The sequence below is a fragment of the Reinekea sp. G2M2-21 genome, assembly GCF_015687175.1.
Classification (GTDB): Bacteria; Pseudomonadota; Gammaproteobacteria; order Pseudomonadales; family Natronospirillaceae; genus Reinekea.
In genome coordinates this window covers 288,358-346,028 of sequence record NZ_JADPQG010000004.1, presented here as the reverse complement: position 1 = coordinate 346,028, position 57,671 = coordinate 288,358, and the positions used below count along the sequence as shown (strand labels likewise).

Genomic DNA, 57,671 nt, shown 5'->3' with positions numbered 1-57,671 from the left:
GTACTGATCGTTCGGCGGTAAAGCGAAACTCTTTGGCGACATGGACTCGGTCATATCCAGCACGACGCGAATGTCGGCACCATTGTGCACCGCAGATCGGATACGGGAGATGCCGCTGTCCGTTAAATCCAATGCAGTCAGATCGGTTTTCAGCGCAGTTTTCTCAATATCCAGCACAATCCGGGTTGGGTTTTTCAAAATAAATATATTGTGGCTGGCCGGGGCGTCCAAGTCGAAAACCAACCGGGTGTTATCTGGTGCTGGCCATATTCGAACGCCGTCGATAGTGGCCGCCTGAACCCATGAAAAACATACCAGCAAACAGATCAGACACGCGCGAATCATATAGCCTCCGGCATTCGATTTCGGAGGGATTTCAACTGGCTTTCACCACGGCTGCTATGCGCTGAAATGGTTACTTGCCGAGCATCGGCTGATTCACATTCACTCAGCTCAATCACAAGATCCGCCGACGGTAGCAGGCCTACCCCTTTTTCGGGCCATTCGACCAACCACAAACCGCGTTGTGCATCAAAATCGCGTATTCCCAAAAATTCAAGTTCTTCTGGGTCCGCAAGGCGGTATAAATCGAAATGGAACACCACCGAGTTAGCCAAATCATATTGCTCGACCAGGGTATAGGTCGGGCTCTTCACCTTACCTTGCCAACCAAGTCCTTGCACAAGCGCGCGACTTAATGTGGTTTTACCCATACCCAAAGTACCCTTCAGAAAGATGACACTGCCAAGTTGGCAAACTTCACCCAGATGTTGCCCGAATGCAGGCATCTGAGGCTCTTCAATAATTATCTTCACAAAAAAGCTACTTATAATCTCTAAGACAAACGCGTCAGAGTGTATCATTAGTCATTCTCTATGTGACTGGCCAGCAATAAATTTACCGATGCCTTCTACTTCAAACACCATTTCAACGGACAAAAGGTTAACTCTGACTGAACAGATACGGGCGCTCGGCGTGTCAATAGGGTTCCAGGACGTTCGCTTTACATCGCCATCTACTGGTCACGTACGGGATGATTTTGAATCTTGGCTAGCAAACGGTTACCACGCCGATATGGATTGGTTAGGTCGGAACCTGGATAAACGCTTTGACGCCAGCAAGCTACATCCAGGCACGTTAACCGTGATCAGTGTGCGAATGAATTATTGGCCGCGAGATAGCCAGAGCCAGAGCATCCTCGACGACTCACGAAAAGCCTATATCAGTCGCTATGCCCTGGGGCGTGATTATCACAAAGTCTTGCGTAAACGATTGGCTGCATTTGCGCAGGCCATCGCAAAACTGGCTGGAGAACACGATTACCGGCCCTTTGTGGACAGCGCACCGGTGATGGAACGCCAACTGGCCGAACAGGCCGGTATGGGATGGATAGGTAAGAATACGCTACTACTCAGCCCGGGACATGGCAGCTATTTTTTTCTCGGGGAACTGTTCACAGACTTACCCCTGACACACGACCAACCCACAGCAAAAAGCCATTGTGGCAGTTGCCGTCAGTGCATCGTGGACTGTCCAACCGACGCTTTCGTCGCGGATGGCGTGTTGGATGCCGGGAAGTGTATCAGCTATCTCACCATTGAATACAATGGCAGCATCCCCCTGGAGCTGCGCGATAAAATAGGAAATCGCGTTTACGGTTGCGACGATTGCCAATTGGTCTGCCCCCATAATCGCAAAACCCACAATACTGACGAGCCGGACTTCTCGCCTCGACACCAACTGGACAACGTATCGCTGATTTCATTATTTCAGTGGGATGAAGCCACCTTCTTGAGCAAGACCGAAGGCAGCCCGATCCGACGAATTGGTTTTGCCCAATGGCAACGAAACCTGGCCGTTGCACTAGGCAACGGTCCGGCGGACGATGACGTCATAGCCGCATTGCAGGAACAATATGGTCGCGTATCGGCACTAGTGGATGAACATATCCAATGGGCGCTGGAGAAGCTCCAGGTCCAAAAAAAAGCCTCAAATGAGGCTTCTTAGGCGGCGTAAAGACTTACATGCCGATGCGTTTCACCATCTGATAGGTTGTATACCCACCGGTCAGGTTACGCACTTTATAACCCAGGTTGGTGAGCATTTTGTAGGCAACATATCCGCGCAGACCTACGGCACAAAAAACAATCAGGGTTTTATCTTTGGGCAACCTATGCAAGTTATCCCGCAGATTGTTCACTGGAATGTTCATGGCTTCATCAATGGTTCCTAACACGCCAATTTCTGTCGGGTTACGGACATCGATCAACACGCCATCTGAAGCGCAGTCTGGCACATTAACTGCGTGACAGATTTCGTGCTCGCCGCGACAAACATTGCTGGCCACGAACCCGGCCTGATTAATGACGTCTTTTGCTGAACCGAATGGAGGAGCATAACAGAGTTCGAATTCTTCCAGGTCGAAAACCGTCATGCCACCGCGGATTGCCGTCGCCAAAACGTCGATACGTTTATCGACACCTTTCGCCCCGATCGCCTGGGCACCAAGAATTTTTCCATCCTGTGGGTCAAACAACAATTTCAGGTTAATCTGGGTTGCGCCTGGATAATAGTTAGCATGATCCGCACCATGGACGTATATTTTCTCAAAGCGAGTACCCTGCGCCTGCAGTAGTTTTTCACTGGCGCCGGTCGAGGCGGCGCTCAGCTCAAACACTTTACAGATGCCGGTACCCAACGAGTCTTTGTAACGGGATGGATGACCAAAAATGTTGTCGGCGGCGATGCGACCTTGGCGATTTGCCGGTCCAGCCAATGGAATCTGGGCAGCCATGCCGGTGACAAAGTCTTTCACTTCAATGGCATCACCTACCGCCCAAATATGCTCAATGCTGGTTTGCATGGCGGAATTTACTTGAATACCACCTTTTTCCCCCAACGCTAGGCCCGCCATTTTGGCCAGGGTATTTTCAGGTCGCACCCCAATGGCCAGAATTACCATGTCAGTCGCAATGGTTTTACCAGAACGCATGGTGAGCTCCAAACCATCGCCCGTTTCGACGATGCCATCCACGGCGTCACTTAATTGCAGGCGAACACCATGGCGGCGCATTTCCTGATGCAACGGTACGGCCATTTCCGGATCTATAGGCGGCATAATCTGATTCGCCAGTTCCACCATTGTTGTTTCAATACCCCGTTGAATCAACGCCTCAGCCATTTCTATACCAATGTAGCCACCGCCGACGACGACCGCGGAACGAGGCGATTCAATGTTGATTTTCCGGATAATCCGATCCATATCGGGGATGTTGCGCAGGGTAAACACACTGTGACTATCGACCCCGTCAATAGGCGGCACAATCGGCACAGCGCCCGGCGATAAAATCATTTCATCATAGCTCTCTGTGTATTCCTGCCCGCCATTCAATTCGCGAACAGTGACCGATTTTGCAGCAGCATCGATACTGATAACCTCCGTTTGGATTCGAATGTCCAGATTAAATCGCGCTTTCATCGATTCTGGGGTTTGCACCAATAACGCACTGCGTTCTTTGATTTCACCACCAATGTGATACGGCAGCCCACAGTTGGCGAAAGAAATGAAGCTATCGCGTTCAAATACGATAATCTGCGCATCTTCACTCAAACGACGCGCTCGAGCGGCCGCCGATGCACCACCGGCAACTCCGCCCACAATGACAATTTTCTTGCTCATGGATATCTCCAAAAAAGTGTCTAAATGATAATTACTGTTAATTATCTTATATTAGAGAATTCTTATATTTGACGCAAATCAATTTAAACACTGCTTGCCTGTATTTAGTCTTGGATATGCCCAACCATTTCCCCATGCAAGACACCAGACAAGAACTTGAACGGTAATGTCGACGTCGAAGTCATGAGAAGCCTTATATTCAGCTTCTTCCATGATAGACTCCGCAGGAAAATCGGTCGGAAAGTAACTACATGATTTTGCTGAAAATTGTCCGCATAATATTGATTATGCTTTTGTTGATATTAGGCGTTGGAGGAATATTGGTTGCGACGGCGATTGATACTATTCTGAAGCAACCGAAATCGGTATTGGCCCTGGCAAAGCTTTGGTATCAAACTCTACTGCTCATCATGAACGTTCGAGTGCAATCAGCGGGGCGTTATACCCATCAGGGTGCTTTAGTTTGCGGCAATCACATTAGCTGGCTGGATATTCCAGTCCTAGGCAGCGTGCTTCCCAGTTACTTTCTGTCCAAGGCAGAGTTGCGCTCAGTGCCGGTTCTCGGTTGGCTGGCGCACCACGCCGGAACACTCTTCATTGAGAGAGGAGGTAAACAGATCACTCAGGTTAAAGCCCTCATGCAGGCATATCTTAGTCAAGATCATTGTCTGACATTCTTCCCGGAAGCCACGACAGGTAATGGTTATGCTATCCGCCAATTTCACCCACGACTATTTTCTGCAGCGATTGAAACATCAACGCCGATACTGCCGGTGGCACTGGAGTATCGCTGCCGAACTCAACCTCATTTAACAGTGGCGTTTGGCGACGAGAGCATGGCAACGAACTTTTGGCGGGTGCTGGGTCGCTGGCGAACCGATGTTATGGTCACCTTACTGCCGACCTTACAAACCGAAGACATGGAACGAAAAGTATTGGCCGATACCGCCATGCATATGATTGCGGATGTGCTCAATCTGCCACATGAACGTCGAGGTCTGAACTTCCGGGCGACACTGCCTTCAGATCCACCATCACTTGATTAAGCTGACTTTCGGTCGTCATCAAAACCGCCTGCACATATTCACTGTATTGAATCTGATCTAAGTCTAAATCATGGTGTCGGCAGATCCGCCGAATCGAGCTTTCCAGGGCAAACGGAAACCGCACCTCAAGCTTGACTGGTGTTTCAACCGGCAAATACTCCGCAGATTCCAGCGCCTGTGATACGGCCCCCCCATAGGCCCGACTCAACCCACCTGCTCCCAGTTTTATACCACCGAAATAGCGCACCACCACAGCCAGAACATTCACCAGGTTTTTATGATTCAGCACATTGAACATGGGTTTGCCTGCGGTTCCGGAAGGTTCTCCATCATCACTCATGCCACTGTTGCCCTGAACATAAAATGCGAAACACACATGGCGAGCATCGAGATACTGACTTCGCAAAGCCTCAATGCGTGCCTTCGCGGCAGTTGCATCTGCTACAGGCTCCACCCAAGCCAAAAACCGACTTTTTTTGATTTCAATTTCGATAAAAACGGGGGCTGCTAAGGTTACTGGCATGATTATCTGCAGGTCATGATACGGCAGCACACCCTAGCGACATGCTCGACGAAAGGCAATGCACGGACAGCTTGAAGCAGAGTTGCTAATTAAACCACCAAGCACGATCATTCCAGATCAATTCAAACACTTTCTGATATCCGATGTCCGCTGGGAATACTTTATCGCCTTTCGCCAGTTCTCGTTTGTACTGTACGTCCTCCGCCAATGACGAAAAAATATCGATATAGGGAACGCGTGCTTTTTGGCATAGCTCTCGATGTAACCCATTCAAACGTTTGATCCGAGTGTTCTGCTGTGGTTCGTAGACCGGTGGAATACCTATCATGATCATTTTAAAGTGAGGGCGGGTTTTCAGGATCAATTGTTTCAATGCCTCCAGAGACTCCTGATTCGCAACGCGCGGCTTGCCATCCACCAACTCGGTATCATGCAATCCAAAGGCAAGAATCAGGCGATTATCCTGTCCTTTGGGAAATCGTGGCGCCAGCTCGTTAACCCGAGCGGCCACCATCGGGCTCGTCTCCCCTTCGACTCCCAGATTGTAAAAACGGACCATGCCTAACTCTTTTACGGTGGCCATCATTAACCGATTTGACCAACCCTGCATACTCGGATCGCCCACACCGCTCGCGAAACCATCACCTAAAACGCAAAAATTCAATTCAGTCATAGCGCTACTTGTTTTGTTATTATGTTCAATTTAGCTGTTTTAATAAGCACTAGCCAATCCCACTGGGTTATTTTTCCTGTGCGCTACCATGTTAACCGGACTTTGTTCGACAACGCCCACTGTTTCAGCCTGGTTGACCCTGCTACCGCGCTGCGCTAATTTGCCCGCACGACATTAAGGATATGACACCCCAATGAAAAAAACGCTTATCGCCGTGAGTGTTGCACTGGCCGCGTTCGCCAATGCCAATGAAGAACTAAAACCCGCGGCATGGGTTCCGTTACCCGCTATTGGCTCTTCGCCAGAAACAGGTTTTCAATATGGTGCCTATGTCATGAGAATTTTTCCGCAGCTCGAATCAGGCGTTCCTCAGAACCGACTGGAACTGTTGTTGCAGGGAACAACACAAGGGCAATTCCAGGCGTATTTTTGGCCCAATGTGTATGTCGATCAGGGCAACTGGCAGGTCAAAGGCAAACTGGGTGGTAAATACTGGCCTTCTGCTTATTTCGGCCAGGGAAACACAAGCGACGAAAACGGTGACAAATACGCAGACACCGCCGCCGAGACATCAATCACTCTAAATTACCGGGGCGTACCGGTGTTTTCATTCGGCGGGAGTTTGTTTGCGGAATACCACCAACTGAAGGACATAAGCGAAGAGCCAGTCACAACGTTGCTAACACCCGACATTTCTGGTTCTCAAGGTGGGCTTTACAGCGGCATCGGAATAAACGCCAGCCATGACACTCGCGATAACATTGATTGGCCAACACAAGGGCATCTGCTGACCGCAAACTGGGACGTTTTTACAGCTGTACTGGGCAGTGAGCTGGACTTCAATGTCGCATCGTTGTCTTTTGCAAACTATTTGGCCGTTGCCGAAGACGTGCTTGGCGTATCAGCCAGCCTGGCGGTGTCAAGCGAAGAAACCCCGTTCACGCATTTGCCCAAACCCACCGGTGACCGCACCTTGCGTGGGGCTAACGGTAACCGCTGGATCGACAACAGCAGCCTCGGCTTGCAGGGAGAATATCGCAAAGTGCTAAGCCAACGCTGGGCTGTCATCGGTTTCGTCGACACGTTCCAGGTCGCCCCAACATTGGCTGATTTTAGCGTCAGCGATTTTCATGTCAGCACCGGACTGGGTGTTCGTTTCGCAATGACACCAGACCGATTCAATGTGCGGCTGGATGTCGGTTGGGTCGATGCGGAGTCCTTCAACATGGCCATTACAGTCGGTGAAGCATTCTGATGGCCGAAACCAGAACCAATAAATTTCACATCCTCAGGTCTGAGCACGAGCAGGTACCACTCAAACCCTGGCAGCTGATGCTTAATGATGTCATTTTCGGCGCCGAGTCCAAGGCAGGAAAGACTTTCGATGTCCTGTTAATTATCGCTATTATCTTAAGTGTTCTGGCCGTGATGCTCGAAAGTGTCACGCGGATTTCGGTAAATTATGGGCGTTGGCTTTATTACCTTGAATGGGTTTTCACGATCGCCTTTACCATCGAGTACCTGTTACGCCTGAGTTGCGTACGCTACCCTATTCGCTATGTTTTCAGCTTTTACGGCATCGTCGACCTGCTGTCGGTGATCCCCACTTATTTATCAATATTCGTCGCTGGTGCAAACACATTGCTGGTGATCCGTATTCTCAGAATATTGCGGGTATTTAGGGTTCTTAAACTGTTCAGCTATATGCACGAAGCGGAGCAATTGGCGTTGGCCATGCGCTCGTCGAAACGCAAGATTTTTGTGTTTCTGTATTTCGTCAGCACCATCGTGGTTGTCTTCGGCGCCATCATGTACTTGGTCGAAGGTCCGGCAAATGGGTTCACGTCCATTCCTAAGAGTGTTTACTGGGCAATCGTGACATTGACCACGGTCGGCTATGGCGATATCGCGCCAAGTACGCCCTTTGGTCAATTAATTGCTTCTGCGACCATGATCACCGGTTACGCAATTATCGCCGTGCCAACCGGTATCTATACGGCAGAATTAACACAGGTCATGCGCAACAAAAGAGATGCGCGGGGTTGCACTGGATGCGGAAAAACCGGCCATGAAATCGACGCTAAATTCTGCCGACTTTGCGGTCATCCAATGCCAGAACAAGAATAATGCATTTATTGCCAGACCAAGAAGACTTAAGGCAACTCTGATTAATTCAAATCACCTCAATCCTATCGGATCGAAGGATGAGGGAGGCTTGTGTTGCAGGGAATGGCGAGTCCTTTTTAAAACACACAGCAAAGCTCAGTCATCGATCTGTAGGACCCGGAGGGAGGGGCTGAAATGGCAATTACTCAACGTTGCCTTAACTCCTTGACCAGGCTAGTCCAATGAATCCTTTTGGTTGGTTTGGTGAAAATTTCAGACTAATAAAGCGTGTTTTTAAGATGTAGAGGGTAATTCTGGTCATACGCTTCGGCATCAAAATCCTGTGCTTGCGCCAGCGCAAAATGTTTCGTCATCTCGCCAGCCGTTGGCACGGGTCGCTCAACAGGGTAAGTTTCGGAATCCCAAAGCCCTGAGCGGACAATAGCCTTTTGACATTGAAAATAGACTTTCAAAACATCAATACACAATACCGCTTTGGCGGGTTTGCCCTGCTCACTGAAGCGTTGACACAAATTCGGATCAACACTGATACAGGCAGTCCCGCCCACTCGGAGAGTCTCACCAACCGTCGGTATAAAAAAAATCAGTCCCACGGCTGGATTGACAACAATATTGCGCAATGAGTCAAGCCGATTATTGCCACGGCGATCGGGCATGTACAGCAGTGTTGGGCTCTCGACACACACAAAACCGGCTGGATCTCCGCGTGGTGAAAGATCGATTCCCTGCTCACTTTGGGTAGCGAGCACACAAAAAGGAGACTCTTCGATAAATTGTCGGTAATGGTCATTGACGTGATCGATCTCTTTCCACAAAGCACGGTCAACCGGCTCACCATAGTGATCGAGCAAAGCTTCAATAGTATTGATCGTTTTCATGATGCTCCATTATTTATTTCAGCTCAGATTTTCAGAGTGAACTGTTGGCAAAGGTTGGTTTAGGATAGCGGTTTTCTGCTGATGAACGAAATGAAACATGAACAAAGCTGAACGACTGTTCCAGTTAGTCACCTATATGCGCAGCCGGCGAACGGCGGTTACGGCTCAAGAGCTTGCACAACGACTCAATGTTTCCGAACGAACGATATACCGCGATATGCAATCGCTGGTGCTGTCAGGTGTGCCTGTAGAAGGTGAAGCAGGTGTGGGTTATCTGTTGAATTCGGATACGACGATTGCGCCGCTGATGTTCACTGAAGCCGAAATTGAAGCCATTGTCTTGGGTATGAGGTTGGTAAAATCATGGGCTGATGATGAGATGATCGCCAGCGCCGATCAAGCCATGACAAAAATTCGAAGTGTCATTTCAGAACCCCTGATGCATCGCTTAAATCATCGAACCACGCCGTTTATTGTTCCGGAATACGGACGCACAGAAAGGGTCCGGTTTGGAGAGCAGATTCGCCAGGCGATTCATCAGGACAGAACCGTTCAAATTGAATACGCAGATGCACAACAACACATGAGTGAACGGGAACTCGAACCATTAGGATTGGTTTTCTGGGGTACCAGTTGGACTTTAGCAGCTTGGTGTTGCCTGCGTGAGCAATACCGTTCGTTCCGACTCGACAGAATCAAGCAACTGGTGATTACCGACCGAACCATCAATCGCCATCATACTCTACAAGATTACTTGACCCATCAAGGCGACGACGTAAACACTGAGTTTTGGGCCATTTGACGCTCAAAAACCGATCGATTCACTTAATAAAGGAGAGATGTAAGCTCAAACGAAGACGATCAGAAACCCATTCCTCAAAAGAACAGCTCGTGTGTATTGCGGGTCAACTGGCGCTGAATATCCGTCACCGGTATTGCAAATAGGGTTGCCATCCGTTCGCCTACCGCGATCAGATCCAGCAACGGATTCCCCTGACTCCCCGGACGAGCCATGAACGGCGCATCCGTTTCCAGTAGAAGTCGATCAAGCGGACATTGTGCAACGGTTCTTTGCAGTTTCTCCGACCTCAATAATTGAGGACCGATGCCGAGTAAAAAACCGACGGAAATATAGTCCTGAGCCATTTCAATACTGCCATTAAAGGCGTGAATAACACCACGAACCGCAGGCTGTTGTTTCAAAAGCCGAACAGTCTCCTGATGCGCCCTGACGGAATGGATGATCACCGGCAATTGCGTTTGTTGGGCAACGCTCAATTGACGGGCAAAGCTTTCCAATTGCAGCACTCGGTCCGGCCTCGGATTGATTGCCGGATAAAAGTCCAGACCGATTTCACCGACAGCGCAAGCTTTATGCTGCGACAAATAATGTGTCAGGCGTTGTTCTTCGATGTCTGGATCTGTCACGAACCAAGGATGTGTTCCATAGCTACAGGCAATACGGCCGGAATGAAGTGACGATACCTGAGCCCATTGATCGAAGTGAGTGCCAGGAACCAAAAATTGCCGAATGCCAGCGCTTTCTGCCTGTTCAAGGTTCTCGTTTAAATGGGGGATGTCGTTGAGGTGGCAGTGACTGTCAACCCAGCCACTGCCGGAAAATGGCTTAGAAGTAAGCATATTTCTCGTTAAGAATACGCAAGCGGGCTTGGGCTTCCGCCAACTCGACCACCAACTGCTTGTTGCGCTGCTCCAGGCCACCTAAATCTTGTTGCATTTGAGCAATTTCCTGATTTAAGCGGTAACGATCATCGATCGTGGTTTCATCGGCCAGCATCAAATTGGTTTTCTCGATAATCTGGTTCTGTAGTGACTCCATTTTTGACTCATTACCATTCTGTTCCGACTGCAAGCTGCGAATGGCTGACGTGACTGCGTATATTTCACGCCCTGCGTCGTAGCCGTCCAGAAAGCCGTCTTCCAGCGAAGGAGGACAGATACCAGAATAGTTGTAGCCTTTCTTACCTTGTTCGAAGCCATTGCGCGGTGTACAAAAACGGATAACACCTTCTTCATGCCCGTCCTGATAGGCTCTGAAATCCGGTGCAATACCATGCTTTGCACACGCTTCCCGGTGGGATGAAATGCGAGTATCAGGGTATCCACGGGCACCGTCTTCGTATCCAATCTGGTACCAGTCGGCGGTTAGACATTCTTCTTTATTCAATGTTGCACAGCCTGACAAAACCACCAGACCAACCAGCAATACGACCAACGATCGCTTCATGAATTTCTCCTGTTATTAATATAATCTGCCTGTATCGGCATTCATTGTAGTAAGCCAAGCTGAACCGTGAATGAATTTTTTAATTGATAGTCAATTTACGGACCTTGCAACACCGGCTCTTTCGGGATGTTACGATCACTGCGCTTACCCGGTTCCGGATAGTTTAGAACAGACGATAGAGGAACCAAAGTATTGCGTTCATTCTCGTCTAAGCTCAATGAATTCAGAAAGGCCAACGTTTCCGGATAAGGATGGCAGATAACTGTGATATTTTCCCCATTCTGAACTCGCGTAATCGCTTCATTCCATTGAGACTGCATGAACGCAGGCTCTTTAAAGTGATCCAGAAAGTAGTGTCTCATAGCCCAGGGAACCTGACGTTTTTCAGCAACCTTCCAAGCTTGTGTTGTTGACACCGTGCGACTGTCAAAAAAGAATAATTGATGTAGCTGCAATTCACGCATAAGCCAGTCCATCGCCACGGTATCTTGAGTCAACCGGCTGCCCATATGGTTAGACAGTCCCACGGCATACGGCACATCAGCGACCGACAAGCGGACATTTTCGATCATGGCCTCCCGGCCCTGTGTGCGATCCAAACCAAGCTCGCCCAAGGGAAAGTCCGTGGTATTGGACATCGGTGAGTGAATGATAACTTCCTTGCCTTGAGCGTTCGCATATTCAGCGAGCAAACGCGTGTAGGGTCTACCGGGCATAATTGCGACTGTAGTAATCCACGGATTCGCAATAGCGTCAACACCAGCTCGGTACTGATTACCCAGATCATCGACAATCAGAACTAATTTTCCATGGCCAGATGCAAAAACGGTGTTGCTGAACAGCAACACCGTTATCCATAAAAGGAGAGTCTTCTCAGCGGTTCGCATTCAGAATAGCAATGCCTTTCAAAACCGTCAGTGCTTCAAACAATTGATAATCGTCAGGCGTCACAGCACTGCTTGCTTCAGCGTCTTCAGCGGCCTTATCTTCCGTTCCATTCGGATTATCCAACGCGCCAGCCAGGTCGGCTTCTTTATAGAATGCGTCGTTTTCGTTTTGTGTCAGGGTGCCCTGCTTTACAATGATATCTGGCACAATACCCTGTGCCTGAATGGACCGGCCGCTCGGTGTGAAATAACGCGCTGTCGTCAGTTTAAGGGCATGATCCTGGTCCAGTGGCAATATTGTCTGCACTGACCCTTTTCCAAAAGAACGGGTACCCATAATCAAACCACGGCGATGATCCTGAATGGCACCGGCAACAATCTCAGAAGCCGAAGCCGAACCGCCGTTAATCAATACCACCAGTTTCACCCCTTTGCTCGGGTCCTTTTTCCGGGCTACGAAACGGCTATCGGAATTGGACAGTCGTCCCTCGGTATATACAATCAAGCCTTCACTGATCAGGGCATCAACCACATCGACAGAGGCTTGTAATACGCCGCCCGGGTTATTGCGCAGGTCCAGAACCACACCTTGTAAGTCATTTTCAGCTTCGGCATGCAGAGCATTTAATGCTTCTTCAAAATCTCGACCGGTTCGTTCCTGAAACTGAGAGATCCGTATGTAACCGAATCCTGGCTCCAACATACGGTGCCTTACACTGGTGACTTTGATAATGTCCCGGGTAATGTCTACTTTAATCGGCCCATTCTCGCCATCACGCAACACAGTTAATGTCAGTGATGTTCCGGGTTTCCCGCGCATCATGCCGACCGCATCGTTAATGTTCATGCCTTTGACCGGCGTGTCGTCTATCTGCGTGATCAGGTCGCCGCTTTGCATTCCAGAACGGAAAGCAGGTGTGTCATCAATCGGCGCAACGACTCGCACAAAACCAGTGCTGTCCATGGTAATTTCAATACCCAGGCCGCCAAATTCACCGCTGGTACTTTCGCGCAAGTCTTTAAAATCGTCCGGTGTCAAATAGTCCGAATGAGGGTCCAGACCCGCAAGCATTCCTTCAATGGCAGCTTCGATCAACTCCTGATCTGTGACTTCCTCAACATAAGACTGTTTGATTCGTTCCAGAACCTGCGACATCAAACGAACTTCGTCTATCGGTAACTGGGTTTCATTATCCGCTTGAACACCCGAGGTCATCCCAACGGCAATACCAATTACCAAGGCGGTCGTCGCCGTTAACAGGGGGTTTCGAATTAATCTCATAAGTGTTCCTTTAACATCTTGTTTTTCATTCAAAGTCATTACCTACTCAACCAGCTTGCCGGATTTTGGGGTTCACCATTCTTGCGAACTTCAAAGTATAGCCCGCTTTGGCTGTAACCACCGGAGCGTCCGACTTCCGCAATAACATCACCGGCTTCAACCCAGCTGCCAACATCGCGTAACAGAGCCTGATTCCGGCCATAAAGCGTCCAAACACCATCACCGTGATCGATGATAACCAACAAACCATTTGATTTAAAAAAATCGGCAAACACAATCCGGCCACCGTGCACTGCCTTTACTGGTTGCCCATCGTTTGCTGAAATCAACCATCCTTCCCATCGCAATCCGGTGTCGTCAATGACAGCACCGTACCGGTTCATCAGTTTACCTTCAACGGGCCAATTTAGTCCGCCCTTTACGCCACTTATATCAATCACTTCAGGAAAATCCAGATTCATCGCTTCCAATCTGGCCGTAATATCAGCAATTAGCTGCGTTAGCTTTTCTTTTTCCTGCTGTTTTTCCTGGATAGTCGCTTGCGTGGAACGAGCCTGAGCTTGCAGGTTCGCGACAATCTGAGCACGTTTATTTTTTTGAGCATTCAGCTGTTGCTGTCGATCATCGAGAGCGACCCGTTCTTTCTCCAAGACCTCCACTACCCGCTTTTGCTCAGTTATCGTTTCATTCAATTGCGCCTGCTCAGAAATCCAGGCTTCGACTTGGGTTTGCTGATTTTGGGTTAAAATTGAAAAATAATACAAATGCCTCGACAAATCTTCCGGGCGCTCGCCTGACAACAGCAGTTTAATGAGTGGTTGATTATTTTGCTTGTAAGCAAGGCGTAAAATGAACTTAATATCATCGGCTTTTTCAGCCAATAAGCCCTTTAATCGTACTTCCTGTTCATCTAAGGCGGCAAGCTGAGTCTGATGGTCGGAAATATTTTTTGCCAACCGAGTGAGATCTCGCTGGGTTTGACTCAGTTGCGTTTCCGTCGTTTCAAGTGCAGCACGCTGAGTATTGGTTTCTTTTTCATTCCTTTTTAATTCCGCCTGCAATGCCGTCAACGCTTTGTTTACGCGTTCCAACTCTGTCTGACTGGCATCCAGATCATCCGCTTGACACAACACAGATAGCAGCGACAGCATGAGCGCCAATAACGTCCATTTCACAGAAAAAGGTAACCGAAGTAATGTTATGAAACTCAATTGTGCCGCCCCATCGTTGGGATTGGAATGGCCAATAAATCCAGTGGCGGTTTCTTTACAAACTGATGCCAAACATGCGTGAACGCCTTGATTTGCCCATCAAAACGCAACAATGACAAGGCCACTTCCAAACCACACCAGCGATACTCAGTATGCTCATGGTTAAGAACGATAAGGTCGCTTGTCTCCACAAAAGCGACAAAGAGCGGTAATAGCATGATGCGGTTTTTCGATGCTTGGTAATACTGCTCGATAAAATCAGCACTATACAGTTCGACTGGCGACAATCCGGTTTCCTCAAAGATTTCTCGCAAAGCAGCCTCAGGTCCGGTTTCTCCCAACTCGACCCCTCCGGATACATAGCTCCAGAAACCGCCGTCCTCTGGTGAACGTTTCAACAATAAGGCTTCCGTCGTGGTTGCACGTTGTCGCAGGAGGACACAGCTGACGGCCTGGCTGTGTAGAGTAATCATGGATGAGACCTCTGTAAGTACTCAAAAAATGCTGAACCATATCACTTCTGCTGAACGCTGGCATTAATGTTGCAAAATTACACAACACCATCCACAAGAGGATAGCCGTATGAACTTCACCAAAGCGATGATTGATCTCGCTAAAGAAATCCGTCGCCGTGCGGAGAGTGACGATAAACCCAGCATCAAAATGGCAAATCCCGAACTGTTCAGTGAGTTAGCGATTATTTACCAACGCACGAATGATGCGGTGATGAAGGCCCTGATTAAGGAAATATGCCAACTGGCGGACAGCCCAGTACTCGATGCGCAGCACGAATCGGAACAAAACGAAAAGCATTCACAATTGGTGTATCGTGGCCAAGTCCGCAATATCCCAAAACCAATAGAGCCAACGGAATCCGACCCTCATCAGAAACCGCGGAAGATTTACCGCGGCCAAGTTGTGCAGCATTCATGATTCTTTACAAGAAACGCACTAAAACAGTGCTCGAAAGCCAGTCCGGCACACTGAGTCAGAAGATAAATCGATGTCCATAAAAAAACCGTCCCAAAAAAAGACGGTTTTTGCGCTTCCCCCTATTGTGAGAAGCTAATTGGTTAGGTTTATTCAGCGATTAAAGACTTACCCGTCATTTCCTTCGGCACTTCAATATCTAGGAAGCTCAACAATGTCGGTGCGATATCCGCTAAAGCGCCTTCGTTGAGTTTTACATCAGCATTGTTGTTAGCAACGTAGACCAATGGAACAGGGAACGTTGTGTGGCTGGTAACCGCACCACCCGTTTCAGGATCGACCATCAGCTCGACGTTACCATGGTCCGCGGTAATCAACACATGCGCATCCATTTCTAAGGCTGCTTCGGTGACCTTACCTAACGCAACGTCGAGCGCTTCAACGGCTTTCACGGCAGCGTCAAATTTACCGGTGTGACCAACCATGTCACCATTAGCGTAATTACAGACAATCAGGTCATACTCGGCAGATTTAATCGCCTTAACCAACTTTTCAGTCACTTCCGGCGCACTCATTTCAGGCTGCAGATCGTAAGTTGCTACTTTCGGTGAAGGCACCAGAATTCGATCCTCACCTTTGAATTCAGCTTCCTGACCACCACTGAAGAAGAACGTTACGTGAGCGTACTTTTCTGTTTCCGCAATTCGCAGCTGCTTACCGCCACGTGCTTCAATGACTTCACCCAAGGTGTTAGTCAGGTTTTCCGGTGGATACGCCACATCACAAGGAATGTCTGCTGCGTATTCAGTTAAAGAGACAAAGCCAGCCAATTCGGGGCGTACGGTCCGATCTAGCTCCGAATCGAGAGCAGGGTCAACAAACGCGCGAGTAAGTTCGCGTGCACGGTCCGGACGGAAGTTCATAAACACAACGGCATCACCATCCTGAATGGTCACCGGCTGCGTGCTTTCAGCCCTTACGGACGACGCAGGGCAGAACTCATCGTCTTTGTCTTGTTCATAAGCGGCGTGCAACGCATCCATCGGCGTACTGGCGACGATATCTGCTGTCCCCTTGGTCAACAGGTCATAGGCAACCTGTACTCGCTCCCATCGGTTATCCCGATCCATGGCATAGTAACGACCTACCAGTGATACGATGCCACCTATGCCAAGCTTTTCCAGCTTACTTTCCAGCTTCTCAATGGATTCCAACGCGCTTCGAGGTGGGGTATCGCGTCCATCCAGAAAGGCATGCACGTATACTTTGTCAGCGCCTCGTTTTACCGCCAGGTCAACCATAGCGTGCAAGTGATCATCGTGTGAGTGCACGCCACCGGGGCTGAGTAAGCCCAAAATATGAACGGCGTTATTGCTACTGACTGCCTTGTCGACAACTGAGGTCAGCTTTTCGTTCTCAAAAAAATCACCGTCAGCGATCGCTTTGGTCACCCGGGTTAATGACTGGTAGACGGTACGACCGGCGCCAAGGTTCATATGACCAACCTCAGAGTTACCCATCTGCCCTTCAGGCAGCCCGACAGCCATACCAGACGTTTTGATCAGCGTATGCGGATAATTGTTCCATAAGCGATGCCATACCGGGGCATCCGCTTTTTCGATGGCGTTAGATTGCGAGGTTTCGCTGTAACCAAAACCATCAAGAATGAGCAAAATTGCGGACTTACCCTTAGCCATGTTCATGCCTCTCGTAAAAATGTAGGAAAATTACAAACCTAGTGTACGGATTTGGCTAGATTTTTCGAGTCGAATTTACCGATTAAGCCAACATTAGCCTGTTTTCTACGAAAAAATTGATTTCACAACACACCACTTAAGACAGACCACCGGCAGCGTCGACCACTCTTGAAGCCCGGTGTTAACTCGCTCCTGTAAAAACTGTGGCAGCAAACTGGCGTACCGATTCAACAGGTCAGGGATGTTGTGTATACTGCCGCTTCATTTTCATCCGACCACTAGAGATCGATCGATGTTAGAGCAATTATTAGAGTTTGTGATTAATCACTGGATCCTCAGCTCCGTCTGGGCTGTATTATTGATTTTATTGATTAAGGTTGAAGGTTCTCGCGGTGGCGCAGCGATTTCCCCGGCGAAGGTTACGCAATTAATCAACAAAGAAAATGCCAAAGTCATCGATATTCGGGCCAAAGATGAGTTTCGGGCCGGGCACTTGCCAGCTGCCATCAACATCCCTGCTCGTGATCTGCCAAAACGCATGAGCGAGCTGGACGCCTTCAAAGAAACACCGATTATTCTCATCTGTAAGACAGGCACCACCGCTGGCGCCTCAGGTAGTTTGCTAGCTAAAGCTGGCTTTACAAAACTAAATAAATTGCGTGGCGGCATACTGGAATGGCAAAGCAGCAACTTGCCTCTGGTCAAGAACTGATTGCATGATGAAACCGAATGTAAAAATGTATTCTTCCGCCTGGTGCCCTTTTTGCATTCAGGCGAAGCGACTGCTGGATTCTAAAGGCGTCGAATATGAAGAAATACTGGTCGATGGAAACAGCTCACTGCGCTCTAAAATGATGCAGGAGAGCGGTCGTCACACTGTCCCTCAGATTTGGATCAATGACTTTCATGTCGGTGGATGCGACGATCTGTTTTCACTCGAACGGGCGAGGAAACTGGATAAGTTACTAAGTTGATTTATTTGTAACTGATCCCTGTGATCAGGGCTATTTAGCCCTCCAATGTGTATTACCCATACACGAAAGAGTCAGTGAGCTTAAACTGACTCAGACAACAAATAAGAGAATGGAGCCACCATGACAGAACAACAACAGCCGCAATTTGGTATTCAGCGGATTTACACCAAAGATGTTTCTTTTGAAAGCCCGAATGCACCTGACATTTTCCGAAAAGAATGGAAACCACAGATCAAATTGGATCTGAATACGGCAACCCGTGCACTGGACAACGATGCCTTCGAAGTCGTGTTAACCTTGACTGTTTCTGCCAAAATTGAAGATCAAACCGCATTTTTATGCGAAGTTCAGCAAGGCGGCATATTCACAGTATCTGGATTCCCTACAGAAACCCGTGATCAGATGCTCGGCGCGTATTGCCCGAACATTCTTTTTCCTTACGCCCGTGAGACAATAGACAATGCCGTGATCAAGGGTAGCTTCCCTGCATTGATGTTGGCTCCGGTCAATTTCGACGCATTGTTCATGCAAAACAAGCAGACGGCGACCGAAAACGCCAATTAAAAAACACAGGCTCGAATTTCCGCTCGTCACGGACGGGCGGATATCGATTGCAGGCCATTTCTATGCACAATATCGACGCACAAAACGCGCTTTTAGCAGCATTCTGCTCCGGTAGACAAAAAGCCATTTTGTGCGACCGATCCGGCAAAATATTAGCGGTGAGCGATGAGCTTATCCGACACAGCGTCAACATCGTTCAAGATGTCGTGGGTCGACAATTGGTCATTCATAGCACTCGCTTCAATGAAGATAAGCCGTGGTACAAAAGCCTGCCCAGTCACCACAGGGAAACACGTTTGAGTGGTGCGGCGCATATTGATACGGTAGGCGAACTGCATCAACTCAATATTCTCACCATTCAACCATTAGAAACGGGCACTACTCTGGTCGGCTTTAAAGTCATACTAGAAGACGATTCGCTGTTCGAGCAATCGCTACCCAACAGTGCATGGCAACAACTATTCAGCGAAAGTAGTGCGGGCATGTGCCTGTTTGATGACACATTTGCTATTGTCAGTGCGAATACAGCATTCAAAACATTGATTGGTTCAAATTTGGAACCGCATCAAAAGATCTTCGATTTGCTTTCGGTCCAAAACGATTTCAAAAAATGGTTTCTCAATAGCGATAACTTTTCGGCTGAAGCGCTATTACGAGCGCCGGACAGGCAAATACGTACTCTGATAAACATCACCCCAATAGATCTCGGTGGGCGCCAGGTCTTCTGGTGCATATTTAACGATACAACCGTCATTACCGAGCAAGCGGTTGCCTTAACGCAATCGTTCGAGCGCTTGGACACCCTAATCAATGACAATCTAAATGGAATTGCATTTGTATCTGCCGATGATCGGTTTATTGAAGTGAACAATAGATTCGCTGCAATGCTGCAGCTTGATAAAAAGGACATTATTGGTAAGCATTTTTCTCACTTCAATGCCGCCAACAGTTATGAGCTTTCCCCAAAGGATGCTGAAACCTTTGTAAAAACCGGTTTCAGCCGCCCATTTGTGAAACGGCTGGTACGCAAAGATGGTCAGGAAATAGACGTCACGGTACACCTGTTCCCAAATTTCGACAGCAACGGTGAATTTACCGGTGCCTGGAATTTCATCCATCAATCGAACGATAAACAGCAAGAAGTAATTCATGCGTCTCATTATTTTGAGTCTTTGTTCAATGACAGCCAAGACGCTATGGTACTCACATCGTTAAGCGGCAAAGTGAAACTTGCCAACAATGCCTTCGCTGCTTTTCTGGGCCAGACGGCGCCACAGCTGATTGGCCAGAGTATTATTGATTTAACTGTGTCAGATGATCGAAGGATTGAAAAGAATCTACACACTCCATTGTTACTGGAGCGCGGCTACAGCGATCAATATGAGAAGCGATTTGTCTCAGCAACAGGCGAAGAAGTACCGGTATCGGTCCGAAGTGTGCTGGTCTCATCAGCGCGAGGCAAGCCTGAAGCCGTATGGACGATCGCTAGGGACGCCAGCATTCAACGCAAGCTTATCCAATCTCTAGCCATCTCCGAGCGCCGCTTCCGTTCACTGTTCAGCAATAGCTTTGACGCCATTGGTTTCTGGACCGTGACGCATGAAATGCAATATGCCAATAAGGCTTACCTGGATTTGGTTGGTTATAGCCAGGAAGAGTTGCGTAACCTGACTTTTCAGGACTTTACACCACCCGGTTGGGAAGAAGCCGACGAAAAGATGTCCCGTCAAGTCGAAGAGCGCGGTTATTCTGATGTTTTTGAAAAAGAGGTTCTGCGCAAGGATGGCCAACGCGTCCCGATTTCCATCCGCGCCAGTGCAATGCGCGATGCGGACGGCACCATGATCGGCAGCTGGGTCATTATCCGTGACATCAGTGACTACAAAACAACCCTGAGAGAGTTGCAGCACAGCCAGAACATGTTGCAGCAAACCAGCCGCATGTCCCGAGTCGGTGGCTGGGAACTAAACACCGAAACCAGCCTGTTCAGTCTGACTGAGGAAACCTATCAGATCCTGTCGATACCCCGCTCTTATCACACGTCGATTAAGAACATCGCCAAATTGCTGGACCCGGAATCTGAGAAACTCATCGTAAAATCAGTCAATGCGGTCCTGCGTGGCAAGGGTAGTAACACGTCCGAGCTCAAGCTCATGGGATTTTCGCCTGAGAGGTGGATCAGGGTTTCCGCTCAGTTGGCGTATGAGGAAAAAGGTCAACGCTACGCCTATGGCGCGGTGCAGGACATCAGTGATTTTAAACAGCAACAAAGATCTCTGGAATCCGCACGAGATACCTTTCAACAGATGGCATTTCACGATCCATTAACCAACTTGCCCAATCGCCTACTCCTTGAAGATCGTTTCCAACAAATTACCAATCAGGCGCGGCGCGATAAAAAGATTGTGGCATTGTTGATTGTCGATTTAGACGATTTCAAAGGAATTAACGATGCTTATGGTCACCCAGCGGGCGACAAGTTACTGATTCAATTCGCTAAACGCTTGGTAAAATCCATTCGCTCCAGCGATACAGTTGCCCGACTGGGCGGTGATGAGTTCGTAGTGATTGCCATGTTAGAAGATAAGAAGCAGGCCGCCAGCCTGGCAAAAAAGATTCTCTCGAAAATCAGCCGGCCTGTGACATACAAAGACGCGTCGTTGCAGACGTCGTGCAGTATGGGGATATCCTTATCCTACAATCTGAACAGCACGTTCGAACAGCTCTATGCCCAGGCGGACACGGCACTGTATTACATCAAAGTCCACGGCAAAGACGCGTTTGGCTTTGCAGGGGAATCAGAGCAAGCTTAGCCTGGACTCAGCATCTGAACTGCGTCGGTTTTAAAGGGCATCCGGAGTTCTATATACACCCACATTATTAAACCCGGCGTCGGCCAGATGCAACGCGTGCATTTTACTCATAACGCCCTTCTCACAATAGAGCAGGTACTCTTTGCTTTGATCGAGCGTCTTGAACTGACGATTTAAGCTGTAAAAAGGAATGTGCAACACGGCATGCTTGCCGGCATCCAGAGGCGCCATCTCCGCTTCGTGGGGGTGGCGAACATCAATAATGGTAGCGTGGGCCTGATCCAGTTTTTGGTTCAGCGACTGCTCCATTTCCAGGGTCGGTTGCCATTGCATCTTGTCGATAGGCTCAACTTTTGCGTTTTCCAGAGCCTGATTCAGAACTTCAAGTCGAAATTCGGCCTCTGCGACTTCAACGTCGTCCCTTTTACACGCGGCATTGGGTTTTCGGCTTATCACGCCACAATATTCTGGAATGCGCTCAACGAAACTCGCCGCACCAATTTGGCGCGCCTGCGTCACGATCGTGTGTTTATCGGAAACGGCCAATGGCCGGATAACCAAACAATTCGCGACATCGTCGATCAAGCGCAGGTTCATCATGGTTTGGCTGGATACCTGGGACAAAGCTTCACCTGTAACGAAGGAGTCTAGCTTCATGCGCTCGCAAACAGCGTTGGCGGCACGCATCATCATCCGCTTCAGGACAACACCCATATAGCGATCTTCTACCCGCGTTAGAATTTCTTCGACGACACCCTCAAAAGGGACCGACACGAATTGCACTTTGTGAGAACTTCCGTACTTCTTCCACAAATAATAAATAACTTCCTTGACACCGTTTTCGTGAGCTGCGCCGCCCAGATTAAAAAACAGGAAGTGAGTTTTAATGCCACGGCGTATCATCTGATACGTCGCAACTGTGGAATCAAAACCTCCACTGACCAAGGTTACCGTAGAATCCGCAGACCCCAGAGGAAACCCGCCCAGCCCTTCCCGTCGTTTATCGATAACGAAGAGCCTCTGATCTTTGATTTCCAGCCGGATTAACACTTCCGGGCGATGCAAATCAACCCCACGAGCCTCACTTTGAGCCCGCAAACCGCCGCCGACATAGCGCTCCACATCGATTGACGTGAAATCGTGCTGACCGGTTCGCTTCACTCGAACAACAAAGCTTTTGCCAGCAATCTCATCTTTCCAAACAGATAGCGTATTACGGACAATGTCATCAAATGAACCTAAAGGAAATTCCCTTACCCGGTTTACATGGGCGATACCCGGAATACATTCCAATGCACCATATACATCATCATTCACCGAATCTGAAGCGTCATCTGGCGTCCATACCTCAATCGCATCCCAAAGGCTTTTGATCTTGATATCGTCACTGACTTTTACCAGCACATTACGAATATTCTGGGTCAGTTGTTTCACCAAGAGCTTGCGGACAGGTTTGGTCTTAATGGTAATTTCAGGAAAGAGTTTGACTACAAATTTCATTTTCGACAGGACACATTTTTTAAGAGCGCGGAAGTATAGCACCATCCGCGCAACAGTATCATACGCATAACGCACCAAAAGTGCGCGCATTGTTGGTGCATAGGGACGCGCTTTGATCCATAATGATGCACCCAATGATGGGTTAAAACCGGATTCTCAACCCCAAGCCCTTTGAATATGGCACTTTCAAGCAATGGCACAGCACTTGCTTTACTGTGCACACAGATAGTGCTTAACGTGGAAGACTTTCCGTGGCTTCCAGACACAGAATACTGAATAAACCGCTCAATGATAATGAGCGCTTTTTAAACAATGGAGACGTCAAATGTCAAAAACGCAATCGCTAATAAAAGAATCTGAAGCTCGCTGGGTTGATCTGCGCTTTACCGATACAAAAGGTAAAGAACAGCACGTCACCATTCCATCGTCAGAAGTCAATGACAACTTCTTTACCGACGGTAAAATGTTCGACGGCTCGTCCATTGAAGGTTGGAAAGGCATTAACGAATCAGACATGATTTTGATGCCAGATGATGAAGCTTCTGTTCTTGACCCATTCACTGAAGACGCTACTGTTATTGTACGTTGTAACATCGTTGAGCCATCAACTGGTGAAGGTTATAACCGTGACCCACGTTCAATCGCGAAACGCGCTGAAGACTACTTGCGCTCTACTGGCTTGGGTGATGAAGCCTACTTCGGTCCAGAACCAGAATTTTTCGTATTTGACGACATCAAATGGGGCGCCGACATGTCTGGCTGCTTCTACAAAATTGAGTCTGATGAAGCGGCTTGGTCTTCTGAGCGCACTTTCGAAGATGGTAACTTCGGTCACCGTCCTGGCGTTAAAGGCGGGTACTTCCCAGTACCACCTGTCGACAGCCTGCACGAAATCCGTGCACAAATGTGTGACGCAATGGAAGCTATGGGTCTGGTCATCGAAGTACACCACCACGAAGTGGGTACCGCTGGTCAGTGTGAAATCGGTGTTGGCCTGAACACTCTGGTTAAGAAAGCGGACGAAGTTCAGATCCTGAAATACTGCGTACACAACGTGGCACATGCCTACGGCAAAACGGCGACCTTCATGCCTAAACCAATCGTTGGCGACAACGGCTCTGGTATGCACGTACACATGTCTTTCGTAAAAGACGGTGTGAACCAGTTTGCTGGAGACGAATACGCGGGTCTGTCTGAAACAGCTCTGTTCTACACTGGCGGTATCATCAAGCACGCTCGTGCACTTAACGCTTTTGCGAACGCTTCAACCAACTCTTACAAGCGTCTGGTACCAGGCTTTGAAGCACCAGTAATGTTGGCTTACTCAGCGCGCAACCGTTCTGCATCTATCCGTATTCCTTACGTGAACAGCCCGAAAGGCAAGCGTATTGAAGTTCGCTTCGGTGACCCATCGGCGAACCCATACCTGATGTTTGCTGCTTACCTGATGGCTGGCCTAGACGGTGTAATGAACAAAATTCACCCTGGCGATTCTGCAGACAAAGACCTGTACGACCTGCCAACAGAAGAAGCGGCAACTTACCCAACTGTTGCAAGCAGCTTAGAACAAGCTCTGCAAGCCTTGAGTGACGACCGTGAATTCTTGAAAGCTGGTGGCGTGTTCGATGACGACACAATCGATGCTTACATCGAACTGAAGAAAGAAGAAGTTGTTCGCTTGAACATGACAACTCACCCTGTTGAGTTTGACATGTACTACTCTATCTAATTGCCTTACTGGCGAAGATAGACAGCAACATTTTTCAGGAAGCTAGCATATGAAAGCTCCGCAATGCGGGGCTTTTTTTATCTTAGGATTTGAGGAATCCGCCCCCCGTTTTGAAGTGACAAGCGGAACGCTTCGGGAGTTGAGACGGTCTGACTTAAATTGACTTAGGCTTCCAATTCAGCCAATCGGTCAGCCAGTTGAGCGATCTGAGATTGATTGAAAACTTCGATATGATGCTCAGTCAACAAGGCTGCCGTTACACCCATGCCCGCAACCAATTTATGGGAAAAAGTCCCATCATAAATACCATCGTTTCCACACGAAGGTGATCGAGCGGCTAGAACAGCAAAACGACACCCATGTTCATTTGCACGTGACAATGCCAGTTGAGCCCCCCGTAAAAATGCCTTGGTCACATCATCGCCCGCTACGGTAATAATCTGCGCATACCCATGTATAACCTGATGTCCATCGCCGTGTTGAACTTCTGCTGGCGCACGCGGAATGGACAGGCCACCAGCCACTTCGGGGCAAACACTCACCAAACGCCCTTCCATTTGCCATTGTCTCAAAATGACACTGTCGACCCCATTGTCATCGCCGTCATAGCGAACCCGATCGCCCAACAGGCAGGCGCTGATGAGAATTTTTGCTTTCACCGGCTATTCGTCATCCATCCATTTCAACATTTCGCTTCGCGCCTTACGGGCACCGTCAACATCGCCCATGGCAGACCTGCATTGACCAATTACCTCCCACAAGGACGCCTTATATTTGGGCGTTTTATCGGTTAACGTCAGCCCCTTCAGGGCTATCTGCTCCGCCTCTGCAAACCGTTGCTGTCCCATGCGCACGGTTGCCATCTGGTGGTACAGGTCAACCTTTTCGGCGTCGATACGCATGGCCCGTTCCAATACCACCTCGGCTTCCTGCCAACGACCTTCACTCTGTAATTGCAAGGCATCAAGCTGTAAGCGGGTGACCACCTGTTCCGGTGTCGGTACGGGCAAGCCTTCTTTTGCATCAGTTAGCTCGTTAGCAGACTTTGATTCAGCCGAAGACTGACTCACCTCTCCCGCATCCTTTGCCGTTTGGTCGTTTTTGGCGCTGGAGGTGGCGAGTGACTGCGTTGACGAGCCAGGTTCAACATCCTCCGGTAAATGAGGATCGGTTACTGCTAAGTCATTTGACACAGGTATGGACTGACAGGCCGTTAAAATACTCAGGCCTATCAAGACCGACCAAATATTTTTTGCCACCATGTGGGTTTATCTCTTTCAGGTTGTGGTTCGTTTGAAGAACAGCTTAAGCTGCGTTCGGGCAAGGTTCCAGTCGTAAAAGGCAAACTTCGGGTACCGCTGCACCAGTTAGGAACATCGACACCCGCGTCGTTCACTGCGATATATTCAATACTCACCGGCGTACCCCTGCGTTCCTGCAAAGGATCAATCTCCCGCATGGCATTTATCCAGATTGGCAACGCTCCGGTCGACCCCGTCAATGGTGTCGGCTGATTGTCATCTCGACCCACCCAAACCACCAACTGACGATCCCCGGTAAATCCGGCAAACCAAGCGTCCCGGTTATCATCGGTGGTACCTGTCTTTCCGGCAACCCACCAGTTATTCGGTAAATCACGGGATATTCTGGCCGCGGTGCCGGATTGGGTTGCCTCGTGCATTGCGTACTGAAGAATATGGATATGCTCTGGTTCAAATCGCTTATTCACTTTCAGATCAAAGCGCTGAACAATACCCTGTTGAGGGTGATATACCGCCCTGATAAGGTTCAACGGGGAATAAAATCCATTGCCGGCAATCGTTTGATACATTTGCGCCACATCAACGGGGGACATACCGTGAGCACCAAGCATAACCGCCGGGACTAATGGGACCTCTTTATCGACGCCCAAGCGCGCGACGACATCGAATACATTTGCCAAACCGATTTCCATACCAAGCCGCGCGGTTGCCTGATTATAAGACTTTGCCAAGGCATCAATGAGCATCGGGTGGCCGTGATTTTGCTTGTCATAGTTTTTGGGTTGCCAAACTTTTCCGTCGCCGGCGGCAACGTACACGTCCTCATCGCTAATGGTATCCGCCAAGGACATTCCACCTTCGATTGCAGCAAGATAAACTGCGGGCTTCATGAGTGAGCCGACCGGTCTGATAGCGTCCAATGCGCGGTTAAAACCTGTGGCTTTCGGATCACGGTCACCCACGATGGCCAGAATATCGGCTGTTGACGAGCGGGTCAGTATCGCTGCGCCCTGTAACGCACTGTTGTCGATTGAATACTGCTGCTCGACGCGATCAATACCTTCAGACAATTTCATTTCCAATGTTTTCTGCGCGACCGGATCCAATGTTGTAAAAATGGACAACCCTTCCGCGAGTAAATCCTCCTGACGGTAATCACGACTCAGCTGGCGACGCAGTAAATCCATAAAAGCTGGATAATTGGCTTGTCCGGGCTTGTCCGCGATATCCAAAGGAGCATTGATCGCCTGTTGGTATTCGGCGCCTGAAATCAGCGCTTGTTGATGCCATACCGATAACACCACATCGCGACGTTGCTTCGCCCGTTCAGGATTCCGACGCGGGTTGTAATAGGATGGCCCCTTGATAAGGCCGACCAACATAGCCTGCTGGTGAATGTCCAGGCCCTGCAAAGTAGTGCCGAAATAAAACTCTGCACCCAAACCGAAACCATTAATTGACCGCGCGCCCTGCTGGCCGACATAAACTTCATTTAAATAGGTTTCCAGAATATCGTTCTTGGTGTAATGAAATTCCAGAATCAACGACATCATGGCTTCGTTGATTTTCCGAGTCAGGGTTTTCTCCGGTGTCAGGTACAGATTTTTCACCAACTGATTAGTCAGTGTACTGCCTCCCTGCGACGCGGAACCTGAGGTCAGGTTGGCGAATAACGCGCGCAATATGCCGCGAATGGAGACACCCCAGTGTTTGAAAAACCGATCATCCTCAACCAGCAGCAATCCAAGTACCAGACGTTCTGGCACCTCGTCCAGACGGTATAGCACCCGGTCTTCCGACACACCCGGATAAATTTGTCCCAGATAAAGAGGGTCCAATCGACTCAATAAAACCGCGTCGCCCTGACTATTACTAAGGCTGGATATACCCTGAGGGTTAAATTGAATATTCAGGACTTGCGCTGGTTCTTCACCATCCCAGAAACGAAACCCTCGGGTGTAAACCTGGATCTGGCTTGAGGAAACGGCAAACCTGCCAGCCTGATGCGGACTGGTCGATTGTCGGTAACCCAATTGTTGCAACAGTGCCAGAAATTCATCACGACGCACCGGGGCACCGACATACAACTCCTGCGCTTCGCTGTATACCCTGGCCGGTATCTGAAACCGACGACCCTCAAACAGGTCGCGCACAACCGCATTTAGGTAAATAACCCAAAACAACAGTAAGCAAGCGAATATTATGCTTAACTGAAAGATGAATTTAGTCAGTTTTGTGCGAAACCCGGTCGGGCGTTGCTTTTTCCGCGCAGAGGACTGCTTATTTGATTTTCGTTTAGGTGAAGTATGTTTTGCCATAGGCGTCGCATTATAAGGTGCTTTGACCGGCTTGTCTTTGAACCGTTTATCATTACACTGCGCCGTTTTTTGATCATCGGACTTTCCTATGAGTGATTTGCACATTTATGCGTTCGGTCATGCCTTGGTAGATGAAGAATATTCCATCAGCGAGGCCTTATTACAGAGCCTTGGTATCGCAAAGAATCACCGTACCCTGATTGATTACCAACGTTCTTCGACGCTAAGGCAACGGGCCAGTACAGAAGGTAATCTGAATACCCGAACCGGCGGTGGCAGCGGTGCAAATACACTGGCCACTGCGGCACTACTGGGTGCGAATTGCCATTTCTCATGCCTTCTGGGTAATGACAGTGAAGGTCAATTCTATCAACAGCAACTGCTCGACTCTGGAATTTCGACCGATCAAAACAGTTTCCAGGAAAGCGGCCACACCGGTGTTTGTTTAGTTTTGCTGACGCCAGACGCTGCCCGCACCATGAATACCTACGTCGGCATTACCGACTATATTGGCCCAAAACATTTGAACATTCCCGCACTGCAACAGGCGCAGTGGGTATATATTGAAGGCCACTTGCTAATTGCTGAGTCCGGTTTTCTGGCTGCTTTAAAGGCCCGCGATGAAGCTCGCCGCTTGGGTAAAAAAATTGCCGTGAATTTCTGTGACCCTGCCGTTGTCAGACTGTGCAGAGAACGCCTGGCTATCTTACTAGACGAACCCGTCGACTTATTGTTTTGCAATGAGGAAGAAGCAGCAATCTGGGCGCAATCGGATCACCCGGAAGACGCCGAATCAGCTATGCACCGCCTTGCCAACAGCTGGGCGCTGACCCGAGGCGAGCATGGGGCACGGGTATTCGATGGAACCGTTACTCATCAAGTCGACGCACTAAAAGTGAATGCTGTTAGCACCTTGGGAGCCGGAGACACCTTTGCAGGAGCATTCCTTTACGGACTGGTCAGTGGTCTGAACTATGCGCAAGCGGGCCATTTGGCCAGCCTTGCGGCGGCAGAATTAGTGCAACAGTCCGGACCGCGCCTGTCCAAAAACCAGCTAGAAAAGGTCAAAAATCAGTTTTATGGCTGAAAGGCGTACGCTCAGTTCACATTTTGGCAACCGTGGCCCGCAGAATTGTCGCGTTAGGTTTCACTTTAACCATAATTCAGGGTTAAACTAGCCAGCAGATAATTATTTGACTGCCATTTGGTAGAAACAAAGGAACAATTCAATGGTAAAGCGGTTATTCGTCATTGCACTTATATGTTTGCCGGTAAGCTTATTTGCGGCTGGAAAGATTTATACCTGGACCGACGCAGACGGTAATGTTTTCTATGGTGACCGGCCACCACAAACCGTTGAAGCTGAAGAAATTGCCATTCAAGGTAAAAAACCGGAACCCATTGTCGTCACAGCAGAATTGCTGGCAGGGCAGTGGTTTGGGCAGATTAACGGCGGTGGAGAAGCCAAATTTACATTCAACAGCAATGGCTCCATCTCACTGATCCAGACTCGAGCAGATCAATCCGTATACAGTTACCAGGGCATTTGGACCATTGAGAACACCACCGTCACCGTAATTACTGAATTCAGTCAGTCCGCCGCGCGAGGCGGCCAGCTCAAACGGTCTGTAGAACCTGTTCAGCTGACCTACACGATTATCCGGTTTAGTGACGGACAGATGGATCTGATCAGCGGTGATGAACGCTTCAGTCTGCGTAAAACAAACTGATAAGCTACCGCTGATCTGTTCAGAATAGATTCAACTGTTCGTCGATCAATCGATTGAAATCTTCTCCAAAAAAATGCAACAGGGCATCCGCAATGGGTGCCAGTTGTTTTTCAATATAGTGCTGATAATCCAAAGGCGCGTTGACATATGGGATAGGCTGCCAGCCTTGCGTGGTTTTCACATACTCGATGTTTCGACCCTGCCAGTTTGGGTTCTGTGCCCTTTTTAAGCGGGCAGCCTGAACTTGCGGGGGTGCCTGTTTCTCATATTGATCAATGCTACGGCGCAATCGCCGTCGATAAATCAATAGGGCATCAAGCAAGCCCGCTTCCAACTCATTCACGGTCTGCACAATAAAAGTCCGATAGCTTTCGCCGCGGAAGACCTTTTCATACAGGGTCGCTTGAAATTGTTTAGCTAAAGGAGTCCAGTCTGAACGCACCGCCTCCAAACCTTTAAACACCAGCCGATATTCCTTGCCTTCTTGAATCCAACCGGCATAACGCTTTTTCGAGCCTGTTTCGGATCCACGAATGGTTGGCATAACGAATTTTTCGTAATGGGTTTCAAACTCCATTTCCAGATGGCAAGCCAGCTGAAAGTCTCGTTGCAGCTGTTCCTGCCACCAACGATTCAACGCAGATGCCAACTGCCGACCCAAATCCTCCGGCGATTCATGACCCGCCGCGTGCACAAACACAGAGTCGGTATCGCCATAAATAACCGGGTAGCCCTGCTTTTCAATGAATGACCGGCTTTTCTGCAGAATCTCATGTCCGCGCATGGTAATGGAACTGGCCAAGCGTGGATCAAAGAAACGGCATAATGGACTTCCCAAAACGCCATAAAACGAATTCATGATGATTTTAATCGCCTGGGACATTGGCGCGTTTTTCTGTTGTTTTGCGATATCTCGGGCCTGCCATAGCTGATCGATAAGTGCGGGCAAAATGTGATGCTGGCGGTGAAAACGGGCATCTAAAAAGCCAGGCACGGTATCTACGGGGTCGGCCTTTAGCCCTTCCTGCAACCCGAGAGGGTCAATTAAAAACGTGCGGATAATCGAGGGATACAGACTCTTGAAATCCAACACGATGACGTTCTGGTAAATCCCCGGAACGCTGTCCATAACAAACCCACCAGGGCTGGACAACTGAAGCGTTTGCTCGCCAATACTGCTGGCGACATACCCCATGCGGTGCAACCTTGGCATGTAAACGGTGTTGAATGCCGCTGACGAGGCGCCCGGCCGATCCATCGGCAGGCCAGTCAAGTGGCTTCGTTCAAGTAAAAAATGCCACAAGCCTGCCACGTCAAACAATTCCAGTACCAGTTGAGCATCTTCCAGGTTGTAGCCGGCAAAAGCCTGAATATCTTCTCGATACATGCGTTCGATTTCACCTACCCGGTCATCACTGTGCTCTATCTTTTTTCCGCGATGCAACAACGTTTGCGACACAGTCTCCAGAGAGTAGTCTTCAAACGCCCAGGAAGCTGAGCGAAAGGCTCCCGGTCCATCGACGACCAGACGGCCCTCCAACTCAATGTGGTAACGGTTTGCGTTGTCCCCTCGCTTACGCCAACGGGGTGGTAGGTGGTTACGACCAATAGCGAACACTATACCGAGCTGATCACAGTGTTCTTGAAGGATTCTCAAGTCAAAATCGATGACATTCCAGCCGACAATGCAGTCTGGGTCTATCTGCTGAATAGCATCTACAACCTGTTGCAAACATGAGGCGATATCCGGACACCACTGAATGTCTGGTCCGGCATATCGTTGTTTGGCAGCATGGACATTCTGCACAATAAACACCCGGTTCAGACGTTTACTGGCCAGTGCTACACTGTAAAGCACGGGGGTCGAACCCGGCTGAAACCATTCTGTTTCGATATCGATCGATAGGACATTCAGTTCAGGCTCACTGGTAGCGGGCTTGGCTTTAGTACCCTCAAATTGCAGACTGCCGAACAGAAACCGCTCCATCAGAAACCGTTCCGCCGGGTTGACATCGTCTTCCCAGACTTTTAACCCTTGCTCTTTACCCTGCCATACCCAACGACGCTGTTGTTGAAAGGTCTCAGAATAGACTGGTAATACAGAATCACCCAGCAAGGCTTGAAACGGCTTGTCACCAACTCTGACATTCAATTGCATTCGTCGCCAAATAGATTGCCATTGCGCAAGCTGATGAACGGCGATAAAACACGACGACTCCTGATCGGGTACCGTCCAGCAATGGTATCGACCGCCGTGTAACAGCCAATAACGAAGTTCGATTCCCGTCTCCACATCGGACCAGTGCCGACTTAATATATAAAAAGGTGTGCGCTGAGCCACAGAAATTCCAAAAACAGTAGAACTGGACGCAGTTTACCACTAATCTGAACGCGTCTTTGGCAAGATTGATTCACCAATACAGGAACAAGAAATGCTTTTACTTGGCGAACGCCCATCCTATGTCGACCAACTCACGGATCGCCTTAAAAAACTGTCCCACAAACTGTTTGAAGCCTTGCCGCCGGGCCAACCGGTCACCTTAAGTGCGACACAGGATCTATACGCACTTGAGTCGTCTGAAAACCTGTTTATCGTCCGTCATGGTAATCTTACTGCCAACTCCGAGAACCGCGTCTGCTTATATTTTGAAGCAGGCGACCTGATTGGATTGACGCAATGTTACCAACTGCCTTCGTTACGGGTTTCCATTGAAGACAATGCCGAGGTGGAACAATACGAAGCGGACACCTTGTTGCGTTACGTGAACGAAACCAAAGAAAGGCAGGCCATCTGGACCAGTTACCTGGTTACACAAATGACTCTGTTTCAAGATGCGTTTGGTCGCAACCAATTGAATGTCAGCCAACCGCATACCGGTTTTTTGAATTTTGCCGAGGGGCAGACGATTATCACGCAAGGCGATGACGCCAAAGAGGTCTTTACAATTTTAACTGGTTCTGCCGACGTTTTTGTCGACGACATCTGTGTCGGTAAGGTAGAGCAAGATGAAATTTTTGGCGCAATGGCCGTCTTCACTGGCGAAAAGCGCTCAGCAACCGTCAAGGCCACCAGTAACTGTACTGTTCTGGCCGTCCCCAAGGAAGAATTCATTACCCTCATTCAATCGCATCCGCAAACCACCATGACCTTGATTGAGAACATGGCTCGCAAGATTACAGCCATGAACACCCAATTCACGCAACAAGAAACTCCCTGACAGCAAACGGACGCATCGTGAACCGAGACTGGCCCAAAACCCTGATCATAGGTGGCGCTAACCTGGACATTGCCGGGAGCTGTTCAGGTCGACTGATTCCGGGCGATTCCAACCCCGGTATCGTTAAAAGCAGTGCTGGCGGCGTTGGACGTAATATCGCGGAGAATCTGGCTCGTCTGGGGTTCAACTGCACCTTATTGACGGCTGTCGGTGGCGACATTGGCCGCTCAATTATTATTGACAGCTGTGCATCGGCTGGCGTCACTACCGAACACATCTTCGAATTTGCGGATGCCAGCACGGGCTCTTATCTCGCCATCAACAATCAATTAGGCGCATTATTGGCCGCCATCGCTGATATGTCTATTATCGAGCGAATAACACCCGAGGCTCTGCAACAGAAACGTTCATTACTCTCTGACCACGATCAGATTGTTGCCGAAGCCAACTTGACGCCCGATGCATTGCAATGGATAGCAGCCAATAAAGGTCTGCTGCCACTGCACGTAGACGCGGTATCGGCAACCAAAGCCCCTAAAATCAAACACATACTCACAGATATTGATGTTCTTAAGGTAAACCGGGCAGAAGCCGCTGCCATATTAGAACTACAGGGTGACGATGACTTTTTAGCTAGAGCCCTCTATGAACGAGGCGTTGGCACCGTGTTGCTTAGCCAAGGCCCGCAGGGCGCCCTCGTTTATAATGACCAGGGCGTCCAGCACAAGGCCGCTATAAAAGGGGTCAACGCCAGTGATACTGGTGCAGGCGATGCACTTTTTGCCGGATTCATCGCCGCCCGCGAACTGTTTGAAAAAACCACCGATCAATTGGAATTTGCCATTGCGTGTGCCACTTTCACCTTGAACAGTCGGTCATCGGTAAACCCAGATTTATCCGTCGCAGCCATACGTGAGCAGTTTCTCGGTCACGTCAACAAGGATCATTGGCCTTATCAGCCATAAAGGGCTTTCAAGCTGGCGTACTAGCCAAGTATCGTGAAAGATCTCTTGGTCCAGCAGCAAACACTGTATCGGCGATATTTTAATTTACTTTTTCTGGATTGCTCGAAAGCTCGGTATCAGCATCGGTGTATTTTGTTTATATGCCTGGTATTCCGGCAGATGCTCCCACCGATCATCACTGCGTTGTTCCAGCAAGGGGACGCCACTGACGTACCTTAACAGCAAAAATACAAACAAAGGGGAGACCATCCCCAACCAACGCCAACCCTCCATACTAGGCACAGCCATAACGGCAATGCCACACCACAACAGTATTTCGCCTAAATAATTTGGGTGCCTGGACACACGCCAAAGTCCGTACTGGATGAACCTATCTTTATAGGTTTGCGCTGCCCGGAAGCGTCTTTTCTGTTCATCGGCAATAACTTCCAGTAAAAAGCCGAAGGTCCAGACGACTAATCCGAGCCATAACAGCGGACTGTTAACCACTTCCTCTTCTGATGTTAATACCACCACCGCTGCCGAACTTGTTACCGTGATCCAAAGTGCCTGGATACACCACACCGTCAAGAAACGACCAGCATTGGGTTTAATATCATCAAACCGCCCATCCTTGCCGTCCTTGCGAATACGCAGAACTAAAAACAGGCCCAGCCGTAGCGCCCAAATCACTATACAGAAAGCGACAACCAGCTTAGTGGCGGTCACTACTGGCGCGATGACCAGAGCCGCAAGCGAAACAAACACATAGGTCAGGCTTCCGGTTAAATCAAAAAAGCGTTCCGTTTGCCAGTGGTAAGCCGGTATAAAGGCGATCCATTGAATGACGAATACGGCACCGATCAATCCGTATGCGGCAGGGATACCGGCCACTGTCGTACTTTGTACCGACAACGCCATCGCAAACAACGCCGCAACGGCGTGTACGACAATCAGTATCAGAGAGCTTTTTAACGACATTTCAGTTAACGTCCATTGTAAGTTAGCAGGGTTTTACGCGCCATTCGCAAAACGGATTCCTCGTCGGTTTTCATTTCTATCTCGGAGCGGGTCAACCAAGCCAAATCATTTGATTCTGAATTTTGGGATAAATCCTGGGCGTCGGTTACAAACCAGAATCGAATATCCAGATGCTGATGTTGAGGCTCACCGGGTCGAGCCGGAATCTCGTGCACATCCAGGTCAAAAATGCCGGAGTGATTCAAGGCCAGGTTCGTTAATCCGGTTTCCTCGGTGGCTTCGCGAAGACTGGCCAACGCAAGTGAAGGATCTTCATCATCAATGTGTCCGCCTGGCTGAACCCACAGATTCAACTTTCTGTGATGCAGCAAAACCGCTCGCGTTTTTTCGGTATTGGTTATCCAGGCTGATGCGGTCAGATGTCCTTCGAGTGTACTTCGCGACCAGAAACGAGCGTGACGTTGAACAAACTCACGAATAAGCGTTAAGGCACCTCGCTCCTGTACATTTTCAGGTTGATAGGCATCGAGCAGTTGGATAACAGAAGATTGTGATTCCATTTTTAAGTCTGGTTGGGAGTGTAACGGGCACTATAACGAACAAATCATAGAAAGGTGAATACCTTTCGACACGTCATCGATGGCAATGGCTATTCCATGTATTCAGAGCATCCTCGGTTAAAGCCAACCAAAAAAACGTCCGCGATGAGCGGACGTTTGATGAAAAATACTCAACGAATATCGATTTTATGACGATCGTCTTTTGGTTCGATTTTAGGGAGCAGCAAACTCAAGACACCATCATTGTAGGTTGCGACACAACCGGTAGGATCAACACCACTTGGCAACTCAAAACTACGGCTTACCCGACCGAAATAACGTTCACTGTGGATAACTCGATCGTCTTTGGTCTGTCTGTCTTCCTGCTTTATTTCAGCACTGATCGATACCAGAGAATCCTTAATCTGAACATCGATATCCTCTTTTTTGACACCTGGAAGTTCCGCTTTAACGGTAAAGCCTTCCTCTGTGTCTGCGACATCTATTCGGATTCGCGATGGCATTGCATCACCATGCAACGGTCGGATCAGATAACCAGGGTTCCATTCAGGAAACCATTCATCAATCCAGTTGTTCTTTTGAATCAGTTTGCTCATAGGCCACCTCCTCTGTACGTGAGAAGTCGAAGAAATTGTTTCTTCAACTCAAATGGTACGCCGGGAAACTGAGCAGGCAAGTGCAATATTTGACACGGCTGACAGGCGTCAATGAAGGCGAAAAAGGTGCCAAATGGCACCTTTTCACGGTATAGCTTATGCAGTTTTCGTAATAGGCAACGCGTATTTCCAGATACGAACGACCACCTGAAAAAACTGTCTCGATAGTCGTCCGGTGTTGTAAGTCTGGCCATATTTTCGGCAGATGCGTTCCACGTCCGGTGCCAACTGAGCATAGCGATTCGCAGGAATGTCCGGAAATAAATGATGTTCAATCTGATGGCTTAAGTTGCCACTGAGAACATGAAACAAGAAACTGCCCTTGATGTTACTGGAACTGCGAACCTGACGCAGATACCAATGCCCATTGGATGTTTTCTGGGCTTCTTCGGGCGGAAATACCACTGTTTTTTCCGTAAAATGACCACAAAAAATAATAATAAACGTCCATACACTTCGGATTACATTGGCGACCATGTTCCCAAGCAATACCGGCACGAACATAGGCCCAGCGAGCAGCGGAAACAGGAGGTAATCCTTGAGTAACTGGTGCTTCATTTTTTTCCAGGCTTCCGGATTTTTCTGTTTCAAGCTTTTTAAAAATGCCAGACCTTTCACAGTTTTAAAATCGACATTCTGCAGAGCTACACCCCACTCAAACACAAACGCAAACAGAAAGCTGTACAGCGGTTGCAACAAATACCAGGGCGACCATTTCTGTTCCGGGAACACCCGGATAATGTCATAGCCAATGTCATCATCGAATCCCTGAATATTGGTATAGGTATGATGCTTGAAATTATGCGTCTGACGCCAGTTGTTACTCGTGCCCAAAATGTCCCATTCGTAAGACTTGCCGTTCAGGTGTTTATCACCCATGAAGTCAAACTGGCCGTGTATCACATTGTGGCCTAGTTCCATATTGTCCAGAATCTTTGACAACGCCAACAGTGCCACACCTAATATCCAGAAACCGGATAAAAAACTTAACACCAGCGCTAGTCGTCCGAACAAACCAAAATATCGGACCGCCCGTTGTACATTTTTGATATAACGAACGTCTTGGCTGCCTATCTCATTCTTAACCCTCTGTTTTACCGCATCAATCTCTGCGCCAAAGGCCTCGGTTTCCGCCTCCGAAAGTACCCGATAATGAGTTGTCATTTAGAGCTCCAGGGTCATATCGGTGAGTGCTGAGTGGGTACAGGGTTTAAAGCCACTGTCACTACTTTCATGCAAGCGATTATCCGATTGATTCACCGCAATGCCACTGACTTTTTTGCAACTGCATGTGTTGCAAGTACCACGACGACAACCACTGCTAATACGTACGCCAGCCTTTTCTAAAGCAGATAACAAATTCATACCACTGGGAACAAAAACCGAACGCTGTTGTCTGGTTAAATTTATTTGTACCGGAGCACCTGGCTCACCAGCAAATACCAGCGGTGTAAAAGATTCAAAATGAAACTGGTTGACCCAGGGCGCAATCCGTTCCTGAATCTGATGAACAAAACCATCATTTCCGCAGGCAAAAGCGTTAAAACTTGGCAGTTTTTCAGTCAACTCCTGAAACCAAGCTGAAGTTTCAGCGAATAACTTTGGCGTCCCATCTGCATTACGTTCAAGGAACTCCGTTTCCAATAATTTGAATTCGAACCAACTGTGCTCAGCGGCCAATTTTTTCAATCGCTCAACAAAGGCGAGATCCTGTGCACGTTTACCCCAATACACTAATTGCACCGGTTGCGCACGAAAGGTTACGGCCCAACGTTCCAACATGGAAATGATCGGGGTTATACCGATGCCACCGGCTAAAAACAACGCCGGCGTATCCGAGAAATGACTGACGGTGACGTCCCCATAGGCGTCTTCCAACTGAAAAATCATGCCTTTATGAGCATGGTTATTCAAAAACGAGCTGGCTTTTCCTTTTTCGACTTTACGGGCCGTGATTCTGAACAATCGACCTTTGACGTGACTGACTGAATAACTGCGCTGGACTCGGTGTCCGTGTACCAGGAAACTCACATTAACATGCTGCCCCGGCGCCACTCCTTTGAAATTTCGATTAGGTTTCAACCAAATCGATACCGTTTCGGGTGTCTCGGATACCACTTTCACAGCCCGGGCAACCTGTTGCTCACGCCTTGCCAGCAAACCGAGTTCTTCACACCAGAAATCGTACACAGATTCAGGCAACACCATGTCGCGCACAGCACGCAACGCAACGAACAATTTATTCATGACGGTAACCATTTGATTTGCGCTGAATTATAGTCTTTCGTATACACTTGTCTAATAATACTGGCAAGAGACACGGAGTCAGCATTCGGGTACCATCATTTGTGAGCAAAAAGAAAAGGATAAGATGTGAGCGAGACAGAACAAACCCAGAAACGCAGCGCGGGTCGAAAGGCTACTATCAGCCGAGAAGATATCATTGAAGCAGCATTGCGCTTGGTGGGCCCACATCGATCTATATCGTCGCTGAGTCTGCGTGAAATCACCCGTGAAGCAGGTATCGCTCCCAACAGCTTCTATCGTCATTTTAAGAGTACAGAAGAATTAGCGGTTTGTGTCATTGAATTGGCGGGTAGTACGCTGCGAAAGGTCATTGGTCAGGCTAGGTTTCGTGCACAGGAACTCAATAAGGGCATCGTTCGAATGTCGATTGAAACATTCATTGAACAATTGACCAGCGATGGTCATTACTTACCGATTCTGCTGCGCGAAGGAGTCGTCGGTTCGGATCGATTTAAATTGGCGGTTCGACAGCAGTTGAACTTCTTCGAGCAGGAGTTAACCGAAGACCTGATCGCCATAGCACAACGAACGTCCAGTACACCAGCGCGTCCAGAACTTATCGCAAAAGCCATCACGCGTTTAGTATTCGCAATGGGTACCGACGCACTGGATCATCCTAAAGAAGATCACAATGAGATGATCGACGAACTGGTCATGATGATTAAGATGCTGATTACCGGCGCCCACGCCATTGCCAGAAACCAACCGGTCAATTAACTCTAGATTTAGCCAGCATAAAGACTCCAAAGCTGCCGTGCCGACATAGCGATGCACATCACTATAACGAGCGGGCGAATCAATCGGGCACCGCCCCAGTAAATCGAGTGCGCGCCGAGCGTCGCGCCAATGACCTGCCCGACCATCATGACCAGCCCGATCGTCCAGATGACTTGCCCACTAAAAGCGAACAGCATGAGAGATACGATGTTGGAAGTGAAGTTCAGAGGCTTGGCCAAGACCGTGGCATCTACCAGTGTTTTTCCTCGCAACACGACACCACTGGCCGCAAAAAATGATCCGGTGCCCGGGCCAAAAAAACCATCGTAAAACCCGATACCTGGCACCACAGTTCGTGACCAGGTACGTTCCGACATACGTGGCGTTTTTTCAATATCACCAAGATTGGGAACCGTCAAAAAGTAAACAGCAACCAATAACAGCAATACAGGAACAGCCCAGACCAGCCAACCAGTATCAATTCGCTGGATTAACCAAGTCCCCAGTATGGCCCCCACAGCCGTCCACAACATAAATTGCCACAATCGTTCAGTGACCAACTTCCCCTTCAGATACAGCGTCGCCGTTGCCGTAAACGTCCCCACGAAACCCTGACACTTATTGGTTGCCAATGCCTGAACAGGTGGCACTCCGGCCAACATCAATACCGGAAGAACAATAAGTCCCCCACCGCCTGCTAAGGTGTCTACCCAACCTGCCAACGCAGCAACCAAGAATAAAATCAGTAACAACTCAATCGAAAATTCCAACGCAAACCACCCTATCCTTCCAGCGCAATTGATCACCCAGTTTATCGGGCAGCGCAGTTTAACAGACAATGATTCAGGGTCAGAATGGAAAAGACTCTATCTCAAGAAGCTTTTACAACCAGAAGCAGGGCAACAATCATACTCGGAAATTTTGCATTCCTTGAGCAGTTAACCAACCGATCCATTTTTGCTAATAAAGCAAAGTAAAAGCGCCCAATGGAGCATAGAAGACCGTGATCAGGTGTTGGTCATCTTATTGGGGCGGCCGTTTCACCACAGAAGTATGTGCTTACTATTCCTCCGCAAGTGACGGCAATAAACCGACAGCAGTCAGATTGGTCCAAATTTGTTGCTGCTCTGCTTTGGTTGTGATGTTACTGACAATCAAATGGTAACGACGATCCGTCATTGACCAATTCAGCGTTGTCGATACAGGCTGATCGTTTATCCGTTGATAGGCCTGAAACCAAAGGACCTCGTCAGATCGCATGGATTGAAACATCTGTTGAACATTGTCCGTCCGATCAATTTCAACACTGTAAGTATCCAATGGATGACCCAATTCAAACACGTAAATATCGCCCATCGGCATAAAAGGTTGATCCGTTCGGCTTGCCGTCAATCGCTCAGCATCTAGCCAGGCGCGCCACTCGTCCAGATGCTGTTCACTTCTGAACTCTGCAAATCGCAGCCAGGCTTCTTGCTTTCCTTCATCCCATATCAAACTCATCCGGCCGGGAATATTCATCGACGGAGACTGCGCCAGTGCTTGGCGCATGGCGTCAGAACCCAGTACAGTCAGTAAGTCTGAAACAGGCACGGGACCAGATTGAAGCGTGTCAGCCAACACGACCGGGGAGGCTTCAACCTTATTCATCTGCTCCCGCTGCATGGCCAGATTTTTATCGTAAGCTTCTTTTTCTGCTAACGCTGCGTCGTATTTTTCTAATTGACTGGCCTGTGGTTCCTGCCAGTCTTCTGGTAACGAGTTCATGCGACGAATTTCTTCGTCCGTATATTCCGGTGCACGGACGATCTCCGCATCCGCCATCGCGACAATGGGATTTGCGACGCGGCTACTATTACTGCCGATAACTTTGCGGAATCGTGCCTGTAAACCACTTTTGCGTAATTCATGCCGCCAAAACTGCATTTGTTCAACCGAAGGCAACTCACCTAGATACACGCCAACCGGACCATTAACGTCCGCTTGCGCCAAAAACACCGGCAGCGGTGCCAGTAAATAGGACCTGGAATTAAAAAACTGTCGCAAACCGCGGTACTCCAACGCGCGAATAGCAGACGTCATGTTGCCGAACTCACCCAATTGCAATGTATAGGGACCTGCTGGAAAACACTTACAGATTTCGGCGTTTGCCACAATAGGAGGCAGAGACTGCGACAGATTTCCCGGGATATATTCCGGGACGCGTGTGTCTATGTTCACTGATGGATTAGCCAATTCCGCCTGAGTCTGCTGTTCCAGTTCAAGCTTCTCAGCAAGCTCCTGTTGTTCCAGCTTTTGAACTCCGGAACCCCCAAAGAGAATCCTGATGCCGTAACGCCAAGACAGGTGTCCGGGTATTTCGGCATTCAACCAGCCCTGATAACCCGCATCAGCAAAGGCCCGCACCCGGGTGAAAACAGGCACGCTAACACCAACGCCCGCCTGATATCCGGGTGAAAATCGGGTAATGACGTCTTGGCTGTTGGATTGGACCCAGCTGTTGGACCAGATACCACCCACTAAGCCCTGAACCCGAAAGCCTCGATCCCCGCGTTGCCACAACACACTGGCTTCATATTGCCCCAAGCTATGGGTCAACGTTGAATTCAGTGCGTCGTAGGTAATGCTGTTGAGATAACTGTAGCCTAGATCGACCCCTAAACCGTTCGTTGCAATCAATTGCGCATGAGCACCGATACCCCAGTCATCAACCTGAGTTGAACTGGTAAAACTTGCGTCCACACCCAATTCAAGAGCCATTACGGGCACAGCACAAAACGATGCTAAAACGCACAGGATTGGTCTTTTCAAGTTTTGGAAAACTGAGGCCATAATTCGGTTCCGGTTATTCATAGTCAGGTTATCGCCCGCACTGACTAATTGTTTAGGCCAGATTCGTATGAATCGCCTCATTCGCACAAAATGTTCGAGCGAATAAAAACCCTGACCACCGCAAGGTTAAACGAACGCGGCTCCTGCAACAAAAGACTATGCCTCTCAAACCGTCAACGCGAAGCAGCGTAAAACAGGATTAGCAGAACAACAGAGGGCGATAAATGAAAAACATATATTCCAGGCATAAAAAAACGCCGGGATCACCGACGTTTTATGATTGTGCAGAAACCCTGCACGTTTGGCTAAACTTCACACTTGAAGCTCAAAGAGCACAATTCCACAGACCCTACCCCACCAATGACGTTTCATCGATATCTGTCAGATCCTTCTGGGTCTTTCTTCGCGCTGATTAACCGTAATAAACCGATTAATTGTCGCTAAGAATGGCTACGCCCTGAACAGCTAACTCATCCCGTACTTCTGGTCGCCAGATTTGTTTCAATGATGTTCGATTATCCAGGCGACGAGACTTTGCAGTCTTAGTTACTACTTTAACGAAAGCGGTGAGAGTGTGCCTGTCAGGTTCGTTTCGGTCCATTTAGGAGTCCTTTAAAAATTCAGTATACATAAGGTTAATAATCATTAACCACCAACACGTTTTAAATATAGGACATAAGGAGTACAAAAAACGTACAAATTTGCGACAAACATTTTCAACTTTAACGACACAATCGCATGATATTCAATCATTGCGGCGCAAAAACCGAAAATCGCAAACAATATTCATAATGAATTATTGTTCAGTATTTAAAACATGCTAAGGATAACAGATAAGACTTTAGTATTATTTGATTCAGCTCACAGCGGTGAGAGGTGAACAGGAAAACAACTTGTTTTTTGCAGTTTCTGAGAAATGAACTTAGCCGAAAGGTAAAAATGTTGAATTAAGCAAAAAAACAGTCGGAAGTAGTTGAATGGCCGTTGGCACCATCCAATTGCGCAAACAACCGTCTATAGCCTAATATGGCAATTAAGCGGAGATCAGGGCCGATCATCAGGCCCTGATGTTAATCAGATGACGTTTGCTGTTATCTCAGGGGAGACTTTTTTTAAGCGTCCGTCAATGTGCACGGCAAAGCTGGCCAAAATCAGTAGCGCTCCGCCAAGCATTTGCAACGGCGTTAACGCCAATCCCAGCACCCACCAATTAATGAAACCCGCCATGACAGGAAATCCCATTTCAGCCAAGGCGCTGAATTTTGAGGGCACCCGTTGCAGCCCCTGATAGTACAAGAGCATACCGAGCGCACCTGAGATCAGCACCATGACCGCGATTTTCGACAGCAGCGACGATGTCATTTCCTGTTCAAACGGTGCCTGAATCATTAAAAATGGCAGCAGAACAACCAGACCAACGGTGAATCTACCTGCCATAATCTGTGCGCTGCCATGTCCGGACAACGCGAGTTTTTTGCCGAATACTGTACTAGCCCCCCAACTTATTACTGCGATGAGCGTCAGGCCATAACCCACCAATCGATGCGCTATGACATCGGAATAATGCCACCCCTGCCCTGCAAACAAACTTGACAGATCCTCAAACATCAACATCAGGCTACCGGCAAAAGCCAGTATCACACACAGGGCGAATCCCATATTTACCCGTTCCTTCAAAACCCACGCCGCCAGCGAAATCGCTACCAAGGGTTGCAACTTCTGTAACAGAATGACCAGTGTCGGGTTTAGATATGAAAAAGCTTCTGTAAAGGCGAGTGTACCAATCGCGGATCCCAAGCCGCCGATAATCAACAACGCGGGCCAATCGCGGCGGGTAAACTGCCACAAACTCAACCGACGCCACTTCAACCAGGCAAACATGCACAGCACCAGAAGCAGATGCTCCGTGAAAACGATTTGGATCGGGCTGAGTCCTGCATTCAGCAGCGGATAGCGAATTAACGTATCCAAAGCCCAGAAAAATGTCGCAAAAAGAATGAATAATGTACCTGTCACGGTTATTTCCTCAATTAAAAAAGAAAGTGACAGGGCACGACGGAAGGACATAGCAAAGCTCTGTGATAATTCACGCACAGAGAAACCATGCGGCACACCACCCCAACAGCGGCTGGATAACCAGTCGCATGAGAGAGGTAAACGAGCCACCTTTACTGTTTTCAACTTCTTCCATCCGGACTCTAACCGTCGGCTCAGGAATTGATATCCAGATTTTTACACCTGGTTTACGCACCTGATCTGCTGACCTCGCCGAACAATAGCTGCGTTTGCGAACTTCTAAGTAGAAAACTGAGAAGATTTGGCAAACTCAACAATCGATCGGAGAGCGCTCGTGGGCTTCTGTATGCAATGCAACAGCTACCACCGGTGGGGAATTCCACCCCGCCCTGAAGTTTGTTCGAATTCAAACAAGCGTTTAAATTCGACTTCAGCATGATACTGATTTTCAAGGGAAATGGAATCCAAACGTCAGGAGTTTCAACCGATTTATTTCTTGAGTTTTAACTGCAAAGGCCTAAAATCGCCGCTCTTTTTTGCCGACACAGAGCTCGATTTTACATCTGAGTCGGAGTTACCTAAGGTAGTGTTGTACAATTACCCACCAGGTGATCCCTTTAGGAGATAGTTGATGTCAAAAGTTATGATTATTGGTGCCGGCGGAGTCGGCAATGTTGTGGTCCAGAAGGTCGCTCAACTGCCTGACGTTTTTTCTGAAATTGTCTTAGCCAGCCGCACAAAATCTAAATGTGATGCCATCGCAGCAACCATAAACCGCCCGATAAAAACAGTGGCTGTTGACGCTGATAACGTGCCGGAGCTCGCGGCCCTGCTGAAAGCGGAAAAACCTGAACTGGTCATCAATGTTGCTTTGCCCTATCAGGACCTGACCATCATGGATGCCTGCCTTGAAGCTGGCGTTCATTATATGGATACCGCGAATTATGAACCCTTGGATACCGCAAAATTTGAATACAGTTGGCAATGGGCTTATCAGGATAAATTTGAAAAAGCGGGCTTAACGGCATTGCTTGGTTCAGGCTTTGATCCGGGTGCAACCAATATGTTTACCGCCTATCTGGCAAAACACTATTTCGACGAGATTCAGGAACTGGACATCATCGACGTTAATGGTGGTGATCACGGTTACCCGTTTGCGACTAACTTCAACCCAGAAATCAACATTCGGGAAGTGACAGCTGAATGTCGTCACTGGGAAAACGGTGCTTTCGTCACTACACCGGCCATGTCTAAAAAAGCGGAATTCACGTGTCCTGAGGAAGTCGGTACTTACAATATTTACCGTATGTACCATGAAGAACTCGAGTCGTTAACCAAACACTTCCCCACTTTGAAACGTGCGCAGTTTTGGATGAGTTTTGGCGACAGCTACCTGAAACATCTTGAAGTACTGGGCAATGTGGGCATGACCGGCATTGAACCCATTAACTTCCAGGGTGTTGAAATCGTGCCGATTCAATTTCTGAAAGAGCTACTGCCCGACCCATCAACGTTAGGACCACGCACCAAGGGTAAAACCTGTATCGGCTGTGTGGTTAAGGGCATTAAAGACGGCCAAGAAAAAACCATGTACCTATATCAGATCAAAGATCATCAGGACTGCTATAAAGAAGTTCTGTCACAGGCTATCTCCTATACAACGGGTGTGCCTGCCATGATCGGCGCCAAGATGATTGTGGAAGGTCATTGGAAAAAACCGGGTGTCTGGAACATGGAGCAAATGGATCCGGATTTATTTATGGAAGATATGAATAAATATGGTCTACCTTGGCACATCGTTGAACTGAAAGACTTCAGCCTGGAAAAATAAGCGGCCATCTTCTCTTGAATGCGCGGTTCGCGATTGTAGACCGCGCACATTTACCGCAGCCACGTCATTACCACCTGAGAGCCTCCTATGCAATTTACCGATTTCAAAAAACTGGACCTGACCCGACTGCCATCACCCTGCTTTGTGGTCGATGAAGTGGCATTGGAACGCAACCTGGCAATTTTGAAACGAGTGGCCGATGAAAGCGGTGCGAAGGTGCTGGCAGCGCTAAAAGCTTTTTCGATGTGGCATTTTGGGGACAAAACCAGCGAATATCTCTCCGGTACTTGTTCCAGTGGCTTGCACGAGGCACTTTTAGCGAAAGAACACTATCCCGGTGAAGTTCATGTTTTTTCCGCCGCGTTCAGTGAACCCGACCTGCGAGAAATACTCGACATTGCTAATCACGTCGTATTCAACAGTTTCGGACAATGGCAGCGATTTCAGCCATTGCTCAAAGCCGCGCAACAGAAACGTCCGGACCTGGATTATGGATTACGGATAAACCCCGAACATTCCGAAGGCGATGTGCCGATTTATGACCCTTGTGCGCCCGGTTCTCGACTGGGTATTCCCTTTGCGGAGTTTGATGGCGGATCACTTGAAGGCATCAGTGGCCTGCATTTCCATACGCTTTGTGAACAGGGGTTTGACCCGCTGGCCAGAACCCTCGACGTAGTCGAACAAAAATTCGGGCATTTGTTATCGCAAATGAAGTGGGTGAACTTTGGTGGCGGCCATCACATCACTGCCCCCGGTTACAATATCGAGGGGTTGATTGAGCGTATCAAAACATTCAAAGAAAAGTATCAAGTCGAGGTTTACCTGGAACCTGGTGAAGCTATTGCAATCGGTACTGGTGTTTTGGTTGCAGAAGTATTGGATCTGACATTCAATCAACTGCCGCAAGCCATACTGGACACTTCGGCCACCTGTCATATGCCAGATACGCTGGAAATGCCCTATCGCGCCGACATAACAAACGCGGGATTACCAGACGAATATGCGCACACCTATCGTCTCGGTGGTCTTACCTGCTTAGCCGGTGATGTCATTGGCGATTACAGCTTCGGAGAACCCCTTGCTATTGGGCAACGGCTTATTTTTGAAGACATGTCCCATTATACGATGGTAAAAACAACCACATTTAACGGCACCAAACTGCCAGCGATTGCGGTATGGAATTCCAAAACGGATGCCTTGAAGGTCGTGAGACAATTTGGCTATCAGGATTTTAAAACCAGACTTTCCTGAGATCAGCGCAAATTCAGTTGCCAGGACACCCCAAAGCGGTCCTGGAACCAGGCAAATTTTTCGCTGAAGCCATAGTTATCCAGTGGCATTAAGATTTTCCCTCCGTCCGACAAGGGGGATAACACGTTTAGCAGCTCCATCTCGTCTTCAAATTCCACAAAAACCGACATCGATGGTGTAAATCCAAAACCATGAGATACGGGTGAGTCAATACACAGAAATTCGCTGTTCTTGATACGGAATTTTGCCAGACGAATCTGCCCTGCATGAGTTTCATGATCACTGGGGAAATGCTCTATCGAAAGCAGCTCGGTGTCATCAAAAACACTCAGGTAAAGGTCCAACGCTTCCTGAGCCTGACCTTCAAACATCAAATGGGTAAGCAACTGAATATTCATGAGCGTTCTCCTGACATGCAACAAACAAGAAAGACTTTCCGGCTCGACGGCTTACGAGATGACGGCCTTAAATATCAGCTTCAAGTGTAGTCAATTTCACGACACACACGAATCGACTCGCTAGCGAAAACGGGTGGCCATAGCCGAGGCGCATTTTCCGCCCATAAAAAAAGCGGATCAATGATCCGCTACTCTGTTCAATTCTGTTTTAGAACAAATCGGCTGACAAGGCCATCAAACTCGAACTACCCGCTTTAACCTTAGCGTAATAGGCTTCGGTTTCCGGCAACAGGCGCTGGAAAAAGAATTCCGCGGCTGCCAGTTTCGAGGTATAAAAATCGCCGGTTTGCTGCTCTGCCACTCGACTCATTTTTAACCACATGTACGCGTACGCCGTCAGTCCAAAAAGGTTCAGGTAATCGCAACTTGCTGCTCCTATGGCATTGGCGTCACCCTTGGCTTGCTCGATCACGAACTCAGTCGCGTCCGTTAACAAAGAAAGAGCTTTGTTAAGGGCGTCGACTTGTGCGCTGCCTGAATCAGATTCCGCGATATAGTCCTCAATTTCCGATTTAAACAACTGGAACGCCTGTCCGTTATTGGCAACGATCTTACGTCCCATCAGATCAAGCGCTTGGATTCCATTTGTACCTTCATAAATCTGAGCAATTCGCGCATCACGCACAAACTGTTCCATACCCCATTCACGAATATAGCCATGCCCCCCAAACACCTGCTGACCAAGAATGGTGGCATCCAGCCCACGGTCCGTAAAATAGGCCTTAGCAACTGGTGTTAGCAGCGCAACCATTGCTTCACCAATGGCTTTTTGTGCCGGATCGTCAGAGCCCTTGGCAATATCAAGCCACATGCCCACATAAGCGGCAAATGCACGACCGCCTTCATTATAAGCACGCTGGGTCAACAGCATGCGACGGACATCAGGATGCACAATGATTGGATCTGCTTCTTTCTCTGCGTTCACAGCGCCGGATGGCGCACGTGATTGAATTCGATCCAGCGCGTATGCACGGGCAGACTGGTAGGAGACTTCACCAAGACCAATACCCTGCAAGCCAATAGACAAACGCTCATAGTTCATCATGGTGAACATGGCGGCCAGGCCTTTGTTCGCTTCACCAATCAGGTAACCCACAGCGCCATCGAAATTCATCACACAGGTTGCGGAACCCTTGATTCCCATCTTGTGTTCAATACTGCCACAACGAACGGCATTACGGTCGGCCAGAGAGCCATCGGCATTTACCATGACCTTTGGCACCAGGAATAAAGATATTCCCTTCGGACCCGCGGGCGCATCCGGCAGTTTGGCGAGAACCAGATGAATAATATTCTCGGTCAGATCATGCTCACCGCCGGTAATAAAAATTTTAGTACCGGTAATGTCATAGGCTCCGTCTTCACGAGGGATCGCCTTGGTTCGCAAGATCCCCAAATCAGTCCCGCAATGAGGTTCCGTTAAACACATTGAGCCTGCCCAGCGTCCTTCATACATTGGCGGCAGATACGTTTGTTTCAGCTCATCGCTGCCGTGCGTCAGAATACTCAGACAGGCACCGGCGGTTAATGCCGGGTACAAAGCAAAGGATGTGTTAGAGGCGTATAGCATTTCTTCGAACATGACGGTGAGCATTTTCGGCATGCCTTGACCACCGTAATTGATGTCGCCACCCAGCCCAACCCAGCCGCTGTCCGAATACGTCTGATAGGCTTCTTTAAAACCGGATGGTGTCCGTACTTCACCATTTTCGTATTGGCACTCTTCTTCATCACCAGAGCGATTCAAAGGAAACAGTTCGCCTTCGCAGATCCGCGCGCCTTCTTCAAAAATTGCGCTGGCCAGCTCCATGTTTACATCTGCTGTCGCAGCCATGGAAGACCAAAGTTGATCAGCTTGGAATACTTCATCGAGGACGAATTGGATATCACGTAAGGGAGCTTTATATTCAGCCATATTGAAACCCTTTTTTATTGTTCTGCAAAAGATACACTGCCCAACATCGCGTCGGGCAGTTTCAGGCGTTCGACCAGTTAACTATTATTTAGAATGCAAACTGCTCTTCTTCCATGTCCATAATGGTGTCAACACCCGCCAACATCATCGTCTTGTGCGATTCGGTCCGAGGCAGAATACGCGCAAAATAGAACTTGGCTGTCTTAATTTTAGCGTTATAAAAATCTGCTTCGTCCGTACCAGCAGCAAGAGCGTCCTGAGCGGTTTTAGCCATCAACAACCAGTAATAAGCCAAAGTGACATAGCCGGAATACATCAGGTAATCCACCGCAGCGCCGCCAACTTCTTCGCGGTTCTGCATAGCCTTCATACCGACTTGCATTGTGACTTCACCCCACTCTTTGTTTAATCCGTTGAGTTTTGCCACCATGCCTTTCAGTTCATCATTGCCTTCTAAGGTCTGGCAGAACTTATGAATGATCTTGGTAAAACGCTTTAAGCTTTCACCTTGAGACATTAGAACTTTACGACCCAACAAATCGAGAGCCTGGATGCCGGTCGTGCCTTCATACAACTGGGAAATCCGGTTGTCGCGAACAATCTGTTCCATACCCCATTCCGCAATAAAGCCGTGTCCACCATAAACCTGAACACCGTGGTTTGCGGCTTCTGTTCCAACTTCCGTTAAAAAAGCTTTGGCAATAGGCGTTAGGAAGCTCAGCAGCTCATCGGCTTCTTTTACTTCATTTTCGTCTTTGGAGTATTTAACTTTGTCCACCAGCATGCTGGCAGAATGCATCATCAATCGGCCGCCTTCAGCAAACGCTTTTTGAGTTAACAGCATGCGTCGAACATCAGGATGCACAATAATCGGGTCTGCTGGTTTTTCCGGTGCTTTCGCGCCTGTTAATGAACGCATCGCCAAGCGGTCTTTGGCATATTCCAAAGCACCCTGGAATGACAATTCTGCCGACGCAACACCCTGCATCGCAGTGCCCAAGCGGGCAAAGTTCATAAACGTAAACATGCAGCGCAGCCCCTGATTTTCAGGTCCGATCAGGAAGCCTTTCGCGCTGTCAAAATTCATCACGCAAGTTGAGTTACCGTGAATACCCATTTTATGCTCAATGGAGCCACACTTTACCTCATTGCGGGTACCGTCCGGCAAAAACTTAGGAACGATAAACAATGAAATGCCCTTTGTACCTTCTGGAGCACCTGGCAAACGTGCCAAAACGATATGGACGATGTTTTCGGCCATATCGTGCTCACCTGACGAAATAAAGATTTTGGTTCCGGTAATGGCATAGCTGCCGTCGCCCATAGGCTCAGCTTTTGACTTAAGAATGCCCAGGTCTGAACCGCAATGAGGTTCAGTCAGACACATGGTGCCCGTCCACTCACCGGAGACCAATTTGGTTAAATAGGTTTCTTTCTGCTCGTCGGTACCGTGCAGTTCGATGGTGTTCATGGCGCCATGCGACAAGCCAGGGTACATACCCCACGCCCAGTTGGCCTCTGACACCATTTCATTCACGACAGCGCCGATAGAATCCGGCATCCCCTGACCACCAAACTCTGCTTTATGGTTCAGTGAGGGCCAGCCATTTTCAACCCATTGAGCATAAGCTTCTTTAAAGCCTGTCGGTGTCGTAACCTCGCCATCTTTGTAGGTGCATCCTTCGATGTCACCGACACGGTTCAACGGCGCCAATACTTCCTCACAAAATTTACCCGCTTCGCTGATGATGGCATCCACCATATCAGGTGTAGCGTCTTCCGCACCAATAGACGCGTAGTGTTGTTCTGACTTTAAAACTTCATGCATGACAAACTGTAAGTCACGTATTGGGGCTTTATAGGTTGGCATCTCATTTACCTCTCTATGGCTGCAGTCTGTGCAGCGAATTTTGTTGTTTTAACGTTGGGCATCTTGATGGGCAATAGGTATAGATTACCCCTCGCCAATATTCAAACGATCGTTTGAAACATACGTTCGGACTATGCCGTTGTCAAGCTGAGCAAAGCGCTTGATCCCCCAGAACGTCGATATTTACGTAAAAAGAGAACGAATAGATAACGGCTATTGCCGTTTCTTCATAAATAAACGCCAGAACGACCGATCACATCCAATAATTCAATACGCAGACTAAGGGCGGTGCCGGCTGTTTAATAACGTCCGCGCCTTTAAGTTGAGGGTTCGAATCAGCGTTTGAATTTGCTTAATCTTGAAGAGCCGGCGCAGCTGGACAGGCTGGTTTTAATACAACAAACGTTGGCTAGGCCCAGGCGTTTTGTCAGGCCAATTGAGAACATTTATTAACAAAAATAGATCACAAAATGGGATGATGCGGCTACATTTAATACACCATGGAATTGGATTGAAGTTGTCGTATGCATAATCAAGTTGTACCTATGGAATCAAGCCACTTGATGGCTTGGGGATTGAACAAGTCCGGTGACTTGTTAATCAGGCTCGCACGGGAGACCAATCTTTCAGGTCTCATCAACCTTATTTTAACCGAAGCGCAAACGATCACTGGGGCCGAAGGCGGAACCTTTTATCGCTGGAGTGGTGAAGATGAAAAAGCCTGTCTCAAATTCGCCGCGGTCCACAATTCCGCGCTTGGCATCAATATTCGCGAGGCAAGTAGAGACCAATCTGCCTGGCAGCCGATACCCTTATACAAGAATGGCAAGCCCAATCACGCAAATGTGGCAACCTTCGTCGCATTGACAAAAGAGTCCGTTATCATTGAAGACGCTTACGAAACCAGCAATTTTGACTTTTCTGGTACGCGTATGTTCGATGAAAAACACCGCTATCGATCCCGGTCTATCATGGCCGTCCCGTTGTTAAACCACGACAATCACGTCATTGGTGTGCTACAGCTCCTTAATGCACGAAATGAATTTGGCCATTTGCATACCTTCAGCCCGGAAGATAAGGAAACGGTTGAGGCGATGGCAAAGTTTGCCGCCATTTCATTGGATAACAAAAATCTGGTCGAAAGCCACAAAAAGCTACTCGATGCGTTTATCAAGGCACTAGCACAGATTATCGACGTTCGCTCACCTCACACTTCAGCTCATTGTCAGCGCATCCCGGTGCTCACGGAGTTGATTGCCGGTGCCGCATGCCAGCAGAAGGAAGGCTACTTCAAAGACTTTAATCTCGATGACGACGGCTGGTATGAACTGAATGTTGCGGCATGGATGCACGATTGTGGCAAACTGGCGACATCCGAAAACGTACTGAATAAAGGCACCAAGCTGGAAAGACTGCACGATGGAATGGACAGCGTCAGAGCCAGATTTGCCGCCAAACTCTATCAAATAACGGATACGCAACAGCGGGATCGTTTGACCGAAGACCTGACGTTCCTTGAGCGCGTCAACAAAGGTGGGGAGTTTATGTCAGAGGACGATAAACAAAGGGTTCGTGTGATAGCAGAACAACAATGGCTTGACATTCACGGTCATCCCCAGCCAATGCTGACAGACAATGAAGTGTACAACTTATGCATCACCCGCGGCACGATAAACGAAGAAGAACGCGAACACATTAACCGACATATAAACCTGACGATTGAAGTGTTGGAAAAACTGCCGTTCCCACCAAAACTCAAACGGGTTCCGGAATACGCGGGCGGGCACCATGAGCGCATGGACGGCAAAGGCTACCCGAAAGGTCTGACCCGCAATCAAATGTCGATACCGGCTCGGATCATGGGCGTGGCAGACGTCTTTGAAGCCCTGACCGCAAAAGAGCGTCCCTACAAGCCACCCATGCCACTAAGCCAGGCATTTACAATTCTTAAAAACATGAAAAATGAACAGCACATCGATCCCGATGTCTTCCATCTATTCCTGACCAGTGGCGTATGGAGACAATACGCCAAGGAGCATATGCTGCCACAACAGATGGATGTCGATGACGTTAACCCGTTCCTTGAGTAGCGCTGCAGTACCCGAGCGGTAGCAAACTGCTAAACAGTTTCGACCAGAATTGCCCTGAAACTAGCCAGCTATAAGATGTCATTCATCAAATGTATTGAGTGATATCGAAATGGCAATAGTAGTCGTCTGCGCCCTGATCCTGACCACCATTCTGGCGCACCTTCATACGCACAAACTACCTGGAAATCTCTGGGCTTTTTTATTGTCTCTCTATTATCGAGAAATCCATTTCACAGGCGATATCCCAAATGACGACGTAGCTACTATCGTTGTCGCGAACCACCCCAATGCCTTCATTGACCCGTTCGCCCTACAGGTGGCCTTAGGGCATTCACTCACCCGTACCATTCGAGCAGACTGGTTGAACCACTGGCTGGTAAAATGGCTCGTAAAAGGCATCGGTGCTGTACCGCTCGCCCGTTTCCAAAAAGATCCAAATCAACAGAATCGACAGAGTTTCCGACAACTGAACGAAGCCCTCAGTAACGGCAAATGGGTGGTCATTTTTCCAGAAGGCGTCAGCCACAATAGGTCGAAATTGCACCCCTTTAAAAAAGGCGCCGCGCATATTGCTGATCAATATGTACGCACCACTGGTCACCCCGTGCGCGTGTTGCAATTGGGCTTATTCTATTCAGACAAATCTCGTTTGGGATCGGACATCTGGGTGCAATGCGCAGCCGAAACCATCTACCGTCCCGAAACTGGACTTGCGGATATCGCGGCAGAAACAGATCAATGGCGTCACAACATTCAGCGAGCGTTACCAGGGATGTTAAGGACAAATGAGAAAAGGAAACTCACCCGTATCAACCAGCATTTGACGTCGCTTTACCCAAAAGGAACCTCTTGGTTGACCGATGCTAAAACCTGGAAAGAAAACGCTCAGGTAAATCAATTACTGTCCTGGTTACAAGTGAGTGGTATCGATCTGCAAGTGATTCTTCGTCATCACAGCAGCCTCACACTCGCCACACGTTTGCTGGCCGACACTCTGGTTCTGATCGCTGGATTACCGCTGGCATTGGGTGGTTTAGTGCTGAACAGCCTTTGCGCGCTCATTCATTATCTAGTGACCCGACAACAGTCACATGCTGAAGACAAATGGGCAAGCAACGCCTATGTTATTGGCATTCCCCTCTACCCCATTTTCTGGATTGCCATCAGCCTGCTCTTTAATCCTTGGCTCGGTGTGATCGCGGCGTTTAGCGGTATATATAGTCTGTACTATTGGCGAAATTGGAGTGCACGCCGACATGCCATGTTCACCGCATTCAGCTGTCTGGCACAACCAAACACACAGAACACGGTCATTCAACTCGCACAACAGGCCTTGAACCCATTATTAGCAGAAGCTAACACACCATCAGCGGCGCTTAATCTTGTAAAGGCCTGATCGCTTCCAACGATCATGGCCTGAGCTGCATGACCAACTCCCCTACTGGTCCAGTTTCCAGACTAAAATCACATAAGCCCATTTGTTATCATAACGAAAACAACCTTCCAATCGCGGACAAATAACTAGAAACTATAATCCGTGAATTGCACAAACCCCGTTTCCAACCAATACTTATGTAATGAGACATCTAAGGGATAGATTTTAATGTCTGGAAGAGCCAATCAACCGCGTGACCTCGTATGGAGCCTCGAGAACTTCCAATCGCCTGATAACGCCATGAAATTTTTTGAAGTCTTCAAAAACAGTTTCATCATTTATTCAATGGCTGTCGAAAAATTGTACTGCGAGTACTCCACGCACCTGACCGGCCCTATTGGGCGCAGAAGAATGGTCGTACTGCCGGATTTTGCTCAATACGATTCGATCTTCAGTCACATAAGCGACGCTGCTGTTACAGAAACCTCCATTCACATCTATCCCTCACTTTCGGCAGGCAAAACTCAGTTGATCTTGTCGGGCAAATCCTCAACCGACAATAAACTGGAAAAACTCCCGCTAAAGCAAGGCTTGCGTGCTTTAAAAATGGGCTATTTCGATAAACGTAAAATAGTCCCTATTTTGATGCTCGGCGATTTACGAGAGTTCCCAGAGAAGAAACTGCCTTATTTGAAACTCCACGCGATTGACTGCGCTTCACTTGAAAAACTCTCCGAGTTTGAACAAAAAGACATCGCCAAGGGTGCTTGGGCAAAACTCAGCCAATTTACTTAACAGCAACGGCTGCAATAGTTGCTGAAAAACTAGTTCTCTATATGCACCCAACAGCCATTTAATCTGCTATAACTCAAAGCTATGCAGCCGCCAAACCAACCCCCTTATGAAAAACAAATAAGGGCAAATAAGCCCATGGTTTTTGCTTGTTGTTCTCGGGCTGTATAAACTTACAAATTCCTATAAATAGACTAACTAAATTGAATCGCTTTAAATGACGAACGAATCCGCTTGGTTTACAAAGGTTCAACAGCTACATCTCCCTGCCGTCATTCCTTTGGGGGCTTTGCCAAATGCGCAAGCACCACTACAAGATTGGATGAGGATTATTCGGGAGGATCCTTTACTGACCATCCATCTTTTCCGTTACGCGAATAAAATGCTGGCCAGCCACGACGTATCTGTTCGCACATTGGACCATGCCGTCAGTCTGCTGGGCGCTTCCAGACTGGTCGCTCTCAGCGAAAAAGTCCCAAGAGTAAATGGTGAGAGTGCCTCTGCAAAGGGATTGCTCCGGGCTATCGGCGATAGCCTGCTGGCCGCCAGTCTCATGCGTCAGTGGTTTCAGATCAGACAGATCCCATGGACAGAAGCGGACTATTGGGTCACTCTATTTTATGACTTGGGAATCTGGGTTTGCTGGTTACTCGAACCCGAAAAAATGGAAAGCATAGAGCTACGGGTGAAGAACGGTGAAAACCGAGACACACTAATGCAACGGTTGATCGGAATGGCCCCAAGACAGTGGAATGAACAACTCTGTCAGTACTATCAACTGCCCATCTTACCGGAAGATGCTGATCTCAAACCGGCCAAAGAAGAGCGTATTCAATCGTTCAAACAGTCGGCACTGAAATTCTTTCTACCGTTCAGTCATGACCTTGCCTTTGCTGTCCGCCAGGATTGGCATTCCGATGCGCTCGACACGCTGTGCCGAACCGGTGAAATTTCCTTGGGTCTGACTGAATTCAAACCTATGTTGAAACAATGGGTCGCCGTCGCCGCCCGAGAATTCAAGCTACCCCACGCCGCAATCGCAGCCCGTCGTTTATTGGCGCAGCAACCGTCAGTTGCCCTAAATAAAAATGGCGCTGGATTTAACGCCAATGACCTAGCGTTGGTCAAAGGTCTCAGCCAAGCACACAACACCGACGTTGCCCCGGACCTATCATCCTGGCCAGAGGCAGAACCCAAGCTCAAGGCACAGACCAAGCAACCGCCTGTGCTAAAAGAAGCTGCAAGTTTACCGGAAACATCGCCGCCGGTCGTACAGAAAAGAGCTGTCGTCAATCTCAACATTCAACGGGAAATCCGTCGTCAGTTTCGCAATCAAAACAGTTGGCATTCTCCAGTAGAAATACAGGAAAGTGCTTTGTACGGCCTGCAGAAAGGTCTGTGCCTTTCACGTATTGTTGTCATGGAGGAAAATAATGGCTTTTGGCAAACCTTTGACAGCGAAGGTTGCCAATCTTACCTCTTGTTGAGAAACCTGAAGCTCGCCAAGCAGTCTTCAGAGATTCTCATGGAGCTCAGCAGCCGCGTAACCGCTCTTTGGGTCAATGATAAAAACAGAAACAAAGCCGGCAAGAAATTACCCCCCCCTTTACTGGCGGCGACAGACGACGAAAGCTTTTTCCTACGATCATTCAGTATTGGTAATGCAGTAACCATGTTGCTGTACGCTGATGCGCACGGTCAAGACGAACCCCTTAATGCTATCGATTACCAGTTGTTTCGCGAATACTGCGCCGACTGGAATACCGCACTTAATAAGATGAGACAAT

The 57,671-nt window shown here is 48.6% G+C and carries 53 protein-coding genes and 1 riboswitch (3 of these 54 cut by a window edge); of the genes, 23 read left to right on the top strand and 30 right to left on the bottom strand.

Annotated features, from left to right (window positions below; genetic code table 11):
• Window positions 1–345 carry the beginning of an N-acetylmuramoyl-L-alanine amidase gene (locus tag IYN85_RS16730; protein ID WP_196160060.1) on the bottom strand. Its footprint begins 999 nt before the window's first position, so the window shows 345 of its 1,344 coding nt (coding positions 1–345); it begins with the start codon at window positions 343–345; the stop codon falls past the left edge of the window.
• Window positions 342–815: a tRNA (adenosine(37)-N6)-threonylcarbamoyltransferase complex ATPase subunit type 1 TsaE gene (gene tsaE, locus IYN85_RS16725; RefSeq protein WP_370592221.1), complete on the bottom strand. Its 474-nt coding sequence runs from the start codon at window positions 813–815 to the stop codon at window positions 342–344. Before tsaE ends, IYN85_RS16730 begins: the two co-directional genes overlap by 4 nt.
• 88 nt (window positions 816–903) lie before the next feature.
• Between tsaE and queG the strand changes: the two genes are divergently transcribed.
• Window positions 904–2,007: a tRNA epoxyqueuosine(34) reductase QueG gene (gene queG, locus IYN85_RS16720; RefSeq protein WP_196160059.1), complete on the top strand. Its 1,104-nt coding sequence runs from the start codon at window positions 904–906 to the stop codon at window positions 2,005–2,007.
• A gap of 13 nt (window positions 2,008–2,020) precedes the next feature.
• On the opposite strand, the gene IYN85_RS16715 is transcribed toward queG, so the two are convergent.
• Window positions 2,021–3,679 (bottom strand): FAD-dependent oxidoreductase, encoded by a 1,659-nt coding sequence (locus IYN85_RS16715; RefSeq protein WP_196160058.1) that lies wholly within the window; start codon window positions 3,677–3,679, stop codon window positions 2,021–2,023.
• Window positions 3,680–3,930: 251 nt separating this feature from the next.
• On the opposite strand from IYN85_RS16715, the gene IYN85_RS16710 reads away from it, so the two are divergent.
• Complete coding sequence (locus IYN85_RS16710; protein ID WP_196160057.1) at window positions 3,931–4,725, top strand: 1-acyl-sn-glycerol-3-phosphate acyltransferase; 795 nt, start codon at window positions 3,931–3,933, stop codon at window positions 4,723–4,725.
• On the opposite strand, the gene IYN85_RS16705 is transcribed toward IYN85_RS16710, so the two are convergent.
• Window positions 4,652–5,248, bottom strand: a complete 597-nt coding sequence (locus IYN85_RS16705) for a YigZ family protein (protein WP_196160056.1) — start codon at window positions 5,246–5,248, stop codon at window positions 4,652–4,654. The two genes, IYN85_RS16710 and IYN85_RS16705, sit on opposite strands and share 74 nt — an antisense overlap.
• 85 nt (window positions 5,249–5,333) lie before the next feature.
• Window positions 5,334–5,921, bottom strand: coding sequence for a GDSL-type esterase/lipase family protein (locus IYN85_RS16700; protein ID WP_196160055.1), 588 nt, complete (start codon window positions 5,919–5,921; stop codon window positions 5,334–5,336).
• Between the two features lie 193 nt (window positions 5,922–6,114).
• On the opposite strand from IYN85_RS16700, the gene IYN85_RS16695 reads away from it, so the two are divergent.
• Window positions 6,115–7,176 (top strand): BamA/TamA family outer membrane protein, encoded by a 1,062-nt coding sequence (locus tag IYN85_RS16695; RefSeq protein WP_196160054.1) that lies wholly within the window; start codon window positions 6,115–6,117, stop codon window positions 7,174–7,176.
• Window positions 7,176–8,048 (top strand): ion transporter, encoded by an 873-nt coding sequence (locus IYN85_RS16690; RefSeq protein WP_196160053.1) that lies wholly within the window; start codon window positions 7,176–7,178, stop codon window positions 8,046–8,048. Before IYN85_RS16695 ends, IYN85_RS16690 begins: the two co-directional genes overlap by 1 nt.
• A gap of 257 nt (window positions 8,049–8,305) precedes the next feature.
• Here IYN85_RS16690 and IYN85_RS16685 read toward each other — a convergent pair whose 3' ends face one another.
• On the bottom strand, window positions 8,306–8,926 hold the full coding sequence (locus IYN85_RS16685) for a pyridoxamine 5'-phosphate oxidase family protein (protein WP_196160052.1): 621 nt from the start codon (window positions 8,924–8,926) through the stop codon (window positions 8,306–8,308).
• A gap of 97 nt (window positions 8,927–9,023) precedes the next feature.
• On the opposite strand from IYN85_RS16685, the gene IYN85_RS16680 reads away from it, so the two are divergent.
• Window positions 9,024–9,728, top strand: a complete 705-nt coding sequence (locus IYN85_RS16680) for a YafY family protein (protein WP_196160051.1) — start codon at window positions 9,024–9,026, stop codon at window positions 9,726–9,728.
• Window positions 9,729–9,802: 74 nt separating this feature from the next.
• Here IYN85_RS16680 and IYN85_RS16675 read toward each other — a convergent pair whose 3' ends face one another.
• The 6 genes from IYN85_RS16675 to IYN85_RS16650 form a co-directional block, all read right to left on the bottom strand.
• Entirely contained in the window at window positions 9,803–10,567 is a 765-nt protein-coding gene (locus IYN85_RS16675) for a TatD family hydrolase (RefSeq protein WP_196160050.1), read from the bottom strand.
• Window positions 10,554–11,174 (bottom strand): DUF2799 domain-containing protein, encoded by a 621-nt coding sequence (locus tag IYN85_RS16670; RefSeq protein WP_196160049.1) that lies wholly within the window; start codon window positions 11,172–11,174, stop codon window positions 10,554–10,556. Before IYN85_RS16670 ends, IYN85_RS16675 begins: the two co-directional genes overlap by 14 nt.
• Before the next feature lie 95 nt (window positions 11,175–11,269).
• The gene (locus IYN85_RS16665) at window positions 11,270–12,061 is read right to left on the bottom strand and encodes a divergent polysaccharide deacetylase family protein (RefSeq protein WP_196160048.1); all 792 of its coding nucleotides are present in this window, start codon (window positions 12,059–12,061) and stop codon (window positions 11,270–11,272) included.
• Window positions 12,048–13,343, bottom strand: a complete 1,296-nt coding sequence (locus tag IYN85_RS16660; protein ID WP_230390800.1) for a S41 family peptidase — start codon at window positions 13,341–13,343, stop codon at window positions 12,048–12,050. Before IYN85_RS16660 ends, IYN85_RS16665 begins: the two co-directional genes overlap by 14 nt.
• Window positions 13,344–13,381: 38 nt before the next feature.
• Window positions 13,382–14,518: a peptidoglycan DD-metalloendopeptidase family protein gene (locus tag IYN85_RS26465; protein ID WP_196160046.1), complete on the bottom strand. Its 1,137-nt coding sequence runs from the start codon at window positions 14,516–14,518 to the stop codon at window positions 13,382–13,384.
• Between the two features lie 32 nt (window positions 14,519–14,550).
• Window positions 14,551–15,027 (bottom strand): NUDIX pyrophosphatase, encoded by a 477-nt coding sequence (locus tag IYN85_RS16650; protein ID WP_196160045.1) that lies wholly within the window; start codon window positions 15,025–15,027, stop codon window positions 14,551–14,553.
• A gap of 109 nt (window positions 15,028–15,136) precedes the next feature.
• Here IYN85_RS16650 and IYN85_RS16645 point away from each other — a divergent pair, with 109 nt between their 5' ends.
• Entirely contained in the window at window positions 15,137–15,487 is a 351-nt protein-coding gene (locus tag IYN85_RS16645) for a hypothetical protein (RefSeq protein ID WP_196160044.1), read from the top strand.
• A 146-nt stretch (window positions 15,488–15,633) separates the two neighbouring features.
• On the opposite strand, the gene gpmI is transcribed toward IYN85_RS16645, so the two are convergent.
• Window positions 15,634–17,181 carry a 2,3-bisphosphoglycerate-independent phosphoglycerate mutase gene (gene gpmI, locus IYN85_RS16640; RefSeq protein ID WP_196160043.1) on the bottom strand — a complete coding sequence of 516 codons (1,548 nt, stop codon included), beginning with the start codon at window positions 17,179–17,181 and terminating at the stop codon, window positions 15,634–15,636.
• Between the two features lie 292 nt (window positions 17,182–17,473).
• Between gpmI and IYN85_RS16635 the strand changes: the two genes are divergently transcribed.
• From IYN85_RS16635 to IYN85_RS16620, 4 genes are all read left to right on the top strand, one after another.
• Entirely contained in the window at window positions 17,474–17,893 is a 420-nt protein-coding gene (locus tag IYN85_RS16635; protein WP_196160042.1) for a rhodanese-like domain-containing protein, read from the top strand.
• A 7-nt stretch (window positions 17,894–17,900) separates the two neighbouring features.
• The gene (gene grxC / locus IYN85_RS16630; RefSeq protein ID WP_196160169.1) at window positions 17,901–18,155 is read left to right on the top strand and encodes a glutaredoxin 3; all 255 of its coding nucleotides are present in this window, start codon (window positions 17,901–17,903) and stop codon (window positions 18,153–18,155) included.
• Window positions 18,156–18,275: 120 nt separating this feature from the next.
• Complete coding sequence (secB, locus tag IYN85_RS16625) at window positions 18,276–18,719, top strand: protein-export chaperone SecB (RefSeq protein WP_196160041.1); 444 nt, start codon at window positions 18,276–18,278, stop codon at window positions 18,717–18,719.
• A 62-nt stretch (window positions 18,720–18,781) separates the two neighbouring features.
• Window positions 18,782–21,532 (top strand): bifunctional diguanylate cyclase/phosphodiesterase, encoded by a 2,751-nt coding sequence (locus IYN85_RS16620; RefSeq protein WP_196160040.1) that lies wholly within the window; start codon window positions 18,782–18,784, stop codon window positions 21,530–21,532.
• A 30-nt stretch (window positions 21,533–21,562) separates the two neighbouring features.
• Here IYN85_RS16620 and thiI read toward each other — a convergent pair whose 3' ends face one another.
• A complete protein-coding gene (gene thiI, locus IYN85_RS16615; RefSeq protein WP_196160039.1) occupies window positions 21,563–23,032 on the bottom strand; it encodes a tRNA uracil 4-sulfurtransferase ThiI in 1,470 nt (489 codons plus the stop codon).
• A 325-nt stretch (window positions 23,033–23,357) separates the two neighbouring features.
• Here thiI and glnA point away from each other — a divergent pair, with 325 nt between their 5' ends.
• Window positions 23,358–24,761 (top strand): glutamate--ammonia ligase, encoded by a 1,404-nt coding sequence (glnA, locus tag IYN85_RS16610; protein WP_196160038.1) that lies wholly within the window; start codon window positions 23,358–23,360, stop codon window positions 24,759–24,761.
• A gap of 164 nt (window positions 24,762–24,925) precedes the next feature.
• On the opposite strand, the gene IYN85_RS16605 is transcribed toward glnA, so the two are convergent.
• Genes IYN85_RS16605 through mrcB form a run of 3 tightly spaced genes read right to left on the bottom strand, consistent with a single transcriptional unit; the run spans window position 24,926 to window position 28,341 of the window.
• The gene (locus IYN85_RS16605; RefSeq protein WP_196160037.1) at window positions 24,926–25,420 is read right to left on the bottom strand and encodes a DUF523 domain-containing protein; all 495 of its coding nucleotides are present in this window, start codon (window positions 25,418–25,420) and stop codon (window positions 24,926–24,928) included.
• 3 nt (window positions 25,421–25,423) lie between these two features.
• Entirely contained in the window at window positions 25,424–26,023 is a 600-nt protein-coding gene (locus IYN85_RS16600) for a tetratricopeptide repeat protein (protein ID WP_196160036.1), read from the bottom strand.
• Window positions 25,993–28,341, bottom strand: coding sequence for a penicillin-binding protein 1B (gene mrcB / locus IYN85_RS16595; RefSeq protein WP_196160035.1), 2,349 nt, complete (start codon window positions 28,339–28,341; stop codon window positions 25,993–25,995). Before mrcB ends, IYN85_RS16600 begins: the two co-directional genes overlap by 31 nt.
• Window positions 28,342–28,429: 88 nt before the next feature.
• Here mrcB and IYN85_RS16590 point away from each other — a divergent pair, with 88 nt between their 5' ends.
• Complete coding sequence (locus tag IYN85_RS16590; protein ID WP_196160034.1) at window positions 28,430–29,428, top strand: adenosine kinase; 999 nt, start codon at window positions 28,430–28,432, stop codon at window positions 29,426–29,428.
• 142 nt (window positions 29,429–29,570) lie between these two features.
• Window positions 29,571–30,071, top strand: a complete 501-nt coding sequence (locus tag IYN85_RS16585) for a DUF4124 domain-containing protein (RefSeq protein ID WP_196160033.1) — start codon at window positions 29,571–29,573, stop codon at window positions 30,069–30,071.
• Window positions 30,072–30,090: 19 nt separating this feature from the next.
• Here the strand turns inward: IYN85_RS16585 and IYN85_RS16580 are convergent, their stop codons facing one another.
• Entirely contained in the window at window positions 30,091–32,412 is a 2,322-nt protein-coding gene (locus tag IYN85_RS16580; RefSeq protein ID WP_196160032.1) for a DNA polymerase II, read from the bottom strand.
• A gap of 91 nt (window positions 32,413–32,503) precedes the next feature.
• On the opposite strand from IYN85_RS16580, the gene IYN85_RS16575 reads away from it, so the two are divergent.
• Both IYN85_RS16575 and IYN85_RS16570 read left to right on the top strand, forming a co-directional pair.
• Window positions 32,504–33,289 carry a Crp/Fnr family transcriptional regulator gene (locus IYN85_RS16575; RefSeq protein ID WP_196160031.1) on the top strand — a complete coding sequence of 262 codons (786 nt, stop codon included), beginning with the start codon at window positions 32,504–32,506 and terminating at the stop codon, window positions 33,287–33,289.
• A gap of 17 nt (window positions 33,290–33,306) precedes the next feature.
• The gene (locus IYN85_RS16570; RefSeq protein ID WP_196160030.1) at window positions 33,307–34,254 is read left to right on the top strand and encodes a carbohydrate kinase family protein; all 948 of its coding nucleotides are present in this window, start codon (window positions 33,307–33,309) and stop codon (window positions 34,252–34,254) included.
• An 84-nt stretch (window positions 34,255–34,338) separates the two neighbouring features.
• On the opposite strand, the gene IYN85_RS16565 is transcribed toward IYN85_RS16570, so the two are convergent.
• The 5 genes from IYN85_RS16565 to IYN85_RS16545 form a co-directional block, all read right to left on the bottom strand.
• The gene (locus IYN85_RS16565; protein WP_196160029.1) at window positions 34,339–35,214 is read right to left on the bottom strand and encodes a DUF1295 domain-containing protein; all 876 of its coding nucleotides are present in this window, start codon (window positions 35,212–35,214) and stop codon (window positions 34,339–34,341) included.
• A gap of 5 nt (window positions 35,215–35,219) precedes the next feature.
• Window positions 35,220–35,774: an NUDIX hydrolase gene (locus IYN85_RS16560; protein WP_196160028.1), complete on the bottom strand. Its 555-nt coding sequence runs from the start codon at window positions 35,772–35,774 to the stop codon at window positions 35,220–35,222.
• 170 nt (window positions 35,775–35,944) lie between these two features.
• The gene (locus IYN85_RS16555; RefSeq protein WP_196160027.1) at window positions 35,945–36,370 is read right to left on the bottom strand and encodes an Hsp20/alpha crystallin family protein; all 426 of its coding nucleotides are present in this window, start codon (window positions 36,368–36,370) and stop codon (window positions 35,945–35,947) included.
• 156 nt (window positions 36,371–36,526) lie between these two features.
• A complete protein-coding gene (locus IYN85_RS16550) occupies window positions 36,527–37,594 on the bottom strand; it encodes an acyl-CoA desaturase (protein ID WP_196160026.1) in 1,068 nt (355 codons plus the stop codon).
• Window positions 37,595–38,677: a flavin reductase family protein gene (locus IYN85_RS16545; protein WP_196160025.1), complete on the bottom strand. Its 1,083-nt coding sequence runs from the start codon at window positions 38,675–38,677 to the stop codon at window positions 37,595–37,597. It lies immediately after the preceding gene.
• 126 nt (window positions 38,678–38,803) lie between these two features.
• Between IYN85_RS16545 and fabR the strand changes: the two genes are divergently transcribed.
• Window positions 38,804–39,454, top strand: a complete 651-nt coding sequence (fabR, locus tag IYN85_RS16540; RefSeq protein ID WP_196160024.1) for an HTH-type transcriptional repressor FabR — start codon at window positions 38,804–38,806, stop codon at window positions 39,452–39,454.
• 8 nt (window positions 39,455–39,462) lie between these two features.
• Here fabR and IYN85_RS16535 read toward each other — a convergent pair whose 3' ends face one another.
• The 4 genes from IYN85_RS16535 to IYN85_RS16520 form a co-directional block, all read right to left on the bottom strand.
• Complete coding sequence (locus IYN85_RS16535) at window positions 39,463–40,224, bottom strand: TSUP family transporter (protein WP_196160023.1); 762 nt, start codon at window positions 40,222–40,224, stop codon at window positions 39,463–39,465.
• 292 nt (window positions 40,225–40,516) lie between these two features.
• A complete protein-coding gene (locus IYN85_RS16530; RefSeq protein ID WP_196160022.1) occupies window positions 40,517–42,211 on the bottom strand; it encodes a hypothetical protein in 1,695 nt (564 codons plus the stop codon).
• Window positions 42,212–42,713: 502 nt separating this feature from the next.
• A complete protein-coding gene (locus IYN85_RS16525; protein ID WP_196160021.1) occupies window positions 42,714–42,884 on the bottom strand; it encodes a hypothetical protein in 171 nt (56 codons plus the stop codon).
• A 473-nt stretch (window positions 42,885–43,357) separates the two neighbouring features.
• Complete coding sequence (locus tag IYN85_RS16520; protein ID WP_196160020.1) at window positions 43,358–44,299, bottom strand: DMT family transporter; 942 nt, start codon at window positions 44,297–44,299, stop codon at window positions 43,358–43,360.
• Window positions 44,300–44,458: 159 nt separating this feature from the next.
• Window positions 44,459–44,700, bottom strand: a riboswitch (FMN riboswitch).
• Window positions 44,701–44,930: 230 nt separating this feature from the next.
• Between IYN85_RS16520 and IYN85_RS16515 the strand changes: the two genes are divergently transcribed.
• Both IYN85_RS16515 and nspC read left to right on the top strand, forming a co-directional pair.
• On the top strand, window positions 44,931–46,130 hold the full coding sequence (locus tag IYN85_RS16515; RefSeq protein ID WP_196160019.1) for a saccharopine dehydrogenase family protein: 1,200 nt from the start codon (window positions 44,931–44,933) through the stop codon (window positions 46,128–46,130).
• An 87-nt stretch (window positions 46,131–46,217) separates the two neighbouring features.
• Window positions 46,218–47,384, top strand: coding sequence for a carboxynorspermidine decarboxylase (gene nspC / locus IYN85_RS16510; protein ID WP_196160018.1), 1,167 nt, complete (start codon window positions 46,218–46,220; stop codon window positions 47,382–47,384).
• A gap of 2 nt (window positions 47,385–47,386) precedes the next feature.
• Here nspC and IYN85_RS16505 read toward each other — a convergent pair whose 3' ends face one another.
• The 3 genes from IYN85_RS16505 to IYN85_RS16495 all read right to left on the bottom strand — a co-directional run bounded on the left by IYN85_RS16505 (window position 47,387) and on the right by IYN85_RS16495 (window position 51,627).
• Complete coding sequence (locus IYN85_RS16505) at window positions 47,387–47,782, bottom strand: VOC family protein (RefSeq protein ID WP_230390799.1); 396 nt, start codon at window positions 47,780–47,782, stop codon at window positions 47,387–47,389.
• Window positions 47,783–47,990: 208 nt separating this feature from the next.
• Window positions 47,991–49,757, bottom strand: coding sequence for an acyl-CoA dehydrogenase C-terminal domain-containing protein (locus IYN85_RS16500; protein WP_196160017.1), 1,767 nt, complete (start codon window positions 49,755–49,757; stop codon window positions 47,991–47,993).
• Between the two features lie 88 nt (window positions 49,758–49,845).
• Window positions 49,846–51,627: an acyl-CoA dehydrogenase C-terminal domain-containing protein gene (locus IYN85_RS16495; RefSeq protein ID WP_196160016.1), complete on the bottom strand. Its 1,782-nt coding sequence runs from the start codon at window positions 51,625–51,627 to the stop codon at window positions 49,846–49,848.
• A gap of 545 nt (window positions 51,628–52,172) precedes the next feature.
• Here IYN85_RS16495 and IYN85_RS16490 point away from each other — a divergent pair.
• Entirely contained in the window at window positions 52,173–53,717 is a 1,545-nt protein-coding gene (locus tag IYN85_RS16490; protein WP_230390798.1) for an HD domain-containing phosphohydrolase, read from the top strand.
• A 109-nt stretch (window positions 53,718–53,826) separates the two neighbouring features.
• Window positions 53,827–55,113 carry a 1-acyl-sn-glycerol-3-phosphate acyltransferase gene (locus IYN85_RS16485; protein WP_196160015.1) on the top strand — a complete coding sequence of 429 codons (1,287 nt, stop codon included), beginning with the start codon at window positions 53,827–53,829 and terminating at the stop codon, window positions 55,111–55,113.
• A 207-nt stretch (window positions 55,114–55,320) separates the two neighbouring features.
• Entirely contained in the window at window positions 55,321–55,887 is a 567-nt protein-coding gene (locus IYN85_RS16480) for a hypothetical protein (RefSeq protein ID WP_196160014.1), read from the top strand.
• Window positions 55,888–56,101: 214 nt separating this feature from the next.
• Window positions 56,102–57,671, top strand: the 5' portion of a protein-coding gene (locus IYN85_RS16475; RefSeq protein WP_196160013.1) for an HDOD domain-containing protein. The gene runs 2 nt beyond the window's last position; the window shows 1,570 of its 1,572 coding nt (coding positions 1–1,570); it begins with the start codon at window positions 56,102–56,104; only part of the stop codon is in view: it crosses the right edge, with 1 base visible at window position 57,671.
• Window positions 57,670–57,671: a 2-nt sliver of an archaetidylserine decarboxylase gene (gene asd, locus IYN85_RS16470; RefSeq protein WP_196160012.1), read on the top strand. 853 nt of this gene lie beyond the right edge of the window; a 2-nt sliver of its 855-nt coding sequence is all that appears in the window; only part of the start codon is in view: it crosses the right edge, with 2 bases visible at window positions 57,670–57,671; its stop codon lies beyond the right edge, outside the window. Before IYN85_RS16475 ends, asd begins: the two co-directional genes overlap by 4 nt.

Coding starts and splice junctions, on each gene's coding strand:
- queG (WP_196160059.1), top strand. CDS start 904: ATGCCTTCTACTTCAAACACCATTTCAACGGACAAAAGGTTAACTCTG.
- IYN85_RS16715 (WP_196160058.1), bottom strand. CDS start 3,679: ATGAGCAAGAAAATTGTCATTGTGGGCGGAGTTGCCGGTGGTGCATCG.
- IYN85_RS16710 (WP_196160057.1), top strand. CDS start 3,931: ATGATTTTGCTGAAAATTGTCCGCATAATATTGATTATGCTTTTGTTG.
- IYN85_RS16705 (WP_196160056.1), bottom strand. CDS start 5,248: ATGCCAGTAACCTTAGCAGCCCCCGTTTTTATCGAAATTGAAATCAAA.
- IYN85_RS16700 (WP_196160055.1), bottom strand. CDS start 5,921: ATGACTGAATTGAATTTTTGCGTTTTAGGTGATGGTTTCGCGAGCGGT.
- IYN85_RS16695 (WP_196160054.1), top strand. CDS start 6,115: ATGAAAAAAACGCTTATCGCCGTGAGTGTTGCACTGGCCGCGTTCGCC.
- IYN85_RS16690 (WP_196160053.1), top strand. CDS start 7,176: ATGGCCGAAACCAGAACCAATAAATTTCACATCCTCAGGTCTGAGCAC.
- IYN85_RS16685 (WP_196160052.1), bottom strand. CDS start 8,926: ATGAAAACGATCAATACTATTGAAGCTTTGCTCGATCACTATGGTGAG.
- IYN85_RS16680 (WP_196160051.1), top strand. CDS start 9,024: ATGAACAAAGCTGAACGACTGTTCCAGTTAGTCACCTATATGCGCAGC.
- IYN85_RS16675 (WP_196160050.1), bottom strand. CDS start 10,567: ATGCTTACTTCTAAGCCATTTTCCGGCAGTGGCTGGGTTGACAGTCAC.
- IYN85_RS16670 (WP_196160049.1), bottom strand. CDS start 11,174: ATGAAGCGATCGTTGGTCGTATTGCTGGTTGGTCTGGTGGTTTTGTCA.
- IYN85_RS16665 (WP_196160048.1), bottom strand. CDS start 12,061: ATGCGAACCGCTGAGAAGACTCTCCTTTTATGGATAACGGTGTTGCTG.
- IYN85_RS16660 (WP_230390800.1), bottom strand. CDS start 13,343: ATGAGATTAATTCGAAACCCCCTGTTAACGGCGACGACCGCCTTGGTA.
- IYN85_RS16650 (WP_196160045.1), bottom strand. CDS start 15,027: ATGATTACTCTACACAGCCAGGCCGTCAGCTGTGTCCTCCTGCGACAA.
- IYN85_RS16645 (WP_196160044.1), top strand. CDS start 15,137: ATGAACTTCACCAAAGCGATGATTGATCTCGCTAAAGAAATCCGTCGC.
- gpmI (WP_196160043.1), bottom strand. CDS start 17,181: ATGGCTAAGGGTAAGTCCGCAATTTTGCTCATTCTTGATGGTTTTGGT.
- IYN85_RS16635 (WP_196160042.1), top strand. CDS start 17,474: ATGTTAGAGCAATTATTAGAGTTTGTGATTAATCACTGGATCCTCAGC.
- grxC (WP_196160169.1), top strand. CDS start 17,901: ATGAAACCGAATGTAAAAATGTATTCTTCCGCCTGGTGCCCTTTTTGC.
- secB (WP_196160041.1), top strand. CDS start 18,276: ATGACAGAACAACAACAGCCGCAATTTGGTATTCAGCGGATTTACACC.
- IYN85_RS16620 (WP_196160040.1), top strand. CDS start 18,782: ATGCACAATATCGACGCACAAAACGCGCTTTTAGCAGCATTCTGCTCC.
- thiI (WP_196160039.1), bottom strand. CDS start 23,032: ATGAAATTTGTAGTCAAACTCTTTCCTGAAATTACCATTAAGACCAAA.
- glnA (WP_196160038.1), top strand. CDS start 23,358: ATGTCAAAAACGCAATCGCTAATAAAAGAATCTGAAGCTCGCTGGGTT.
- IYN85_RS16600 (WP_196160036.1), bottom strand. CDS start 26,023: ATGGTGGCAAAAAATATTTGGTCGGTCTTGATAGGCCTGAGTATTTTA.
- mrcB (WP_196160035.1), bottom strand. CDS start 28,341: ATGGCAAAACATACTTCACCTAAACGAAAATCAAATAAGCAGTCCTCT.
- IYN85_RS16590 (WP_196160034.1), top strand. CDS start 28,430: ATGAGTGATTTGCACATTTATGCGTTCGGTCATGCCTTGGTAGATGAA.
- IYN85_RS16585 (WP_196160033.1), top strand. CDS start 29,571: ATGGTAAAGCGGTTATTCGTCATTGCACTTATATGTTTGCCGGTAAGC.
- IYN85_RS16575 (WP_196160031.1), top strand. CDS start 32,504: ATGCTTTTACTTGGCGAACGCCCATCCTATGTCGACCAACTCACGGAT.
- IYN85_RS16565 (WP_196160029.1), bottom strand. CDS start 35,214: ATGTCGTTAAAAAGCTCTCTGATACTGATTGTCGTACACGCCGTTGCG.
- IYN85_RS16560 (WP_196160028.1), bottom strand. CDS start 35,774: ATGGAATCACAATCTTCTGTTATCCAACTGCTCGATGCCTATCAACCT.
- IYN85_RS16555 (WP_196160027.1), bottom strand. CDS start 36,370: ATGAGCAAACTGATTCAAAAGAACAACTGGATTGATGAATGGTTTCCT.
- IYN85_RS16550 (WP_196160026.1), bottom strand. CDS start 37,594: ATGACAACTCATTATCGGGTACTTTCGGAGGCGGAAACCGAGGCCTTT.
- IYN85_RS16545 (WP_196160025.1), bottom strand. CDS start 38,677: ATGAATAAATTGTTCGTTGCGTTGCGTGCTGTGCGCGACATGGTGTTG.
- IYN85_RS16530 (WP_196160022.1), bottom strand. CDS start 42,211: ATGGCTCTTGAATTGGGTGTGGACGCAAGTTTTACCAGTTCAACTCAG.
- IYN85_RS16525 (WP_196160021.1), bottom strand. CDS start 42,884: ATGGACCGAAACGAACCTGACAGGCACACTCTCACCGCTTTCGTTAAA.
- IYN85_RS16515 (WP_196160019.1), top strand. CDS start 44,931: ATGTCAAAAGTTATGATTATTGGTGCCGGCGGAGTCGGCAATGTTGTG.
- nspC (WP_196160018.1), top strand. CDS start 46,218: ATGCAATTTACCGATTTCAAAAAACTGGACCTGACCCGACTGCCATCA.
- IYN85_RS16505 (WP_230390799.1), bottom strand. CDS start 47,782: ATGAATATTCAGTTGCTTACCCATTTGATGTTTGAAGGTCAGGCTCAG.
- IYN85_RS16500 (WP_196160017.1), bottom strand. CDS start 49,757: ATGGCTGAATATAAAGCTCCCTTACGTGATATCCAATTCGTCCTCGAT.
- IYN85_RS16495 (WP_196160016.1), bottom strand. CDS start 51,627: ATGCCAACCTATAAAGCCCCAATACGTGACTTACAGTTTGTCATGCAT.
- IYN85_RS16490 (WP_230390798.1), top strand. CDS start 52,173: ATGGAATCAAGCCACTTGATGGCTTGGGGATTGAACAAGTCCGGTGAC.
- IYN85_RS16485 (WP_196160015.1), top strand. CDS start 53,827: ATGGCAATAGTAGTCGTCTGCGCCCTGATCCTGACCACCATTCTGGCG.
- IYN85_RS16480 (WP_196160014.1), top strand. CDS start 55,321: ATGTCTGGAAGAGCCAATCAACCGCGTGACCTCGTATGGAGCCTCGAG.